At 72.2% G+C, this 55,429-nt stretch carries 53 protein-coding genes and 2 tRNA genes (2 of these 55 running past the window's edge); 28 read left to right on the top strand and 27 right to left on the bottom strand.

The annotated features are described in order from the left end of the window. The 5 genes from ACH4E7_RS18895 to ACH4E7_RS18875 form a co-directional block, all read right to left on the bottom strand. Window positions 1-316, bottom strand: the 5' portion of a protein-coding gene (locus tag ACH4E7_RS18895) for a hypothetical protein (protein WP_396250155.1). The gene continues 242 nt to the left of window position 1, outside the view; the window shows 316 of its 558 coding nt (coding positions 1-316); it begins with the start codon at window positions 314-316; its stop codon lies off the left edge, out of view. A gap of 63 nt (window positions 317-379) precedes the next feature. Beyond that, window positions 380-565: a transcription termination/antitermination protein NusG gene (locus ACH4E7_RS18890; protein ID WP_396250154.1), complete on the bottom strand. Its 186-nt coding sequence runs from the start codon at window positions 563-565 to the stop codon at window positions 380-382. Window positions 566-797: 232 nt separating this feature from the next. Then, on the bottom strand, window positions 798-2,495 hold the full coding sequence (locus ACH4E7_RS18885) for an immunity 49 family protein (RefSeq protein WP_396250153.1): 1,698 nt from the start codon (window positions 2,493-2,495) through the stop codon (window positions 798-800). 134 nt (window positions 2,496-2,629) lie between these two features. Beyond that, entirely contained in the window at window positions 2,630-2,815 is a 186-nt protein-coding gene (locus tag ACH4E7_RS18880) for a DUF397 domain-containing protein (protein WP_396250152.1), read from the bottom strand. A 3-nt stretch (window positions 2,816-2,818) separates the two neighbouring features. Further along, window positions 2,819-3,676, bottom strand: a complete 858-nt coding sequence (locus ACH4E7_RS18875; protein ID WP_396250151.1) for a DUF5753 domain-containing protein — start codon at window positions 3,674-3,676, stop codon at window positions 2,819-2,821. A 215-nt stretch (window positions 3,677-3,891) separates the two neighbouring features. Here ACH4E7_RS18875 and ACH4E7_RS18870 point away from each other — a divergent pair, with 215 nt between their 5' ends. From ACH4E7_RS18870 to ACH4E7_RS18850, 5 genes are all read left to right on the top strand, one after another. Beyond that, window positions 3,892-4,209: a hypothetical protein gene (locus tag ACH4E7_RS18870; RefSeq protein WP_396250150.1), complete on the top strand. Its 318-nt coding sequence runs from the start codon at window positions 3,892-3,894 to the stop codon at window positions 4,207-4,209. Between the two features lie 120 nt (window positions 4,210-4,329). Then, entirely contained in the window at window positions 4,330-5,331 is a 1,002-nt protein-coding gene (locus tag ACH4E7_RS18865; protein WP_396250149.1) for a hypothetical protein, read from the top strand. 77 nt (window positions 5,332-5,408) lie between these two features. Beyond that, on the top strand, window positions 5,409-5,909 hold the full coding sequence (locus tag ACH4E7_RS18860) for a hypothetical protein (RefSeq protein ID WP_396250148.1): 501 nt from the start codon (window positions 5,409-5,411) through the stop codon (window positions 5,907-5,909). 85 nt (window positions 5,910-5,994) lie between these two features. Further along, window positions 5,995-6,324, top strand: coding sequence for an NIPSNAP family protein (locus ACH4E7_RS18855; RefSeq protein ID WP_396250147.1), 330 nt, complete (start codon window positions 5,995-5,997; stop codon window positions 6,322-6,324). A 110-nt stretch (window positions 6,325-6,434) separates the two neighbouring features. Continuing rightward, window positions 6,435-6,989 carry a GNAT family N-acetyltransferase gene (locus ACH4E7_RS18850; protein ID WP_396250146.1) on the top strand — a complete coding sequence of 185 codons (555 nt, stop codon included), beginning with the start codon at window positions 6,435-6,437 and terminating at the stop codon, window positions 6,987-6,989. 121 nt (window positions 6,990-7,110) lie between these two features. Here ACH4E7_RS18850 and ACH4E7_RS18845 read toward each other — a convergent pair whose 3' ends face one another. Next, the gene (locus tag ACH4E7_RS18845) at window positions 7,111-7,842 is read right to left on the bottom strand and encodes a TetR/AcrR family transcriptional regulator (protein WP_396250145.1); all 732 of its coding nucleotides are present in this window, start codon (window positions 7,840-7,842) and stop codon (window positions 7,111-7,113) included. A gap of 79 nt (window positions 7,843-7,921) precedes the next feature. Between ACH4E7_RS18845 and ACH4E7_RS18840 the strand changes: the two genes are divergently transcribed. Next, window positions 7,922-8,854 (top strand): zinc-binding dehydrogenase, encoded by a 933-nt coding sequence (locus ACH4E7_RS18840; protein WP_396250144.1) that lies wholly within the window; start codon window positions 7,922-7,924, stop codon window positions 8,852-8,854. A gap of 61 nt (window positions 8,855-8,915) precedes the next feature. On the opposite strand, the gene ACH4E7_RS18835 is transcribed toward ACH4E7_RS18840, so the two are convergent. Further along, the gene (locus ACH4E7_RS18835) at window positions 8,916-9,752 is read right to left on the bottom strand and encodes an NmrA family NAD(P)-binding protein (RefSeq protein ID WP_396250143.1); all 837 of its coding nucleotides are present in this window, start codon (window positions 9,750-9,752) and stop codon (window positions 8,916-8,918) included. Window positions 9,753-9,974: 222 nt separating this feature from the next. Beyond that, window positions 9,975-10,934: an AraC family transcriptional regulator gene (locus tag ACH4E7_RS18830; RefSeq protein WP_396250142.1), complete on the bottom strand. Its 960-nt coding sequence runs from the start codon at window positions 10,932-10,934 to the stop codon at window positions 9,975-9,977. A 108-nt stretch (window positions 10,935-11,042) separates the two neighbouring features. Here ACH4E7_RS18830 and ACH4E7_RS18825 point away from each other — a divergent pair, with 108 nt between their 5' ends. After that, entirely contained in the window at window positions 11,043-11,882 is an 840-nt protein-coding gene (locus ACH4E7_RS18825) for an NAD(P)H-binding protein (RefSeq protein ID WP_396250141.1), read from the top strand. A gap of 32 nt (window positions 11,883-11,914) precedes the next feature. Continuing rightward, window positions 11,915-12,664 carry an MBL fold metallo-hydrolase gene (locus tag ACH4E7_RS18820; RefSeq protein ID WP_396250140.1) on the top strand — a complete coding sequence of 250 codons (750 nt, stop codon included), beginning with the start codon at window positions 11,915-11,917 and terminating at the stop codon, window positions 12,662-12,664. Between the two features lie 60 nt (window positions 12,665-12,724). Here ACH4E7_RS18820 and ACH4E7_RS18815 read toward each other — a convergent pair whose 3' ends face one another. Then, window positions 12,725-13,714 carry a zinc-binding alcohol dehydrogenase family protein gene (locus ACH4E7_RS18815; protein ID WP_396250139.1) on the bottom strand — a complete coding sequence of 330 codons (990 nt, stop codon included), beginning with the start codon at window positions 13,712-13,714 and terminating at the stop codon, window positions 12,725-12,727. A 107-nt stretch (window positions 13,715-13,821) separates the two neighbouring features. On the opposite strand from ACH4E7_RS18815, the gene ACH4E7_RS18810 reads away from it, so the two are divergent. Further along, window positions 13,822-14,169, top strand: coding sequence for an ArsR/SmtB family transcription factor (locus ACH4E7_RS18810; protein WP_396250138.1), 348 nt, complete (start codon window positions 13,822-13,824; stop codon window positions 14,167-14,169). A 7-nt stretch (window positions 14,170-14,176) separates the two neighbouring features. On the opposite strand, the gene ACH4E7_RS18805 is transcribed toward ACH4E7_RS18810, so the two are convergent. Further along, window positions 14,177-14,704: a hypothetical protein gene (locus ACH4E7_RS18805; protein ID WP_396250137.1), complete on the bottom strand. Its 528-nt coding sequence runs from the start codon at window positions 14,702-14,704 to the stop codon at window positions 14,177-14,179. Window positions 14,705-14,853: 149 nt separating this feature from the next. Further along, window positions 14,854-15,621, bottom strand: coding sequence for a CDP-alcohol phosphatidyltransferase family protein (locus tag ACH4E7_RS18800; RefSeq protein ID WP_396250136.1), 768 nt, complete (start codon window positions 15,619-15,621; stop codon window positions 14,854-14,856). Between the two features lie 306 nt (window positions 15,622-15,927). On the opposite strand from ACH4E7_RS18800, the gene ACH4E7_RS18795 reads away from it, so the two are divergent. Both ACH4E7_RS18795 and ACH4E7_RS18790 read left to right on the top strand, forming a co-directional pair. Next, on the top strand, window positions 15,928-16,494 hold the full coding sequence (locus ACH4E7_RS18795; protein ID WP_396250135.1) for an NUDIX hydrolase: 567 nt from the start codon (window positions 15,928-15,930) through the stop codon (window positions 16,492-16,494). Window positions 16,495-16,523: 29 nt separating this feature from the next. Then, window positions 16,524-17,213 (top strand): HAD family hydrolase, encoded by a 690-nt coding sequence (locus tag ACH4E7_RS18790; RefSeq protein ID WP_396250134.1) that lies wholly within the window; start codon window positions 16,524-16,526, stop codon window positions 17,211-17,213. 72 nt (window positions 17,214-17,285) lie between these two features. Here the strand turns inward: ACH4E7_RS18790 and ACH4E7_RS18785 are convergent, their stop codons facing one another. Both ACH4E7_RS18785 and ACH4E7_RS18780 read right to left on the bottom strand, forming a co-directional pair. Beyond that, window positions 17,286-17,978: a YidC/Oxa1 family membrane protein insertase gene (locus tag ACH4E7_RS18785; RefSeq protein WP_396250133.1), complete on the bottom strand. Its 693-nt coding sequence runs from the start codon at window positions 17,976-17,978 to the stop codon at window positions 17,286-17,288. Between the two features lie 94 nt (window positions 17,979-18,072). Continuing rightward, window positions 18,073-18,366, bottom strand: coding sequence for a DUF6412 domain-containing protein (locus tag ACH4E7_RS18780; RefSeq protein ID WP_396250132.1), 294 nt, complete (start codon window positions 18,364-18,366; stop codon window positions 18,073-18,075). 125 nt (window positions 18,367-18,491) lie between these two features. Here ACH4E7_RS18780 and ACH4E7_RS18775 point away from each other — a divergent pair, with 125 nt between their 5' ends. Both ACH4E7_RS18775 and ACH4E7_RS18770 read left to right on the top strand, forming a co-directional pair. Then, on the top strand, window positions 18,492-18,776 hold the full coding sequence (locus ACH4E7_RS18775) for a type II toxin-antitoxin system Phd/YefM family antitoxin (protein ID WP_396250131.1): 285 nt from the start codon (window positions 18,492-18,494) through the stop codon (window positions 18,774-18,776). Further along, window positions 18,769-19,191: a type II toxin-antitoxin system VapC family toxin gene (locus ACH4E7_RS18770; protein ID WP_355671923.1), complete on the top strand. Its 423-nt coding sequence runs from the start codon at window positions 18,769-18,771 to the stop codon at window positions 19,189-19,191. Before ACH4E7_RS18775 ends, ACH4E7_RS18770 begins: the two co-directional genes overlap by 8 nt. A gap of 106 nt (window positions 19,192-19,297) precedes the next feature. On the opposite strand, the gene ACH4E7_RS18765 is transcribed toward ACH4E7_RS18770, so the two are convergent. After that, the gene (locus ACH4E7_RS18765) at window positions 19,298-20,389 is read right to left on the bottom strand and encodes a Gfo/Idh/MocA family oxidoreductase (protein ID WP_396250130.1); all 1,092 of its coding nucleotides are present in this window, start codon (window positions 20,387-20,389) and stop codon (window positions 19,298-19,300) included. A gap of 162 nt (window positions 20,390-20,551) precedes the next feature. Between ACH4E7_RS18765 and ACH4E7_RS18760 the strand changes: the two genes are divergently transcribed. The 4 genes from ACH4E7_RS18760 to ACH4E7_RS18745 all read left to right on the top strand — a co-directional run bounded on the left by ACH4E7_RS18760 (window position 20,552) and on the right by ACH4E7_RS18745 (window position 24,765). Further along, window positions 20,552-21,331 carry an HAD-IIA family hydrolase gene (locus ACH4E7_RS18760; protein ID WP_396250129.1) on the top strand — a complete coding sequence of 260 codons (780 nt, stop codon included), beginning with the start codon at window positions 20,552-20,554 and terminating at the stop codon, window positions 21,329-21,331. A gap of 219 nt (window positions 21,332-21,550) precedes the next feature. After that, window positions 21,551-22,699: a low temperature requirement protein A gene (locus tag ACH4E7_RS18755; protein ID WP_396250128.1), complete on the top strand. Its 1,149-nt coding sequence runs from the start codon at window positions 21,551-21,553 to the stop codon at window positions 22,697-22,699. A 129-nt stretch (window positions 22,700-22,828) separates the two neighbouring features. Further along, window positions 22,829-23,506 (top strand): uracil-DNA glycosylase, encoded by a 678-nt coding sequence (locus tag ACH4E7_RS18750; RefSeq protein ID WP_396250262.1) that lies wholly within the window; start codon window positions 22,829-22,831, stop codon window positions 23,504-23,506. A 269-nt stretch (window positions 23,507-23,775) separates the two neighbouring features. Continuing rightward, window positions 23,776-24,765, top strand: coding sequence for a glycoside hydrolase family 6 protein (locus tag ACH4E7_RS18745; RefSeq protein WP_396250261.1), 990 nt, complete (start codon window positions 23,776-23,778; stop codon window positions 24,763-24,765). A gap of 42 nt (window positions 24,766-24,807) precedes the next feature. Here the strand turns inward: ACH4E7_RS18745 and ACH4E7_RS18740 are convergent, their stop codons facing one another. Next, entirely contained in the window at window positions 24,808-26,739 is a 1,932-nt protein-coding gene (locus ACH4E7_RS18740) for a galactose oxidase-like domain-containing protein (protein WP_396250127.1), read from the bottom strand. 37 nt (window positions 26,740-26,776) lie between these two features. Next, window positions 26,777-29,011: a glycosyltransferase family 2 protein gene (locus ACH4E7_RS18735; RefSeq protein WP_396250126.1), complete on the bottom strand. Its 2,235-nt coding sequence runs from the start codon at window positions 29,009-29,011 to the stop codon at window positions 26,777-26,779. A gap of 679 nt (window positions 29,012-29,690) precedes the next feature. Between ACH4E7_RS18735 and ACH4E7_RS18730 the strand changes: the two genes are divergently transcribed. From ACH4E7_RS18730 to ACH4E7_RS18705, 6 genes are all read left to right on the top strand, one after another. Next, window positions 29,691-30,965, top strand: coding sequence for a substrate-binding domain-containing protein (locus ACH4E7_RS18730; protein ID WP_396250125.1), 1,275 nt, complete (start codon window positions 29,691-29,693; stop codon window positions 30,963-30,965). Window positions 30,966-31,081: 116 nt separating this feature from the next. Further along, complete coding sequence (locus tag ACH4E7_RS18725) at window positions 31,082-31,822, top strand: ABC transporter ATP-binding protein (protein ID WP_396250124.1); 741 nt, start codon at window positions 31,082-31,084, stop codon at window positions 31,820-31,822. 119 nt (window positions 31,823-31,941) lie between these two features. Continuing rightward, window positions 31,942-32,700 (top strand): ABC transporter ATP-binding protein, encoded by a 759-nt coding sequence (locus ACH4E7_RS18720; RefSeq protein ID WP_396250123.1) that lies wholly within the window; start codon window positions 31,942-31,944, stop codon window positions 32,698-32,700. Beyond that, window positions 32,700-33,566 carry a branched-chain amino acid ABC transporter permease gene (locus ACH4E7_RS18715; protein ID WP_396250122.1) on the top strand — a complete coding sequence of 289 codons (867 nt, stop codon included), beginning with the start codon at window positions 32,700-32,702 and terminating at the stop codon, window positions 33,564-33,566. Before ACH4E7_RS18720 ends, ACH4E7_RS18715 begins: the two co-directional genes overlap by 1 nt. Before the next feature lie 251 nt (window positions 33,567-33,817). Then, a complete protein-coding gene (locus ACH4E7_RS18710) occupies window positions 33,818-34,903 on the top strand; it encodes a branched-chain amino acid ABC transporter permease (protein WP_396250260.1) in 1,086 nt (361 codons plus the stop codon). After that, window positions 34,900-35,805, top strand: coding sequence for an alpha/beta fold hydrolase (locus tag ACH4E7_RS18705; protein WP_396250121.1), 906 nt, complete (start codon window positions 34,900-34,902; stop codon window positions 35,803-35,805). Before ACH4E7_RS18710 ends, ACH4E7_RS18705 begins: the two co-directional genes overlap by 4 nt. Window positions 35,806-35,901: 96 nt before the next feature. Here the strand turns inward: ACH4E7_RS18705 and ACH4E7_RS18700 are convergent, their stop codons facing one another. Together ACH4E7_RS18700 and ACH4E7_RS18695 are read right to left on the bottom strand one after the other, a co-directional pair. Continuing rightward, entirely contained in the window at window positions 35,902-37,182 is a 1,281-nt protein-coding gene (locus ACH4E7_RS18700; protein ID WP_396250120.1) for a hypothetical protein, read from the bottom strand. A 376-nt stretch (window positions 37,183-37,558) separates the two neighbouring features. After that, a complete protein-coding gene (locus tag ACH4E7_RS18695; RefSeq protein ID WP_396250259.1) occupies window positions 37,559-38,146 on the bottom strand; it encodes a DedA family protein in 588 nt (195 codons plus the stop codon). Window positions 38,147-38,855: 709 nt separating this feature from the next. Here ACH4E7_RS18695 and ACH4E7_RS18690 point away from each other — a divergent pair. Continuing rightward, entirely contained in the window at window positions 38,856-39,947 is a 1,092-nt protein-coding gene (locus ACH4E7_RS18690; RefSeq protein ID WP_396250119.1) for an LLM class flavin-dependent oxidoreductase, read from the top strand. A 79-nt stretch (window positions 39,948-40,026) separates the two neighbouring features. On the opposite strand, the gene ACH4E7_RS18685 is transcribed toward ACH4E7_RS18690, so the two are convergent. Continuing rightward, window positions 40,027-41,958, bottom strand: a complete 1,932-nt coding sequence (locus ACH4E7_RS18685) for a putative bifunctional diguanylate cyclase/phosphodiesterase (protein WP_396250118.1) — start codon at window positions 41,956-41,958, stop codon at window positions 40,027-40,029. A 590-nt stretch (window positions 41,959-42,548) separates the two neighbouring features. Next, window positions 42,549-42,974 (bottom strand): OsmC family protein, encoded by a 426-nt coding sequence (locus ACH4E7_RS18680; protein ID WP_396250117.1) that lies wholly within the window; start codon window positions 42,972-42,974, stop codon window positions 42,549-42,551. A 237-nt stretch (window positions 42,975-43,211) separates the two neighbouring features. Here ACH4E7_RS18680 and ACH4E7_RS18675 point away from each other — a divergent pair, with 237 nt between their 5' ends. Next, window positions 43,212-43,547: a chorismate mutase gene (locus ACH4E7_RS18675; protein ID WP_355671933.1), complete on the top strand. Its 336-nt coding sequence runs from the start codon at window positions 43,212-43,214 to the stop codon at window positions 43,545-43,547. Window positions 43,548-43,757: 210 nt separating this feature from the next. After that, complete coding sequence (gene lepB, locus ACH4E7_RS18670; RefSeq protein WP_396250116.1) at window positions 43,758-44,651, top strand: signal peptidase I; 894 nt, start codon at window positions 43,758-43,760, stop codon at window positions 44,649-44,651. A gap of 96 nt (window positions 44,652-44,747) precedes the next feature. Here the strand turns inward: lepB and ACH4E7_RS18665 are convergent, their stop codons facing one another. From ACH4E7_RS18665 to ACH4E7_RS18655, 3 genes are all read right to left on the bottom strand, one after another. Beyond that, the gene (locus ACH4E7_RS18665; protein WP_396250115.1) at window positions 44,748-45,776 is read right to left on the bottom strand and encodes an EamA family transporter; all 1,029 of its coding nucleotides are present in this window, start codon (window positions 45,774-45,776) and stop codon (window positions 44,748-44,750) included. 106 nt (window positions 45,777-45,882) lie between these two features. Continuing rightward, the gene (locus ACH4E7_RS18660; protein WP_396250114.1) at window positions 45,883-48,324 is read right to left on the bottom strand and encodes a transglycosylase domain-containing protein; all 2,442 of its coding nucleotides are present in this window, start codon (window positions 48,322-48,324) and stop codon (window positions 45,883-45,885) included. A gap of 221 nt (window positions 48,325-48,545) precedes the next feature. Beyond that, window positions 48,546-48,619: transfer RNA gene (locus ACH4E7_RS18655), tRNA-Lys, on the bottom strand. A 135-nt stretch (window positions 48,620-48,754) separates the two neighbouring features. Here ACH4E7_RS18655 and ACH4E7_RS18650 point away from each other — a divergent pair. Continuing rightward, window positions 48,755-49,642 (top strand): alpha/beta fold hydrolase, encoded by an 888-nt coding sequence (locus ACH4E7_RS18650; protein ID WP_396250113.1) that lies wholly within the window; start codon window positions 48,755-48,757, stop codon window positions 49,640-49,642. 184 nt (window positions 49,643-49,826) lie between these two features. Here the strand turns inward: ACH4E7_RS18650 and ACH4E7_RS18645 are convergent. The 4 genes from ACH4E7_RS18645 to ACH4E7_RS18630 form a co-directional block, all read right to left on the bottom strand. After that, a tRNA-Lys gene (locus ACH4E7_RS18645) sits at window positions 49,827-49,900 on the bottom strand. A 73-nt stretch (window positions 49,901-49,973) separates the two neighbouring features. Then, window positions 49,974-52,076 carry a dipeptide ABC transporter ATP-binding protein gene (locus tag ACH4E7_RS18640; protein WP_396250112.1) on the bottom strand — a complete coding sequence of 701 codons (2,103 nt, stop codon included), beginning with the start codon at window positions 52,074-52,076 and terminating at the stop codon, window positions 49,974-49,976. Then, on the bottom strand, window positions 52,073-53,140 hold the full coding sequence (locus ACH4E7_RS18635; protein ID WP_396250111.1) for an ABC transporter permease: 1,068 nt from the start codon (window positions 53,138-53,140) through the stop codon (window positions 52,073-52,075). The genes ACH4E7_RS18640 and ACH4E7_RS18635 overlap by 4 nt, the downstream gene beginning before the upstream one ends. A 16-nt stretch (window positions 53,141-53,156) precedes the next feature. After that, the gene (locus ACH4E7_RS18630) at window positions 53,157-54,137 is read right to left on the bottom strand and encodes an ABC transporter permease (RefSeq protein ID WP_396250110.1); all 981 of its coding nucleotides are present in this window, start codon (window positions 54,135-54,137) and stop codon (window positions 53,157-53,159) included. Window positions 54,138-54,485: 348 nt separating this feature from the next. Here ACH4E7_RS18630 and ACH4E7_RS18625 point away from each other — a divergent pair, with 348 nt between their 5' ends. Next, window positions 54,486-55,429, top strand: the 5' portion of a protein-coding gene (locus ACH4E7_RS18625) for an ABC transporter family substrate-binding protein (RefSeq protein WP_396250109.1). 760 nt of this gene lie beyond the right edge of the window; only the first 944 of its 1,704 coding nucleotides appear in the window; it begins with the start codon at window positions 54,486-54,488; the stop codon falls past the right edge of the window.

Below are 55,429 nucleotides of genomic sequence, written 5' to 3'. Positions count from 1 at the left end.
CCGTCCAGAGCGGTCCGCCGCCGAGCGCCTTCAGCAGGGCGGGGCTGTAGACGGCGCGGACCCGGAAGCTCTCCAGGTGCCGACGCGGGACGACGATCGAGATGTAGCGGCGGCTGTTGCCCCGGTGCCTGCCGACGACGGGCACGCTCGGGCTGCCGTTGTCCCACCGGAGGGGGCCGACCCACACCTTGGCCCCGGGGGCGAAGTGCCGCAGCCCGGTGCGGATCTCCGTTCCGCCGCCGCCGTGGCCGGTCTCCCGTGCGACGTTGGCCACCACGCAGAGGCCCAGTGATCCAGGGCCGGTCTCGCTCGTCATGGCCGCCATGCTGGCCGAGCAGGGCCCTTGCCCGGTAACGGTTTTCGGGCGGAGGGGCGGGGGTCAGCCGACCCGGACCACATCCGACCGGGGGATGTCGATCGTGTGGATGTCGCCGAGGATGTCCACGGTCAGCTGCACGCGTCCCCGGTCGGGGTCGAGGGCCACCGCGGGCCCGGTGAAATCCGTGAACGGCCCGCCGGTGACCCGTACGTCATCACCGATCCGCAGACCTGCCGCGTGTGGCATGCCGTTTCCTTCCCCCGGCCGCGAACGCGAACGGGGTCCGGTACCTGAGTAGGTACCGGACCCCGTCCGACAATGGAGCGCCAGGCCCGGGTCGCACGGACTCTTCCTACTGAAAGTAGGACGTGCTCTGGTAGCACCGCTGACGCCTGACGAGGAATCACTCTCCCTCGCGACAGGAAGAATATTAGCAGCTCAAGACCCATGTGACGAACCACGGGGTGCGGGGCCCGCCTCAGCGGCGTTCGGCCGCCCGGAGCAGGCGCGGCGGGAGGTACGGGGACTCCACGTTGATCGCCCAACCGCGGCGGCGGGCGTGGCAGGCGAGGGCGAGGACGTCGAGGTCGATCGCGGCGTCGGGATCGGTGGGGCGGTCGGCGACGGAGTAGTGGTCGCGGTGGGCTTCCAGGGCGTCGAGCAGGGCGAGGTTGAAGCCGTCCTGGTCGCCGTCCACCAGCCGGGCGAGCAGGGCGACCGGCGGCGCGGGGAAGCCCGACCCCTTGGCGAGTTCGGCTTCGTACAGGGCCTTCTCGGTGGCGGGTGCGGGGTCGACGGCCCGGAAGTAGTCGTGCAGGGCGACGCGGTACGCGGCGTACACCGAGCGGTCGGCGGCGGAGCCGGTCGGCCCGGCGAGGACGAGCGGGGCGAGGTCCTCGCGGACGCCGGTGATCAGGGCGAAGTTGAGGGCCGAGTGCCAGCGCCCGGGGTGGGTGCTGTCGTCCCGGGTCGCGGGGAAGGCGACCGTGCGGCCGTCGATGACCACCTCGACGCTGGTGCCCGGTTCGGCGAGGGCGATCCGGAAGAGGGCTGCGCCGATCTGCGACGCGCGGCGGAGGTCGGCGAGCTGGGTGTCGGTGACGTCGGGGGTCTGGGAGGCGCGGACCTGGAAGAGGAGCGTTTGCCGGGACAGGGCGTCGGCGAGGTGGGCGACGGCGTGGGGGTCGTCGGGGGAGGGGTTGACCGCTTCCTGGACGGAGCTCTCGAAATGGGCCTCGCTGCCAGGGTGGAGAGGGAGCGCCGGGGTCGGACGGTCGACGCGGGCGGGCCAGGTCACCGTGGTGCGGCCGGGGGGCTCGAAGTTGGTGACGAGGGCGTGGGGGAGGTAGTCGGTGTCGACGGAGGGTGTCCAGCCGTGGGTCCGGTGGGCGAGTGCGGCGAGCGCGAGGGGGAGCAGGGGGAGCAGGCTGCTCGGCCGGGCGGTGGGGGTGAGGGGGCGGGCCTGGAGGAGGGCGGTCAGGCCCGAGTCGAAGGCCGCGCGGTCCTCGGCGGCCACGGCGCGCAGGGCGTGGAGGGCGAGGGCGGCTTCGCTGTCCCGGTCCTCGATCCGGGCGAGCGCGACGTCGATGGCGGCGAGCCTCTGTTCGGCGGTCGCGGGGTCGGGTGTGTCGTGGTCGCGGATGTCGCCGAAGAGGTGGGCCATGAAGCCGTCGACGAGTTCGGCTGCGGAGTATCCCGCGCCGGCGGGCATGTCCTGCCAGGTGTGGAAGAAGGCCTCGCCGTGCCGGGCGACCTTGTCGGAGAGGATCGCGAGGCAGAGCGCGTCGAGCCAGCGCTGCGGGAGGACGATGCTCGCGTGGGCGGTGTCGTCGGCGTTTTCGGGGTCCTTGCGGTCGTAGCTCATCCCGAAGTTCGGGTAGTCGAGGAAGACGTGGAAGGGACAGCGCGGGTAGTACGCGGCGAACGTGATGGCTCCGGCGGCGGCCTCGGTGGCGTCCTTGAGGACGGCCTTGGCCTCGGGGGTGTGGAGGTCGGGGGTGTCGAGGGAGAGGGCGCCGAGGTAGTCGAGGAACTCCTCGGAGATCAGCCGCCATTCGGTGGCGGTTATCAGGCCGGCCCGCGAGTAGGAGTGGACCTGGCCTCCGATCCGGTTGGCGAAGCCTTCGCGGGCCGCCGAGACGGCTGCTTCGTCTACCTGGTGACGCTCGATCCGCACAGTTCCGCTCCTTGCCTCCTCGCTTGATCGCCAGCCTATGCGCGGGGTCGGACGGTGTGCCGGGTGGGGCCGGTGGAGGCGGCGTCAGGAGCGGGGCGGGCCGTTCCTCGAACGGCCCGCCCGGTGTGGGGGAATCACACGTCGAACTCGCCGTCGCGGATGGCCGAGACGAGGTCGCGCCATTCGTCGGTGGTGAGTTGGGCGATGGCGGCGGGCAAGAGACTGCTGCGGACGAAGACGGTGTCGGGGGTGATGGCTACCTCCGGGCAGTTGCCTGCGTTGGAGCATGCGCTGGGCCGAATCCAGGAGCGGTTCTCCATCGGTTATATCTCCTTCTTGATCTTCGCGATCAGATCGCGGGAGTCCTCAACCGAAAGAGACCTATCGGTCATCTGGTCAACGACCGCACGGTACTCCTCCAGGTGCTCAGCCAGGTGGAGGAAGATCGGCCCCTCCATGGAGTCATAACTGACGGTGTCGAGCCTTGGTACGGGCCCGTTCGCGTAGTAGATCGCCTGGCCAGGTCCCTTGAAGCCTCCGGCTGCGAAGCTGATCACTCGAAGCGTGACATGTGGCAGCTGGGACAACTCCAGCATCCAGTCCAGCTGTTCCCGTGCCACGTCGCGACCGCCGAACTGCATGCGCAGAGCCGCCTCGTGGACGATCGCCGTGTATGGATGGGTGCCTTTCGCCATCAACATCTCGGATCGCAGCATCCGTTGCTCGACCCGTGTCTCCACAACGCGCGGAGTCAGCCGGACCTGATTGTCCTGGAAGATCGCGCGGCTGTAGCGCTCCGATTGCATGGGGCCGGGTGGATGGCAGATTTGGTAGGAGTACATGCCCTTTGCGTGATGCTCGAACTCGCAGATGTCGAGAAAACCCTGCGGAACGGAGCCGCGGTACTCCTCCCACCATCCCTTGGTCTTGTCGCCCGCCATCTCCGCGAGTGCGTCGACGTACTCGGAGTCGGCTTCTCCGTACTTGCGGGCAAGGGCGATTACTCGTTCGGGAGACACCGAGTAGGTCCCTTGCTCGATGAGCGTGATCTTCGTGCGGTCCACGCCGAGGACTGTGGCCGCCTTTGTGGTGGTCGTACCGGCGGCATCGCGCATCTTCCTCAGCTCGATGCCAACCCGCTGTTTGCGTGCACTTGGGGTAGGTGGCATGTGCTCAAGCATCCACCGGGGCGCTACAGCGAGTCCAGCCGCATTTAGGGGTACATGTGTGAGAAGTGGTCGCACATGTGCCATCCCATGCCCTACAGTCTGTGATGCACCGATCACCGAACGGATCGTCAGTAACGCCGCTCGGCACCGCAGAACACCCATGTCCGGTGGGCTTGTTCACGGCGACGCATCCGCCGGTCTCACCCTTCCTCCCCTGGGAGACCCCTGTGCGCAACCTCAACTCCCCCTCCCTCACCCTCTCCCGCGACACCCTCAACTCCGCGATGACCTCTGTCGGTTGGTCCCCCTCCCTGATCGCCGACGCCGAGCTCGCCATGGTCGAACTCATCGTCAATGCCTGGCGCCACGGTGAGACGGCCTCCCCCGTCGGCCTGCTCTGGCCCTCCGTGAACCCGGGCGAGATCAACCTCCAGGGCCGTCCGCTCGTCAACCTCGGCAACATCCCGGCCAGCACCCTGATCAACCTCCTCGCCCTCATTTGCGAGTACAGGCACAACCGGGACGCCGGCCACCACCACCGATAGTGGTGGCGTTTCCATCTCCCTTGCCGCTCCCCTGTCGCACTTGACGAACAGGTGCCACATTGGATCCAACTCGTCGGCCGGGGTAGGGGGTTGGGTTTGAGTTCGGGGGATGGTGTCGACTTGGTCGCGGCTGTGGTCGCGGCATTGACGCAGGCGGCGTCCAGCGCCGCCGGGGCTGCGGGAACCGCCTTGGGTGTCGAGGCCGTCGACTGGGTGCGTCAAGGACTCGGGCAGCTGCCGCGCTGGACACAGGCGGCCGAGCGGGCCGACAGCGCTCCCGAGGACGCCGAGGCCAAACAGCGCCTGGCGGAGGCGGTGAACGAGCTGCTCAGTCTCAACCCGGCCCTGGCCCAGGCGCTGGCCGCGCGCCTGGAACAGCTGCAGCGGCCCGTCGAAGCCCCGCCGGCGCCACCTGGACCCCCGACGGTCAACGTCGGGGAGGGTGCCCGCGTCGGCGGTGCCGGACAGGCCGCAGTCGGGTTAGGGAACGTCTTGGTCGGCGGCGACGTGCACAACAAGACCGTCGTCAAGCGCAGCAGCGTCGGCATCGTCATCACCGTCCTGGTCATCGTGGCGGGCCTGATCGCGCTCGGGATCCACTACCTCGGTGGGCCCGGACTCAACGGTGCCGTTCCACGCATCCCCGCCTCGGTGGAGGGTGCCGCCCTGAGGGCGACTACGACGGCCGACCATGTCCCGGAGTGGGATCGCTTCCGGGATTCGCTCACCAAGAACGGCCTGGAGAACCCTCAGATGGCAGCGTACGGCGTCGTCCCCAATGTCTTCTCGGACCAGAACCTGGGAGGTGACGAGCACGAGGCACGCTGGATGGTCGTCATCGCCGGGTCCACGACGACCTTCCAGCGGGTGCTCAGCGAAGCGCAGGCCAACCCGTCCGACACCAGGCTCGTTCCGGTCATGAACCCGGGCAAGAAGGTCCCGACCTCGCTGCCCGGGGCGATGTACTGCAGCGCCACCGGCTCGCAGGGCGTGCGTGAGGGCGATGACTACAGCTGCATGTGGACCGACGACAAGTACGTGATCATGGTCGACGGAGTGGGGCAGGATCCGATGCTCTCGGCCGCCGTCATCGAGCGGATCTACCACGGCACCGAGCACTAGCGAGGCACCGGAGGAGCGATCGGGACGGGCGACGGATACAGTCTCGCGTCGCCCCACCCATCGACCGAAGGAAGCCGATGCGTCGCCTCACCGCAGCATGTCTGCTCGTGGCCGCTGCTGCAGCACTGACGGGCTGCGCCAGTACAACTCCTGCAAGCAGCAAGGCGGTGGCCACCGCGGCGGTCGCTGCCACCACGGAGGCGGCCGCGCCTCCCGCCTCCTCTTCCGCCTCCGGGAGCCCCAGCCCCAGCGGTAGCACCAGCGCCGTACAGGCCTGGGCCCTGAAGTCCTCGCAGTTCAACACGGTGACCTCCGCGGTGATCCCGATGGCCGGCACCATCACGAGCGCGAACGGGGATGCCAAGGCCGTCGGCAAGGCGTGTACCGCGATGGCGGCGACGGTCAACGGGCTGCAGCCGGAAGCGGGTGCGCCGCAGGAGTGGGCGCAGGTCCTCAGCGACCTGCAGAAGGTCGCCACGCGCTGTGATGCGGTGACCTCCGGCGATCCCGCCGCCTACGAGCAGTTGGACCAGGACTTCGCCGACGCGATGGCCCATCTCGAACCGCTGGTCGGGTGACCGCCCGCCCTCTCCCGCGACCCGCCGCGCAGGAAGTCGCAACGCGAACCGACCACTCATGACCACCGGGGGAACCACTGTGTTTATGGAAATCCGCACCTACCGCCTGAAGCCCGGCACCGGCGCCGACTTCGTCCGCGTGATGGCCGAGGAGTCCGTCCCGCTCCTCGAAGCCGCGGGCATCCGGGTCATTGACCACGGCGCCTCCCTCGTAGCCGAGGACGGACACGAAGAGGCCTATCTGATCCGGGCGTTCGACTCCGTCGAGCGGCACCGCGCCCAGGAGGACGAGTTCTACGGCAGCGACGTCTGGCGCCAGGGCCCGCGCGAGGCGATCGTGTCGAGGGTCGACAGCATGCACTCGATCGTGATCGAGGTCCCCGACCATGCCGTGGACGCCTTCAAGCGCCCCTGAAGCCCGAGGACCTCCTGCAGGCCGGTGTCACGTCCAGGGAGAGGAAGCGCACACGTCGGCGGCCGCACAAGGGGGTTGTCAGGGCCGTCGGCACTGGTGATCATCGTGCGGTGATCACCGACATCAGAGGCGTACGGGCCGAGGAGTGGGAGCGGGTCAAGGCGATCCGACTGGACGCCCTGCGGGACCCGGTCGCCGGCATCGCCTTCCTCGACACGTACGAGAACGCCGCCGCCCAGCCTGACGAGTTCTGGCAGGCCCGCACCACCGGCGCGGCCGAGGGCGGCACCGTGCGGCAGCTCGTCGCGGAGGCCGGGGACGGCCGCTGGCTCGGCACCATCACCGTGCTGGTCGAGCGGCCCGGTGGGGCGGGGGCCCTCGGCGGCGACGTCATCGAGGTCCCGCAGACCCACCTGGTCGGCTTCTACGTCCGCCCCGAGGCGCGCGGCACCGGCCTGGCGCACGAGCTCATCCGGGCCGCCCAGGACTGGTCGTGGTCGCTCACCGAGCCCCGCATCGAGCGGGCGCGGCTGTTCGTCCACGAGGACAACGCCCGCGCCGAGGCGATGTACGTCCGGGCCGGCTTCAAGCACTCCGGGGTCTCGGTGCCGGTGCCGGGCGACGAGACGCGCCGGGAGATCGAACTGGCGGTCCTGCGGGGCTGACCACCGGCGGCGCCGGGCCTTCGGGGAACCGGGAGCCCGGCACATCCGGGGAGGGCGCTCGACGACCTCCTGCGCACCCTGCTGGAGGCCGCCGAGTAGCGCGACGCCTCGGCAGGGCCGGTCAGCCGCGCGGTGCCACCGTCGCGGCGAGCGCTCCCGGCAGCTCCGCGCCGGCGGCCCGCAGGCGCCGGGTGAGGTCCTCGCGGGTGTGCCCGGACGGCTGTGCCACCCACCCGGCGAGGGCCTGGTGGAACGCCGACAGCAGCATGTCGAGCGCGAGCCGGGCGCGCAGCTCGGCGGCGTCGTCCGAGGCCGCGTCCAGCGTGAAGCGCCGCCCGGCGACGGCCACCGCCTCCCGGCTGACCCGGTCGCAGAAGGCCAGCCCGTGAGCGTTCATCGAGGGCGTCCGGGCGGCCAACTTCCGGCTCGCCAGCACGCGTTCGGCCCAGCCCTCGGCCGGCATCCGGTCGATCGACTCGACCAGGGCGTCCTCGTACAGCGAGACCAGCCGACGTCCGCCCGGCGGGCAGTTCTCCAGCACCTCCAGGAACACCGCCCAGAGGTCCTGGGTGGGCGCCATCGCGACGTCCTCCTTGCTGCTGAACGCGCGGAAGAAGGTCCGCTTGGAGACCTCCACCGTCTCGCACAGCTGGTCCAGCGTCACCCCGTCGAAGCCGCGTTCGCCGAACAGCTCCAGTGCGGTGTCGATCAGCGCCTGCCGGGTGCGCAGCTTCTTGCGTTCGCGCAGCGGCAGCTTCGCGGGCGCGGATGCGGCGTCCAGCGGCGCGGTGTCCGGCGACGCGGCGTCCGGTGGCGCGGTGGCCTGGGGCTCGGCGGCCTTCTCGGGAGTCATCGCGATCAGTGTATCGAGGCAGCGAATGCCACCTGTAGGCTTATGCCACTCAGTGGCAGAATCTTGGGGAGGATCTTCCATGCGTGCACTTCTGGTCGACGACTCGGCCCCCGGCCGCCTGCGCCTCGGTACGGCCCCCGACCCCGAACCGGCCCCGCACCAGGCGCTGATCCGGGTCACCGCCACCTCGCTCAACTACGGGGAGGTCGCCTTCGCCCTCGACTCGGCCGCCGACGGCACGGTCCTCGGTTGGGACGCCGCCGGAGTCGTGGAGCGTGCCGCCGCCGACGGCTCCGGCCCGGCGGTCGGCACCCCGGTGGTCACCCTGATGCCCGCCGGCGCCTGGGCCGAACTGCGCGCCGTCGACACCGAGTTGATCGGCATCGCGCCCGCCGGGGCCGACCCGGCCGCACTCGCCACCATCCCGGTCGCCGGCGCCACCGCCCTACGCGCCCTGCATCGCGTGGGGCCGTTGCTCGGCCGTACCGTCCTGGTCGCCGGGGCCACCGGCGGGGTCGGCCGGTACGCCGTCCAACTCGCCCGCGCCGCGGGGGCGCACGTGATCGCGTCCACCGGTGCGCCGGCGGAGAACGGTGCCCTGCTGCGGCGTCTGGGCGCGCACGAGGTGGTCGGCACGCCGAAGGAGTCCCCGCGGCCCGTCGACGGCGTGATCGACCTGGTCGGCGGGCCCCAACTGGTCGAGGCCTACGGGGTCTTGGGCCCAGGCGGCACACTGGTCGCCGCCGGGCACATCGCGGGCCAGGGGGAGGACTTCCCCTTCGGCGCGCTCTTCGGCGACCAGGAACGGCACGACCGCAGCCTGGTGACCTTCTTCCTGCTCGCCTGCACCGGCCTCGGCCGGGACCTCACCTGGCTCGCCCACCGCGTCGCCGCAGGGGAGTTGGACCCCGGCATCACTTGGCGCGGCGGCTGGGACGGCGCCGCGGACGCCGTCGACGCCCTGCTCGCCGGCCGGCTCCACGGCAAGGCGGTACTGACCTTCGACGCCTGAGCGCGCAGCCGTCTCCGGTCGGGGCCCGTGGCGTGCGACGGGCCCCGAGCCGGGCGGGCGGCTACCGGAAGTCCTCCGCGTGGTCCCGCACCCACGAGCGGAAGCTGCGCGCCGGACGCCCGAGCACCCGCTCCACCGTGTCCGTCACCCGCTCCGGCTCGCGCGCGAACGCCTCCCACGCCCGCAGCCGGGACTCCACGAACGCCGCGTTCCCCCAAGCTGCCGTCAGCTGCTCGCGGGCCGTCTCCGGCGCCAGCTCCTCCCAGCGCACCGCACTGCCGAGCTCCTCGCCGATGATCCGCGCCAGCTCGGCGTGGGCGATCGACTCCAGCCCGGTGACCACGTACTTACCGCCGTCGTGCCCGTCCTCGGTGAGCGCCGCCACCGCCACGTCCGCGATGTCCTGCTCGTGGACCAGCGAGCGGCGCGCCTCGCCGTACGGCCAGCGGACGACGCCCTGGCGCACCTGGTCCGCCCAGCCGAGCATGTTGCCCGCGAAGTCGATCGCCCGTACGAAGGTCCAGCCCAGGCCGGACTTGCGGATCAACCGCTCGATCTCCTGGTGGAAGATCACCGCCGGCTCGTCGTCCGCGAGGTCGGCCACGTCCGCCGACAGATAGACGACCCGCTCGGCGTGCTCGGCGATCAGCTCCACCACCCGCGGCTGCACCGGGATCCCCGGCCACATCAGATAGACGCTCTCCACCCCGCCCCGCAGCGCGTTCACCAGGCTCTCCGGCGCCGCCAGATCCCCCCGCACGGCCTCCACCCCCGCGGGCAGGTCGGCCCTGGCGCCGTCTCGCACCAACGCCCTCACCTCGTGCCCACCTTCGGCCAGCGAAGCCACAACGTGCCTGCCCACACTGCCGTTTGCGCCGATCACCAGAATCTTGGTCATGCCTGCCCCGAACACCGGGCGGGCCCGGACTATGCCCCGGCCCGGGGGTGCTGCTCGCGTGCCGGGAGGACCGGTCCGTGCCGCAGCCGCCGTGGTGGTCGATGCTCTGCGAGGACGCCGTGCGATGAGCCTGCGCCTCCATCAACTCGCGCTGGACGCCGCCGATCCAGCCGCGCTCGCCCGTTTCCGGGCTCGGGTGCTGCCGGAGAAGTCCCCGACGGCCTAGCGGGCCGCTCGATCCCGCTGCGCCTGCCGCCGCCACTGCGACGGGGTCAGGCCCCGGGCCCGCTTGAAGGCCGTGCTGAACGCGAACGGGTCCTCGTAGCCCACCTCCCGGGCCACCGCCGCCACGGTCGCCTCGGTGTCGCGCAGCAGGTCCGCGCCCAGGGCCATCCGCCAGCCGGTGAGGTATCCGAGCGGGGGCTCGCCCACCAGGGCGGTGAAGCGGGCGGCGAAGGCGGCTCGGGAGAGGCCGACCCGCCCGGCCAGCTCGGCGACCGTCCAGCGGTGCGCAGGGTCCCCGTGCAGCAGGCGCAGTGCGTCACCGACCGCCGGGGCGGCCAACGCGCCGTACCAGGAGGGGGCTCGGGCTCCGCTGTCGGAGGCGCACCAGGCCCGCAGGGCGAGCACCAGCACCAGGTCCAGCGCCCGGTTGAGCACCGCGTCCTGGCCCGGCTCCTCCTGGGCGACCTCGGCGGAGAGCAGCTCCAACGCCGCCCGGGTGCGCGGCCCGGCGGGGACCACGGCCAGCGGCGGGAGCATCCCCAGCAGGCGCCGCCCGACGTCGCCGCGCAGCTCGTAGGCGCCCCGGAGCAGGGTGGTGGCGCCGGGCAGGCCGTCGCCGTAGGTGCGGGGCGCCAGGTGCTGCCCGACGGACGCCGCGCCGTCGAGGAACTGCTTGCGGCCCGCGCGGATCACCACCTGCGGCGGGGTGTCGGGGGAGTCGGCGACGGTGTACCCGCCGGTGACGCCGCTGATCAGGGCGATGTCCCCGGCGGCCAGCTCCCGTGGTGTCCCGGGATCGGAGTCCAGCCGCAGGCAGGCGCGGCCGCCCAGGGCGGTGACCACGGTGAGCGGCGGGGCCTCGGCGAAGGTCATCGACCACGGCGGCCGCTGGACCAGCTGCCGGACGGCCGCATTGCTGGCCCGGGCGCGGTGCAGCAGATCGCTCAGCACGTCCATGGCGGCCACGGTAGCCGGTGCGGGCGCGGCCCGGGACTGGACGATCACCGAGGGATCGGCGACGTTCTCCCATGGATCGCCCGGCCGTGCCCGGGTTGGCTGGAGGCCATGAAGACCATCCTCGTCCTGGGCGGCACCGGCACGACCGGCCGCCGCATCGCCCGCCGCCTGACCGCCGCCGGCCACCCCGTCCGTACGGCCGCCCGCACCGGCGGCGACGTCCGCCTCGACCTGGCCGACCCGGCGACCTTCCCACCCGCCCTCGTCGGCGTGGGCGCCGCCTACCTGGTGGAGCCCGACGTGCGGACCGGCCCCGACCGGCGGGAGCGCATCCCGCGCCTGGTCGCCGAGGCGGTCGGCGCGGGCGTGCGGCGGCTTGTGCTGCTCTCCGCGCACGGCGTCGGCCGGGCGGGCGAGGACCACCCGCTCAAGGCCGTCGAACGGGCCGTCCGGGAGTCGGGTGTGGACTGGACGGTGATCCAACCCGGCTGGTTCGCGCAGAACTTCAGTGAGTCCTCCTGGCTGCCGGCCGTGCGCTCCGGCGTCCTGGCCGTGCCGGTCGGCGACGGCCGCACGCCCTTCGTCGACGCCGAGGACATCGCCGCGGTCGCGGTCGCCGCGCTCACCGAGGAACGCCACAGCGGACAGACCTACCAGGTCACCGGCCCCCGGGCGGTGGGCTTCGGGGAGGCGGTCGCCCTGATCTCCGCCGCCGTCGGCCGTACCGTCCGCCACCTCGACGTCGACCCGGTCGCCTTCGCCGAGCGCATGACCGCCGAGGGCGGGGTGCCGGCCGAGGTGGCGCGGCGGCTGACCGACCTGCTGGTGGACATCCGGGAGGGGCGCGGTCCCGAGGTCTCCGACGGTGTGGAGCGCGCCCTCGGTCGCCCGGCGCGCCCGTTCGAGCGGTTCGTCACCGAGGCCGCTGCCGCGGGTCATTGGGCCTGAGCCGGACCACCCGGGGCGGCTAGGCTGGCCGGATGTCCGACGACCGGTTGCGAGTCACCGTCCTGGGGAGCGCCACGCCCTACCCGAGCGCGGACAACCCCTGCTCCGGCTACCTGGTGTCCGGCGGGGGAAGTCGGGTCTGGGTGGACGCCGGCACCGGCACGCTGGGCCCGCTCCAGCGGTACGCGCGGCTGGACGAGCTGGACGCGATCTGGATCTCGCACCTGCACGCCGACCACTGCGCCGACCTGCTCACCGCCTACTACGGCGCCCTGTACGCCGACATCCGGCTCGCCGCGCCGATCCCGCTCTACGGCCCGCCCGGCACCGCGGACCGGCTGGCGGACTTCCTGACCAACTCGGCGCGGCGCAGCCCGGTCGAATCCGCCTTCGCCGTCACCGAGTTGTCCGACGGGTACCGGGTGACGGTCGGCCGGACGGTGCTGACCAGCCGGGCGGTGGACCACGGCATGCCGGCCTTCGCCCTGCGGGTGGAGGCCGGCGGCCGCTCGCTGGTCTACTCCGGCGACACTGCGCCGTGCGCCGCGCTCACCGAACTGGCCGCGGGCTGCGACCTGTTGCTGTGCGAGGCGGAGGGTGACGACCCGGCGCACCACACCCCCGAACAGGCCGGTGCCACCGCCACCGCGGCCGCCGCGCGCCGCCTGGTCGTCACCCACGTCGGCCGGGCCGTGACCCCCGGGCGGGCGGTCGCCCGCGCCGCGGCCCACTTCGCGGGGCCCGTCGAGCACGCCGATCCAGGGGCGGTCTTCACGGTCTGACCGCCCGATCCCGGCGGCCCGGCCCGCGCCGATCAATCCGCCCTGCTCAGCCTGCCGTGCTCAACCCGCCACGCGCACCACGTACTTGCCCGTGCCCCGCCCTTCCTGCATGGCGTCGTGCGCGGCCGGGACGGCCTCCAGGCCCGGCAGTTCGGTGAGCGGGATGCTCAGCCCGCGGGTTGCCTGCAGGTCGAGGGTGGTGCGGATGGCCCGGGCGAGGCGCTCGGGGGCGGTGGCGGCGAAGGCGCGGTGGCTGAAGCCGGTGACGGAGAGGTTGCCGGCCATCAGACGCCCGAGCGGGGGCAGGTCGCCGACAGCGCCGCCGCCCGCGTTGCCGAACAGGACGATCCGGCCGCCGGGCGCGGTGACGTCGAGGTCGAGATCCAGGGCGGTCGTGCCCAGCGGGTCGAGCACCAGGTCGACGCCCCGGCCGTCGGTCGCGGTGCGGACGGCGTCGGCGAGCTTCTCGTCGCGGGCGAAGGCGTGGTCGTAGCCCGACTCGACGGCGGCTGCGGCCTTCTCCGGGCGTCCGACCGTGCCGATCAGCGTGCCCAGGCCGCCGAGCAGGGGGACCAGCTGGGCGATCGCGCTGCCGACGCCGCCGCCGGCCGAGTGGACCAGGACGTTGTCCGTGGCCCTCAGTCGACCCGCGTCGGTCAGCAGCAGGACGGCGGTGGCGAGGCCCAGCGGCGCGGCGGCGGCCGCACTGAGCTCCAGCCCGTCCGGTACCGGGACGGTCAGCACGGCATCGGCGACGACGACCTCGGCCAGCCCGCCGCCGACCGGTGCGGCCACCACCCGGTCGCCGACGGCCAGACCGGTGACGCCCTCGCCGAGCTCGCGGACCGTACCGGCCACCTCCTTGCCCGGCAGGTGCGGCCACTCGGCGGTGTAGCCGCCGTCGCCCCGGCGGGCCATCACGTCGACGAAGTTCAGTCCGGCCCAGGCGACGTCGATCGCCATCTGGCCGGGGCCGGGACGCGGTGCCTCGATCTGTCGGACCTCGGAGTTCTCGGCTCCGCCGGCTGCGGTCATCACCAGTGCGCGCATGTTCGCGCCCCCTCCACTACGATGTTCGACGAAAGGCGAAATTGCTGGGTCATTGCTACCACGCACTTTCGACGATTGTCGAACATCACAGATCAGGGAGGTCGTCCATGCCCCGCAGCACCCGCCGCCGGCCGGCGCTCGCGCACCCCGCGACCGAGGAGATCGACCTCTACGACGTCCTGCACGCGCTCTCCGACCCCACCCGGATGACCATCGTCCGAGTCCTGCGCACCGAACCGGAACGGGCCTGCGGCACCTTCCCGGTGGACGTCGCGCCCTCCACCCTCAGCCACCACTTCAAGGTGCTGCGAGAGTCGGGTGTGATCACCCAGCGCGAGGAGGCCAACCGCCGGTTCTCCTCGCTGCGCACGGTCGACCTGGAGCGGCGCTTCCCCGGCCTGCTCGACACGGTCCTCGCCGCACTCGCCCGCAACGAGGCGGCCGACACGGCGTAGGGCAGGCCTAGGACTCGGCAGCGGCCGCGCGGTGCCGGCGGTGGTACGACACGGTGACCGCCGCCAACAGCGGGCCCCAGGCGACCGCCGGCAGGTAGAGGAAGCCGACCGTCAGGTGCCCGAGCGGGGTCATGTTCGGGTGCGGCACCGCCCACCACGCGGCGAACGGCGTCCAGAGCACGATCAGCCCGGCCGCGCCGAGCGAGGCCGCGATGACGACGGCGCGCGGGTTGACCGGGCGCCCGCCGAGGAGCGGGATCCACCGCGGCGGCACCGTGCCCCACGGCCGGACCAGGCCGAGGGTGAGCAGGGCCAGCGCCTCGGTGAGCAGGCTCAGGGCGACCGGCCAGACCGCGCCCCAGCCGGTGAAGCCCACCGCGTGGTAGCCCGCGTCGGTGTAGCCGCCGTGCCAGCCCAGGACCAGCCCGAGCCGCCACAGCCCGGCCGGCAGGGCGGTGACCGCGGCGATCCGCGCGGCGCGGACGGCCCAGCGGGGCGGGGCGGGGACGGCGGCGGTGAGCTGAGACGTTGTCATGCGTCCACCCTGTCGCCCGGGCCGCACCTGCCGCGTCCGTCCGCCGACGGGCTTCGGCCGGACCCCCTCCCTCCGGCGGGGGAGTCCGGCTCAGCCCGCCGGTCGAGCGGTGGTGTCGGGCCGCTGAGCCGTCGAGCCGTCGGGCCGGGTCAGCGCAGCCGCGAGGAGGACAGGATCGATGCCAGGTGCGCCACCACCATGCCCCAGGTGATCACCGTGATCCCGGCGAGCGCCGCCCGCGTCGCGTCCAGGTGGCCGAGCCCGGCGTCCACGGCGGCCGCCGCCAGCAGCACCAGGGAGGCCTCGATGCCGTTGGTCACCCGGTGGATCTTGAAGATCGAGGCGAGCCGACGGGCCGTCGCGATGCCCTGGGAGCGCGGCTGGGTCGACTCCTCGTCCGCCGGCGGCTGCCCGCTGCGGGCGCGGGCCACGTCGACCAGGTCCGTCGAGGCCTTCAGCAGCACCACGCCCAGCGCGGCCGCCAGGCCCGCCGACACCCACAGCTCCGAGCCGCCGCGCGCCGCCCGCACGCCCGCGCCGATCATCAGCGCTGCGTCCGCCAGATAGGCGCCGAGCCGGTCCACGTACACCCCGGCCATGCTGAACTGGCGCTTCCAGCGCGCCACTTCGCCGTCCACGCAGTCGAACAGCAGGAACAGCTGGAACAGCACCGCCGCCAGCGCCGCGCCGGCCAGGCCCGGGATCAGCAGGGCCGCACCGCCGCCGACCCCGCACACCACCATCACCCAGGTCAGGGTGTTCGGCGAGACCGAGGTCCGTACCAGCTGCCGGGTGGTGCGCAGCGAGATCGCCCGCATGTACATCCGGCCCGCCCAGTGCTCGCCGTTGCGGCTCTGCAGCTTGGCCTGCGGCTGGCACACCTCGCGCAACTCGGCGAGCGCCGGAGCAGCCACCATGACGACATCCCTCCACCTGTCCCGTAACGATCACCACAGGCTACGGCCTCCGGAGCACTGCTTTGACCAGCCCGTTCGACGGTGAACAGGAGAGCGGACAGGACGGTGCGGAGGAGATGGGAAGGGCAGTGGAGGAGGCGGTGACGAGCCGGTGACCGGCGGAAAAACGGTGGGCCGACCGAAGCCCCCCGGGCTAGGCTGCGCGGGTCCACCGGAACCGGAACCCCCGGGCCCGATCGCCCGCTCCCGCAAGCCGGTTGACGCGGTCCGACGCGGCCCCGGGGCGGAACGAGGAGCGCAGAAACCATGGTGACCACGGGCACCGCCCCGCACAGCCCCGACCTGGCCCGACTCCTGGACGACCACCGGCCGCAGGGCCCGGCGGAGACCGCCGACCTCGCCCGGGTCCGCACCCGGGCCGACGCCCCCGACGCGTGGGACCGCAGCACCCCGCTGCACTTCACCGGCTCCGCGCTGATCGTCCACCCGCCGACCCGCCGCGTCCTGCTGCGCTGGCACGTCCGCCAGCAGGCCTGGCTGCAGGTCGGCGGCCACGGCGACCCGGGGGAGAGCCTGCCGCTGGACATCGCGCTGCGCGAGGGCCTGGAGGAGACCGGCCTGACCGACCTCACCCCCTGGCCGGACGCCGCCCTCGTCCACCTCGCCGTGGTGCCCGTCCCGGCCTCGCCCGTCGAGCCCGCCCACGAGCACGCCGACCTGCGCTTCCTGCTCGCCACCGACACCCCGGACGACGCCCGCCCGGAGAACCCGGCCTCCCCGCTGGAGTGGTTGAGCATCGAGGAGGCCAAGCAGCGGACCACCGAGGAGAACTTCCGCGAGACCCTCGACCGGGCCGCCCGTCTGCTCGCCTGAACCCCTTCCCGCCTGCCCGAAGGAACCCGATGCACACCGACCAGACCCTCATCTTCGACGCCGACGACACGCTCTGGGAGAACAACGTCCTCTTCGAGCGGGTCATCGACGGCTTCCTGGACTGGGTCTGTGCCCCGGCCGAGCGGGAAGCCACCCGGGCCCTGCTCGACCGGATCGAGGCCGCCAACGCCGCCGCCCTCGGCTACGGCGCCGCCGTCTTCCGGCAGAGCCTCGCCGACTGCCTGGGGCACCTGGCCGGGGACCGCACCCCCGCCGCCGCCGACCTGGCCCGGATCGACGAGCTGCTCACCCCGCTCACCGACCGCGGCGCGATCGAGCTGATCCCGGGCGTCGCCGACACCCTGACCGCCCTCGCCGGGCGGCACCACCTGCTGCTGCTCACCAAGGGCGACCAGGACGAGCAGCAGGCCAAGGTGGCGGCCTCCACCATCGACCACCACTTCCGCGGCATCCACATCGTGGCCGAGAAGTCGGTGGACACCTACCGGCAGCTCAGCGCCGAGCTCGGCCTCGACCCCGAGCGGACCTGGATGATCGGCAACTCGCCCAAGTCCGACATCGCCCCCGCCCGCCGGGCCGGGCTGCGCACCGTGTTCATCCCGCACGAGCACACCTGGGTGCTGGAGCACGAGGAACTCGGCCCGGACGAGGCGACGCTGCAGCTCACGGCCTTCCCGGAGCTGCTGCGCCACTTCTGAGGTGCGCCACTCCTGAGCTGCGCCACTTCTGAGCCAGACCGCTGAGTCGGACCGCTGAGCTGGACCGCTGGGCTAGACCGCGAGCGCGGTCGCCGGGACCGGCGCCCCGCCCCGGTACAGCCAGGCCCGCTCGGAGGCCGACCACGCACTCGTGGTCAGCAGGTAGAGCGCGGCGGCCACCGGCACCAGCATCGCGAACAGCACCGAGATGAAGGACAGGTACGGCAGCAACGACGCCCCCGGCTGCGGGGTGGTCTGCGCGGCCGCCGCACGCCGGGCCCGGCGGTAGTTGACGTACCCGACCGCCGCCAGCCCGGCGTACAGCAGCCCGAACACGGCGAACTGCCCGGCCCCGTGCGCGTTCCCGACGTGCAGACCCAGCGGCACCCCGAACAGGGTGCGGTCCAGCAGGTCGTTCGGGGTGGTGAAGAGCCGGTACATCACCGAGAAGAACGGGATCTGGATCAGCATCGGCAGGCAGCCCGCGAACGGCGAGACCTGCTCCTTCCGGTACAGCTCCGCGAGTGCCTCGCGCGCCTTCTCCGGGTTGTTCTTGTGCTTCTTGTTCAGCTCGGCGACCTTCGGCGCGAGCTTCGAACGGGCCTTCTCCCCACGCGCCGCCGCCCGCGCCAGCGGGTGCAGGCAGAGCCGTACGGCGAGGACGAACAGGACGATCGCCAGTGCGGTCGGCAGGACGTGGGCGATGGCGGAGACCACGGCGTGGGCGACGGTGACGGCCGGGTCGAGAACAGACAGAACGGACATGGTGAAGCGAGCCCTCCGGGGTCTCAGGACATGAGTGATCGGCGGAGGACGGCCGCGAAAAACGTACGGGGAGCCGTACGGAGGAACTGCGGAGCTACGCGGCCGCCGGGGCCGCCCCCGGCGCCCTGGGGCGTCGCCTGCCCCGGGCGTCCGGATCACGCTGCGGAAGGAATGCGGTACGGAACGCCCGCCGTCGCAGCACCCCGCTGCGCACCGCGGCCGGGGCTCGTGCCCCCAGCAGTCGCGCCCCGGCGAAGGCCCCCGCGACCGCCCCGGCCACCAGGACCATGGCCGCCACGGCGGCGACCGACGCCAGCGCGCCGCCGTCGGTCATCAGCTGTCCGGTCAACACCCGGAGCAGGCCCAGCAGCATCGCGACGACACCCACGGCCCGCCCCCTCTCGATGTGTCCCGGCTCCTGACGTTCAGCAGGACGATCCTACGACCTGCCGGGTTCCCGCAGTGCCGTGCGAGGTGTAGCCGACGGTGCTACACGGGGCTACCGTGGATCCCATGAAGACGATTACCCAGCGGGAGTTCCGGAACAACTCCGCCGCGGTGATGGACGCGGTGGAGGCGGGGGAGACCTTCCACATCACCAGGAACGGGGTCGAGGTCGCGGAGCTGCGGCCGGTGTCCGGGCGACGGCGGCTCACGGCGGAGGAGCTGGTGGCGCGGCACGTGAAGCTGCCGCGGGTGGACTACCAGCAGATGCGCAAGGAGGCCGACGAGTACTTCGGGCCCGAGGAGCTGGTGGGGGACGAGGGCGACGACCCGTTCGAGCGGCGGCGTGGCTGAGCGCCGGAGGGCATCCCGGCGACGGCCGGCCGGGGTGCTGGACACCTGCGTCTACATCGACCTGGCCCTGCTGAGCCCCGCCGACCTGCCGGCCGTGCCGGAGCTGACCGCGATCACCTTCGCCGAGCTGCAGCAGGGCGTCTCGATGGCGCGGGACCCGATCAGTCGGGCGGCCCGGCTGGAGGTGCTGGGCGCGGCGATGGCCGACTTCGACCCGCTGCCCTTCGACGCGGCCGCCGCCGCCCGCTACGGGACCCTGGTCACCCTCACCATCGCCGCCGGACGGCAGCCGCGGCCGCGCCGGATAGACCTGATGATCGCCGCCGTCGCCTCCGCCCACGGGTTGCCGCTGTACACCCGCAACGTGGCGGACTTCCGGGGGCTGGGCTCGGCGGTGGAGATCATCGGGCTCTGAGCGCGGCCGGTCCGTCGCACTCGACCTCCTCCGCCAGGGCCGCCGCGTACCGCAGGGCCTCCTGCCGGGTCCGGCAGCGCCGCAGCACCAGGTTGACGGCCGGCCGTCAGCCCAGCCGGACCGTCGTCCCCGTCGCCGCGGAGGCCCGGGCGGCCTCCAGGGCGGTGAGGGTGGCCACCGCGTCGCGCGGGTCGACCGGGGGCGGGGTGCCGGGGGTGGCCAGGGCGGCGGCGATGCCGGCGTAGAAGGCGGGGTAGTCGCCCGGGTCGGTCGGCAGGGAGATCGGGGACTCGTCGGTGCCCAGGGTGCCGTACTGCTCGGGCCGGTCGGCGCCCCACGGGTGGGTGCCGTCCGGGCGCAGGCCCGCCCGCAGGTCGGCCTCCTGGGGGTCCATGCCGTTCTTGACGTACCCGGCGGTGTCGCCGAGCACCCGCAGCCGGGGGCCGATCAGCGGGGTGACGGCGCTGGTCCACAGGTGCGAGCGGGTGCCGGAGACGTGGGTGAGGGCGAGGAAGGCGTCGTCGTCCACCACCGCGCCGTCGCGGCGCACGTCGATCTCCGCGTACACCGTCTCGACCGGCCCGAACAGCGTCAGCGCCTGGTCGACCAGGTGGCTGCCCAGGTCGTACAGGGTGCCGCCGACCTCGGCCGGGTCTGCCAGCTCGCGCCAGCCGGGCTTGGGCTTGGGGCGGAAGCGCTCGAAGCGGGACTCGAAGCGGTGCACCCGGCCGAGTGCGCCGCCGCGCACCAACCGGCTCGCGGTCAGGAAGTCGCCGTCCCAGCGCCGGTTCTGGAAGACCGAGAGCAGGGTGCCCCGGGCCTCGGCGAGCCGGCACAGCTCCAGCGCCTGGGCGGCGGTGGCGGCCAGCGGCTTGTCCACCACGGTGGCCAGGCCCGCCTGCAGCGCGGCGCGGGCCAGCGGGGCGTGGGTGCGGTTGGGGGAGGCGATGACGACCAGGTCCAGCGCGTCCCGGTCGGCCAGCAACTGCTCGGGGGTGTCGACGGCGCGGGCGTCGGGGTGCTCGCGGCGCAGCTGCTCGCGGCGTTCGGGATTGGCCGTGACCACGGCGTCCAGCCGCAGCCCCGGCGTGGTCGCGATGAGCGGGGCGTGGAAGGCGGAGCCGGCCAGGCCGTAGCCGATCAGGCCGACCCGCAGCGTTCGATCGGGCGGTCGGTGGAAGGTCGTCTGCGGGTTCATGCGGCCTACTCAATCACGAGCCGCCCGGTTGCTCCCGGTATCCGCCGGGCGATCGTCACATCCCGTCCAGCGGGACATCCTGTCCCCGGCCACCTGCGCGGATTAGGCTGTGCCGCGTCAGGGCCCCACGCAAGACGCTGCAACACTTCGGGAGACACGCACGTGGCAGACCGCAAGCCCATCGAGTCCTGGCTGACCGACATGGACGGTGTCCTCATCCACGAGGGCACGCCGATACCCGGGGCGGAGGAGTTCCTGCGCAGGCTGCGGGAGTCCGGCAAGCCCTTCCTGGTGCTCACCAACAACTCGATCTACACCCCGCGCGACCTCAGCGCCCGCCTGGCCGGCATGGGCCTGGAGGTGCCCGAGGAGTGCATCTGGACCTCCGCCTTGGCCACCGCGAAGTTCCTCAAGAGCCAGCGCCCGAACGGCACCGCGTACGTGATCGGCGAGGCCGGGCTCACCACCGCGCTCTACCAGGCCGGTTACGTCCTGACCGACAACAACCCCGACTACGTGGTCCTCGGCGAGACCCGGACCTACTCCTTCGAGGCGCTCACCAAGGCGATCCGCCTGATCAACCAGGGCGCCCGGTTCATCTGCACCAACCCGGACGAGACCGGCCCCTCCCCCGAGGGCGTGCTGCCGGCCACCGGCTCGGTCGCGGCCCTGATCACCAAGGCGACCGGCGTCGATCCGTACTTCGTCGGCAAGCCCAACCCGCTGATGATGCGCGAAGCGCTGAACACCGCGGGCGCCCACTCGGAGACCGCCGTGATGATCGGCGACCGGATGGACACCGACATCGTCGCGGGCATGGAGGCCGGCATGGAGACCATCCTGGTGCTCACCGGCCTGACCTCCGCCGCCGACGTGGAGCGCTTCCCGTACCGGCCGACCCGGGTGGTCGAGTCGATCGCGGACCTGGTCGAGCTGGTCTAGCCTCTGCGGTGCTGTCGCGAGCCCCGTCCCGGCCGAGCGCCGGGGCGGGGCCGCTCCGTTTCACGGGGTTCGTTTTCCGCGGTTCGTTTCCGTGGTTCGTTTCCGTGGGTTGTTTTCGCGGGTTGCTTGCCCGCGTTGTTTCACGGGTTCGTTGTTCGTGGTGCCTGGTCGGGTTCGTGGGGCCGGTCGGGTTCGTAGGGTCGGGGAGGCAGGGCGCGGATGAGTACGACGGGGGAAACGGAGGGGCCGGGCGAGAAGCGGGTCACCTGGGCGGAGCTCTACTTCGACCTGGTCTTCGTCTTCGCGATCACCCAGGTGTCCGGGCTGCTGCACCACCAGCACGACCTCACCGGCCTGGTCCGGGCACTGGTGGTGTTCGTGCCGGTGTACTGGTGCTGGGTCGGTACCACCGTGCAGGCCAACATCCGGGACGTGGAGAACCCGCGCGACCGCCTCGGCATCCTGCTGGTCGGCCTGGCCGGGCTGTTCATGGCGCTCGCCATCCCGGCCGCGTACGGCCGGCGCGGGCTGCTGCTCGGCGCCGCGTACTGGCTGGCCCGGGTGGTGCTGCTGCTCCTGCTGGTCCGCCTCCCGGGCGTCTGGAGCGGACCGTACGGTGCGGGCGTGCTGGTCAGCGGGCCGCTGCTGCTCGCGGGCGGGCTGCTGTCGGACGGGCCGCGGCTGGCGCTGTGGGCGGCCGCCGCGCTCTGCGACCTGGCCGCGCCGCTGGTGTTCCGGCGACGGCTCGCGACGGTGACGTACCACCCGGCGCACATGCCGGAGCGGTTCGCGCTGTTCCTGCTGGTGGCGCTCGGCGAGTCGATCGTCGGGATCGGGGCCTCGGCGGCCGGCGCCCGGCTGGACGCGGCCGAACTCACCGCGGTGGCCGCCGCGTTCACCATCTCGGCGGGCCTGTGGTGGCAGTACTTCGTGTTCGCGGCGGACGCGATGCGGCACGCCGTGGAGGTCGCCGACTCCCGGCGGGACGTGGTCCGGCGGATCTTCCAGTACGGGCACCTGGCGCTGGCCGCCGGGGTGATCGGGGTGGCGGTCGGCTTCGAGGAGACGGTCGCGGACCCGTGGCAGACGCTCGGCGCCGGGTCGGTGGCGCTGCTGTACGGCGGATGCGGGCTGTACCTGCTGACCTTCGGCTACACCCGCTGGATGATGTTCCGCCAGGTCTCGACCACCCGGATCGTCGCCGCGGTGGTGGTGTTGGGACTGCTGCCCGCGATGGTGCGGCTGCCGGCACTGGCGGTGCTGGTGACCCTGGCGGGGCTGCTGGTCCTGCTCAACGCGGTGGAGCACGTCCGGGTGGTGCGGGCGGCCGCCGATGCCGGGGCAGCCGGGGCGGCTCCTGTGGAGTGAGCTGTCGGTGGGGCTGTGTAGCGTTCGGGGTGTAAGAGGGCAGGCGGCGCAGCAGCCGCGGTGTGGGAGGTAGATGTCGTGACGGACACGGTCGAGGCGGGCGTGGTCGAGGCCGGCGCGGGCGGCGGGCTGGAGCTGCCCGAGTCCTGGCGCGAGGTGCTCGGCGCCGAGACGGAGAAGCCGTACTTCGCGGAGCTGGCGGCCTTCGTGGCGGCCCAGCGCGCGGAGCACGAGGTGTTCCCGCCGAGCGGCCAGGAGTTCGCCGCTCTGGAGGCCACTCCGTACGACAAGGTCCGGGTGCTCGTCCTCGGCCAGGACCCGTACCACGACAACGGCCAGGCCCACGGCATGAGCTTCTCGGTGCTGCCGGGCACCAAGACGCCGCCCTCGCTGCGCAATATCTTCAAGGAGCTGGACGCCGACCTGGGCATCCCCGCCCCGGACAACGGCTACCTGATGCACTGGGCCGAGCAGGGCGTGCTGCTGCTCAACGCGGTGCTCACGGTCCGCGCCCACGAGGCCAACTCGCACAAGGCGAAGGGCTGGGAGAAGTTCACCGACGCGGTGATCAAGGCGGTGAGCGCGCGCGAGGAGCCGGTGGTCTTCGTGCTGTGGGGCAACTACGCCAAGAAGAAGCTGCCGCTGATCGACACCGAGAAGCACGTGGTGGTGCAGGGCGCGCACCCGTCGCCGCTGTCCGCCAAGATGTTCTTCGGCAGCCGTCCGTTCTCGCAGATCAACGCGGCGCTGGACGGCTTCGGCGGCGAGCCGATCGACTGGCAGGTGCCGGACCTGAAGCAGGGCTGACCGCAGGGTCGGCGGCCGGGCTGGGGTCGGACTGAGCCCGGGCCGGTGCGGGGCTGAGGCTCGGTGGCCGTGGGCGGACGGGATCGGATTCCCGTTCGCCCGCGGTCACTTGTCGTTCACCGCTGTTGACCGTCTGTCGGGGCCGGGTGTGCTTAGCTGGTGCCGACCGGTCGCCGGACCGGTCCGGGGGCGGAGCCGGCTCGAAGGGGCGGTACGTGCGCGGGGTGGGACGGACAGGAACGATTCGGTGGGCCGCGCTGGTCGCGGGTCTGACAGTGCTCTCGGCCTCCGGCTGCAGCGGCTCGGACACCGGCACGGCGAAGACCACCCCCAGCGTCGCGGTGCCCAGCGCGACGGTTGAACCCGGCGGCCTGGACCAGCTCCCCGGCCAGGCCTTCTACGTCTCCGACCAGACCAACGCCGCCCGGCAGGTCGCCACGTTGCGCGACCAGGGCCGCACGGCGGAGGCCGACACCCTGCTGCGGATCGCCGGCCAACCCTCCTCCCAGTGGCTCGGCGAGGAGGGTGCCCAGCAGATCGCCGAACAGGTGAGTCGCCGGGCCGCCGAGGCGAGCCGGACGGCCGTCTTCGTCGCCTACGACATCCCGCACCGCGACTGCGGCCAGTACTCGGCCGGCGGCGCCCCCGACGCGGCCACCTACCGGAGCTGGATCACCGGCGTCGCGCAGGCCCTCGGCGATCGCAAGGCCTGGGTCGTCCTGGAGCCGGACGCCGTCGCGCACACCCTGGACAACTGCGGGATCAAGGGCGACCTGGCCGCCGAGCGGTACGGCCTGCTGGCCTTCGCCGTCCAGGAGTTGAAGAAGCGTCCGAACGTCCGGGTCTACCTGGACGCGGGCAACCCGGGCTGGTCACAGGACCCGGACGACATGGCCACCGCCCTGCGCAAGTCCGGCATCGCGGCGGCGGACGGCTTCGCGGTGAACGTCGCCAACTTCTACCCCACCGACCGGAACGTCGCGTACGGCAACCGACTCTCCGCCGCCCTGGGCGGGAAGCACTTCGTCATCGACACCAGCCGCAGCGGCAACGGCGCGCTGGGCGCCGACTCCTGGTGCAACCCGCCCGGCCGGGCGCTCGGCGAGCCGCCGACCACCGAGACCGGGCGGCCGAATGTGGACGCCTACCTGTGGATCAAGAACCCGGGGGAGTCCGACGGCGAGTGCGGCCGCGGCGAGCCCCGGGCGGGCGAGTTCTGGCTGCCGTACGCGCTGGGGCTGGCCCAGGCGACGCGTTGACCCGCTCGGTCGTTGACCCGCTCCCGGCCGCCGGGTGGCCGGCTACGCGGTGACCCGGACCCAGTGGGCGACCGACGGCGTGCCGGCGGCGTCCGTCAGGAACAGCATGTACCAGCCGGGCGGCAGCAGGTTGGGGTTGGTCGGGAGGGTGAGCGAGACCCCGTCGGCGGTGCGCCCGGCGATGTCCAGGGCCACCGAGCGCTGCTCGACGTCGGTCACATGGGTCACCGAACTCGGCCGGATCAGCTTGGCGGTGGTCACCCCGTCCGGTCGGGAGGTGCCGACCTTGAGGGTGCCGCCGAGCTTCGCCGCCTCCGGTCCGGCCGTCACCTCCGGGCGGTCACCGTGGTACAGGTACGGCGGGGTGTAGATCTCGATCCGCTGTTCGAAACCGCCCGGCTGGGTCTCGGCCTTGTCCGCGAACAGCGGGTTGGAGCCCAGCACGGCGACCCGGCCGTCCGGCAGCAGCAGCGCCTCGGAGTGGTAGTCGCGGCCGACGGTCGGCTCGGCGGCGGTCGTGAAGCTGTTGGAATCCGGGTGGTACACCTGCGCCTTGAGCAGGTCGCTGTCCTTCCGGCCGCGGTAGCCGCTGGAGCCGCCGGTGGTGAACACGGTGTCGTCCGGCAGGACCACGCTGTTGAGGTAGCGGGTGCCGCCGGCCGGCAGGTCCGGGCCCGGGGTGAAGGACGGCTTGGCGGCGGAGAGGTCGGCGATGTCGGTGCGGGCCGTGGACAGCGGTGACTCGCCGACCCCGCCGCCGCCCAGCACCATGACCTTCTGCGCCTGCGCGGGCGGCAGCAGCACCGAGGAGGAGGTCTCGGTCAGGCCCGGGTCGCGCAGGCCGGGGACGGGCTGGAAGCCGTTGTTCGACAGATCCCAGACGCCGGGCTCGCGCCCCTTCTCGGCGGGTCCGTACCCGGCGTTGGAGCCGGAGTAGAAGAGCTTGCCGGAGGCCGTCAGGAAGATCGACGGGTAGGTCGGGAAGTACCGGTCGGGGGCCTTGGCCCAGGTCTTGTTCTTGGGGTCGTAGACCTCGTTGTCGTTTCCGTTGAGGATCTGCCCGGTGTCGTCCAGCCCGGAGACGGTGATCACCCGGCCGTCGCCCAGCCCGGTCAGCGTCGGGTACCAGCGGGCGTGCGCCATGTCGGTGACCTGCTCGTAGAGCTCGGTGTCCGGGTTGAACTCGAAGGCGGAGCGGATGCCCTGGTACTCCTGCTTGTCCAGGGTCATCTTCTCGCTCTGCCCGTACAGGTTGTGCGCGTCGGTGCCGGTCAGGCCCTTGATCCGGTACTGGGCCGGGGAGTTGGTCACGTAGTCCGGGCCCTCGCCGACCGCCTCGACGAACACGTGCTGCTCGCCGGCGGTGACCGTGGTCTGCTTGCCGGAGCCGGTCTTGGTCGCGGCGGGGACGGTCACCGGGACGGTGGTGGCGTACTCGCGGCCGTTCGGGGCGACGAAGACGGTGCCCTTGGGGAAGGCGCGGTCGCGCTCCGGGCTCTCGTTGCGCACCCGCATCACGCCGGCCGCCCTCTTCACCGTGCCGTCCAGCTTCTCGTACCGCTGGGTGCCGCCGGCCACCAGCACCCGGCCGTCCGGGAGGGAGGTGTGGCCGCCGCAGAACATGTCGGCGGGGGTGGGTATCAGCTTGTAGGTGTTCTTGGCCGGGTCCCAGAGCAGGCTCTTGAAGCTGCCGGCGTTGAACTGCTTCTCGTCGTTGCCGGAACCGGCCACGATCAGCACCTTGCCGCTGCGCAGCAGGGTGGCGTGGACGGCGTTGACCCGGAACTCGGCGGGCAGCGAGAGGGTCTGCCAGTGGCCGTACTGCGCTTTGTACTCGGGCCGGTTGATCACGTAGTCGTGGTACCGGTCGCTGGCGAAGCCGAGGACGGCCGGGGCGTTCATCCCCGCGACGGTCAGCGCGACGGTGCTGCCGAGGGCGAAGCGCTTGGTGCGGCCGGTCTTGTGGATCTTCACGATGGTTGGTCCCCTCGGAAGGCGGTGGGGGGCTGGCTCAGTGGATGGAGGTGCCGCTCTCGGCGTGGTCGGGCGCGTGGCCGGGTGCGCGGTCGGCGGCGTGGCCGGGTGCGCGATCGTCCGGCGGGAGGAGGCGGAGCGAGACCGTCGGGGTGTCGGGCGCGGCCAGGCGGAGCGTGAGGGTCGGGCTGTCGAGCGCCTCGGCCGGAGCCGGTGCTGCTGCCGGGGTCGTCGCCGGTGCCGCCGCCGGTGCTGTGCGGGGGCCGCGGGCGTGGCGCGGGTTGCGCTTCTCCAGGACGACCTTGGGGGTCGCGGCCGGGCCGCCGGTCACGGTGAGGGTCGCGGTGGGCCGGGTCCGGCGGCGGCGGACGGCGTCGCCGACCAGGATCAGGACCGGCAGCAGGGTCAGCGCCAGGGCGATGCAGGCCCAGGTCCGCATCGCGACGTGGTCGTAGCCGGTGTAGTAGGAGGCGGTGACGGCAGCGCCGAACACCAGCGTCCAGAACAGGTGGAACCGGAAGGTGCCGAGCCGGTCGGCGCTGGCCTCACGACCCTTGGGCGTCACCACGAAGCGGCTGCGGCGGCGCACCAGCGCCTGCAGCAGCGAGGCTGCGTAGATCGGGCCGCAGAGCGCCGACATCACCATGCCCGCGACCCCGGAGGAGCCGGCCGGCTCGTGCGGGCTCACGTTGTGCTTGCGGTTCCAGGTGTAGAGCAGGAGTTGGAGCGCGGCGGCGTCGCTGTAGAGCATCATCCAGATCTCCGAGGAGACGTGGACGCCGGAGGCGCCGAAGCCCAGGTAGAGCACGCTGGAGACCCCGCCGAGCAGCCAGGTGAGTGCCGCCATCGGGTAGAAGCCCACCATCAGCGAGTAGTTGAGCAGTCGGCCGGGCGACAGCCGCCACATGACCCGCCAGTACTGGGTGAGCAGGGTCTCGTAGGTGCCGCGGCTCCAGCGCAGTTGCTGGGAGAAGAAGTCGGTCCAGGAGGACGGGCCTTCGCCCACCGCGAGCACGTCCGGGGTGTACACGGACTTCCAGCGTTCCCCGGACTCCGGGTTTCGGCTCCGGTGGAACTCCAGGCCGGTCGCCATGTCCTCGGTGATGGAGTCGTACAGCCCGCCGATCGACTGGAGGGCGCGGATTCTGACGGCGTTGTTGGTGCCGACGAACATCGGCGCGCCGTAACGGTTTCCGGCTCGTTGGATGAGGGCGTGGAAGAGGTACTGCTGGCTCTCGCTGAACTTGGTGACGGCGGAACCCGAGCTCCGGTAGTTCCCGTACACCTGGGGGCCGACCACGAATGCCACGTCGGGATCGCGGAAGTAGCCGAGCATCCGCTCGCAGAAGTCGGGCAGCGGAACGTGGTCGGTGTCGACGGACACCCAGAAGTCGTAGTCGTCGCCGTGCGCCTGGAGCCAGGCGTTGTAGTTGCCGTGCTTGGTTTTGGCGCGGAACCGGCCCTTCGGCTGGTTCCAGTGCGGCCGGCCGGAGCGACTGAAGTGGTGCACGCCCAGCTCGGCGCAGAGGGCGCGCATTGCAGGATCGTTTCCCTCGTCCAACAGCCAGACGTCGTAAGGGCCTTCGTGCCGCACCGAACGGGCCGCGACCAGCGTGGCCCGGACCATCTCCGGCGGCTCCTTGCCCGGCACGCAGGTGGTGAGGAAGGCGACCCGGGTGCCCGACTCCGGCGTCACGGGTATCGGATCACGGGCGACCAGGGTCGCGTGGGTGTTGGACATGACGTTGACCAGCCGGAACACCTCGACCACAGCGATGATCCCGATCATCACCTTGTCCCCGAGCAGCACCAGGGTGTTCGTCTCGTCCGGGCGCTGCGGCCAGTGCTCCGGCAGCAGCAGCCAGACCAGGAGGATCGCCTCCACCAGCGGGGCAGCCGTCAGCAGCAGCGCGGCCCGGATCCGGTGCGGCTCGTGGCGCAGCAGGCTGCGGTACTGGACACGGTAGGGAGCGGTGGCTCCCGCGGGCTTCGGGTCGCTGCCCGGCTTCGGGCGGTAGACGCCGCCGCCGAGCTCCCGGTCCCCGTCCGGATCGACCGCCGGGCCGGCGAGGCGGCTGAAGTGGCCGTAGTCGTACGGGGCTTCGGGCGCCGGCGCGGTGCGCAGGGCCGCCTCGTCGAACTGCTCGATGTCCTGGTTGCGCCCGTTCCGGTCGTGGTCGTCCAGACTGTCCCCGTCCCGACCGTGCCCGTCCCGACCGTGCCCGTGGCGGGCCGTTCCGTCGCCCTTTCGTCGCGAGAACGGCATGGTCATAGTTGCTCCCCCCGGAGTATTGCGTCTTGCTTTGCTCGGCGGTGCCTGCGCCTCGCCCCGAAGCCGCCCGGGCAGAACGCGGCCCGGTGAACTGCGGGCAATCCGACAGTTTCCGGGCCGTCCAACGCATGGAGTCCAGCTCATGGACTGTGTGCGACCGGTTCAGTTGTGAGTCTGCGCCTGGTCTGCGCGGCGGCTTCGAATGTGGGATCCCGGTGCGCTGTCCAGCTTCCCCTCCGGGTGCACAGGACCCTTGGCTCGCTCAACTCTCCCGGAGCGTACGGGTGAGCGCAACCGCTCGGAGAAATGATCACCGCGCAAGCGTGAAGATGCTACGGTTCCCGGCCACTGTGGCTGGCGTTGGTGCTAGGGCAGCGGATTCGACACTGCGGCGGCGGGGCGATGCCACCGCTGGTATGCGAACGGCCGGATCGCTTCCGGGGTGGCCCTCTGAAGGCGATCCGGCCGGCGCCGCAGCCGTGGCGGCCACCGCCACGGGCGGATGCGGACCCGTATCGGCGGGCCACACCCGGACGTCCGGAGGGCGGTGTCGGAGCAGCGGTATGGCGACCGGAGCCACATCCCGACGGGCTGGTACGTCGCCCGGGCACATGTCGCCGTTCCCACCGCACACCTACGGTTCCGGCATCCACCCGCCGCACTTTCAGGAGTCGGTCACATGCGCAGCACGAAAGCCCCCACCAGGACGGCCTCCGGCGCCCGCCCGGGCTCGCCCCTGACCGGCGGTCCGGTCCGGAAGCTCGCCGCCGTCGCGGCGTGCGTCCTGCTCGCCGCCGGCTGCGCCAAAGCCGGCACCGCCGGGACGGCCGCGGCGGACGGCGGTGGCGCGAAGGCCCCGGTCAAGGTCGGCCTGGTGTACTCCAAGACCGGGCCGCTGGCCGCCTACGGCAAGCAGTACCTGGAGGGCTTCAGGGCCGGCCTGAGCTACGCGGCCAAGGGCACCGGCGCGGTCGACGGGCACAAGATCGAGTTCGAGGAGCAGGACGACGCGGGCGACCCGGCCAAGGCGGTGTCCGCCGCCAAGGACCTGATCGGCAAGGGCTACAAGGTCCTGGCCGGCTCCACCGCCTCCGGCGTCGCCCTCCAGGTCGGCCCGATCGCAGCCCAGAACAAGGTGCTCTTCATCAGCGGCCCGGCCGCCGCCGACAAGGTCACCGGCTTGAACAAGTACACCTTCCGTTCCGGCCGCCAGTCCTATCAGGACATCAGGACCGCGGCCTCGTTCATCGGTGACGCCAAGGGCAAGAAGGTCACCGTGCTCGCTCAGGACAACGCCTTCGGGCAGGCCAACGTGGCCGCCGTGAAGGCCGTGCTCGGCGCCCAGGGCGCGACGGTGGAGCAGGTGCTCGCCCCGCCGAGCGCCACCGACCTCACCCCCTTTGCCACCCAGGCCAAGACCGCCAAGCCCGACCTGCTGTTCGTCGCCTGGGCCGGCGACACCGCGTCGGCCCTGTGGACGGCGCTCAACCAGCAGGACGTGTTCGCCGACACCAAGGTCGTCACCGGCCTGGACCTGGCTGCCTCCTACCCGCTGTTCGGCCCGGCCGGCGAGAAGATCTCCTTCCTGAACCACTACTTCGACGGCGCGGCGGGCACCCCGGTGGAGAAGGCCATGACCGAGGCCGTCACCGCCGCCGGCGGGAAGCCCGACATCTTCACCCCGGACGGCTTCACCGCCGCCCAGATGATCGTGCACGCCGTCGAGGCCAACCACGGCTCCGCCGACGACACTTCGGCCCTGGTCAAGGCGCTGGAGGGCTGGAGCTTCGACGGGGTGAAGGGCCGGACCGCGGTCCGGCCCGAGGACCACGCCCTGCTCCAGCCGATGTTCCAGGTCCGCCTGACCGGCAGCGGGGCCGCTGCCAAGCCCTCGGTGGAGAAGACCCTGACCGCGGACGAGGTGGCGCCCCCGGTCACCCCGATGGTGGGTTGATCCCGATGTCCGTTCCCGCTGCCTCCGCTACGGGGTCCTCCTCGCTTTCCTCCTTTCGACGCTCCTCCTCGCCTTTCTCCTCTCGGCACGCCTCCTCTCAAGGCTCCGCCTCGCCGGTGCTGCGACTGGACGGACTCGGCTGGGCGGTCCGTGGCGTCCCGATCGTCGAGGACGTCTCCTTCTCTGCCAGCGAAGGCGAGTTCATCGCCTTCATCGGGCCCAACGGCGCGGGCAAGACCTCCCTCTTCAATCTGATCTCCGGCATCTACCCGGCGAGCCACGGCAGCCTCCACCTCGACGGCGCGGACATCACCGCCGAGGCCGTGCATGCCCGGGCCCGCCGCGGGCTCGGCCGCACCTTCCAGACCTCCTCCCTCTGGCCGGGGATGACGGTTGCCGACCATGTCCGTCTTGCTGCCCAGGCGGCGGCCGGGTCGCGTGCCTCATACCGGCTCTGGCGCCGGGCCGACCGCTACGCGGAGCAGGTGGCCGACACCCTGCACCGCGCCGAACTCGCCCACCATGCCGACACCTTGGCCGGAGCGCTCTCGCACGGGGAGAAGCGCAAGCTGGAGCTCGCCGTCCTGCTCGTCTCCGACCCCAGGCTGATCCTGCTCGACGAGCCGATGGCCGGAGTCAGCGCCGAGGAGGTGCCCGCCCTCACAGAGCTGATCCGTTCCGTGCACCGCGCCCTCGGCCGGACGGTCCTCATGGTCGAGCACCACATGGAGGTCCTGCTCGGGCTGGCCGACCGCCTGGCGGTGATGCACCACGGCACCTTGCTCGCCCTGGACACCCCCGAGGCCGTGATGGCCGACCCGACCGTGCAACAGGCCTACCTGGGTGAGGCGTTGTGACCTCCTCTCCGCTCTCCTCCTCGCAGTCGTCCTCCTCCGATCCGCAGTCCTCTCGGTCCTCTCGGTCCTCCTCGCCTCCTTCTGCTGCTGAACCCCTCCTCTCCGTCCGAGATCTGCGGGTGGTCATCGACGGGCTGCACATCCTGCACGGCGTCGACCTCGACGTGGCACCTGCCGGGGGCACCGCGGTGCTGGGCCGGAACGGCGCCGGTAAGACCACCACCGTCAAGGCCGTCATGGGCCTGGTGCCGCGCACCGGCAGCATCCGATTCGCCGATGCTGAACTCTCCTCCCTTTCCACACACCTGGTTGTTCGACAGGGCATCGGCTACGCGCCCGAGGACCGGGGGATCTTCGCCGGCCTGACGGTCGCCGAGAACCTCCGTCTCGCCGAGCGCTCCGCCCGGGACGGGGCCGAGGCGGATGAGCCGAACTACCCGCTCGTCCATGAGCTCTTCCCCGAACTCGAGCAGCGGGCCGGACAGCTGGCCGGGACGCTCTCCGGTGGCCAGCAGCAGATGGTGGCGATCGGCCGGACGCTGCTCAACCGGAACCGGCTGATCATCGCCGACGAGCCCACCAAAGGCCTGGCGCCGAAGGTCGTCGCCGAGGTGGCCGAGGTGCTGGCGCGTGCGGCCGAGGCCGTGCCCGTTCTCCTGGTCGAGCAGAACCTGGCCCTCGTCCGCCGGCTGGCCGGCACCTGTGTCGTCCTGGCCGACGGCCGGACCGCCCACCGGGGCGACACCGCCGAGCTGTTGGCCGATGAGGAAGCCGCCCGTCGCCTGCTCGGCGTCGGCTCCCGTCATCCGCTGGCCGGTGAACCCCGGCCCGCCGCCTCCCCGGCCGCCCCTGTCGTCACCGCGGAGGTGAAGCCCTGATGGGCACCGTCGTTCTCCTTTCCTGTACCGGTCTAGGGCTCGGTGCGCTGTACTTCCTGGTCGCCTCCGGTCTGTCGTTGATCTTCGGTCTGATGGACGTGCTCAACTTCGCGCACGGCGCCCTGCTCTCCGTCGGCGCCTATGCCACCTGGTGGGCCGGCGCCGTGACCGGCCTCTCCTTCTGGTTCGCGGTGCCGCTCGGCACCCTGGTCGGAACGGTCGCCGCCGTCCTGCTGGAGCTCTTCCTGATCCGGCCGCTCTACAGCCGCCCGCGCGACCAGATCCTCGCCACCATCGGGGTCGGGCTCGCCGTACCCGCCCTGCTCATGGGGATCTGGGGCGCGGACGCCCGCCCCTTCCCCCAACCGGCCCTGCTGTCCGGCACCTGGCACGCGCTCGGCGCGACCGTCCCGGTCAACCGCTTCGTGCTCGTGGCCGCCGCCGCGCTGTTGTTGCTCACTCTTCGGTTGTTCCTCACCCGTACCCGCTACGGGCTGATCGTCCGGGCCGGCGTCGAGGACCGGGCGATGGTCACGGCGCTCGGCATCGACGTCCGGAAGGCGTTCACCCTCGTCTTCGCCCTCGGCGGGGCGGCCGCCGCGCTCGGCGGCGCCCTCGGTGGCCTCTACTTCGGTTCGGTCAATCCCGGCCAGGGGACCGGCCTGCTCATCTTCGCCTTCGTCGTCGTGGTGATGGGTGGCATGGGCTCCGTGACCGGAGCCGCCGTCGCCTCGGCGGGCGTCGGCCTCGTCCAGCAGTTCGCGAACTACTACACCGGCGCCGGGCTCGGCGACCTCTCGGTCGTCGTCCTGCTCGCCGTGCTGCTTCTGGTCCGACCCCGTGGACTCACCGGGAGGCTCGCGTGAGCGCCGAAACCCCGATCACGAGCACCGGTGGCCCCGCGGCCGCCCGCAGCGCCGCCACCTCGGCAGGGGGGACTGACACCAGCCCTGCCGTGACCGCCATGCCGGCAGAGGGGACTGACACCAGCTCCGCCGACACCGTCACTGTGGCAAGGGGGACTGACACCAGCCTTGCCGGGACCCATTGTGAACACACGGACGAGCCCGGAGCCATCCCTCGAACAGGTGATTCGGGCACTCATCGCTGGACAGTCATCCACAGAGCGCTACGCTGGTGGCCGATCGCTCTGCTGATCACGCTCCTTGTCGCCCCATACAGTGCGCTTCCCGTCCCGGGACTGCTCGACGGCCCGCTCGGCAGCCCCGGAAGTCTCCAACTCATCGCCCTGTGCCTGCTCTACGGGGCCCTCGCCACCGGCTACGACCTCCTGCTCGGCCGTACCGGACTACTCTCCTTCGGCCACGCGCTCTACTTCGCGACCGGCCTCTACGTCACCGACCTCGGCATGCTGGAGCTGCAACTCCCGTTCGTCGCGGCCGCGGTGCTCGGTGTCGCCTGCACCGTGCTGCTGGCCCTGCTGCTCGGCTCGGTGAGCCTGCGCGTCACCGGTATCGGCTTCTCCATGGTCACCCTCGCCTTCGCCCAAGCCGGCTCGATCCTCGTCCAGCGCAACCCCGGTGGCGTCACCGGCGGCGAGGAGGGCCGCTCCGCTCCGGCCGACCTGCTGCCCTCCGGTCTGCTCGGGATCGAGAACACCGCCAACCTCTACTGGATCGCCGTCGGATACCTGGTGCTGACGGTCGCGGCGGTCCACTGGGTCGTCAACTCGCCGGCCGGGCGGGTCTGGGAGGGCATCAAGGAGAACGAGCGCCGGGTGGAGGTGCTCGGAGTTCGGCCCTACGGCTACAAGTTGGTCGCCTTCGTACTGGCCGGCGCGCTCGCCGGGCTGGGCGGGGTGGTCTACCTGCTGCTGACCGGTGGCGCCACCCCGCAGGCCGCCACCTCGGACGCCACGCTCGCGCTGCTGGTCATGGTGGTCCTCGGCGGTTCCGGGACCCGCTGGGGGTCGCTGCTCGGCGGGGTCCTCTACACCTGGGCCGGCCACCGGCTCGGCGACCTTGCCAACTCCACGGCCGTCGCCGACCTGCCCGCGGTCCTGCGCGTTCCGCTCTCCCAACCCCTCTTCTTGCTGGGCGCGTTGTTCGTCGCCGTGGTCTACCTGCTCCCCGGCGGCCTGGCTAGACTGCCTGCCCGCATCCGTGCCGCCCGATCCGCCCGCGCGGTCCGCACTCCGGCCGGCGTGCGGACCGCCAGTCCCGCCGGAGGTGCCCCCACGTGAGCCAGTCGCCCCTAGAACCCGAGGAGTTGACCGTCCCCGTGCCCGGCGGGGACCTGTCCGTCCTGCGCTGGCCCGCCGCGCGGCCGGAAGCGCCCACGGTCGTGGCGGTGCACGGCATCACCGCCAACGGCCTCGCCTGGTACGAGGTCGCCCGCCGGCTCGCAGGGCGGGTCGCCCTGCTCGCGCCCGACCTGCGGGGGCGCAGCGCCAGCCGCGCGGTCGCCGGACCGTACGGGCTGGCCCGGCACGCCGACGACGTGGCGGCGCTGATCGCAGCCCTCGACGTGGGGCCCGCCGTGGTCGTCGGCCACTCGATGGGGGCCTGGGTCACCGCCCTGTCCGCCGTCCGGCACCCCGAACTCGTCCGCCGGGTGCTGCTGGTGGACGGCGCCGTGAGCTTCCCGCTCCCGGAGGGCGTGCGCGAGGAGGACGCCCTGGCCGCAGTGCTCGGGCCCGCGCTGGCCCGGCTGTCGATGACCTTCCCGGACCGCGACGCCTACCGGGCGTTCTGGCGCCGCCATCCGGCCTTCGGCCACGACTGGTCCGAGGGGATCGACGCCTACACCCAGCGCGACCTCATCGGCGCCGAGCCCGAACTGCGCTCCTCCTGCGTCCTGGAGGCCGTGCAGACCGACGGCGCCCAGGTCCTGCTGGACCAGGAGGCCGCCGATGCCGTGCACCGGTTGCCCTGCCGGGCCGAACTGCTCTGGGCGGAGCGCGGCCTGCTCGATGAGCCGCAGGGCCTGTACGACCACCAGCGGATCAAGCTTTCCGGGCTGGACCGGGAGCGGGTCCCGGCCTCGCAGGTCCCGGACACCAACCACTACTCGATCCTCTGGGGCGAGGCGGGTGCCGACCGCATCGTCCGCGGCCTGCTCGCGGACGTACCCGCCGCCGGGTAGCGGACCCGGCCCGAACGACGACGGCCGGCGGGGTGCGAACACCGTGCCGGCCGTACCGGACTCAGTCCGGAGCCGGTTGTTCCGCGCCCCGGCGCGTCAGCCCGCCGCGCCCAGGAAGCTGTCCCAGCCGCCGGCCGGAGCCTGGCCGACGTTGAGGGTGCGCAGCTTGCGCAGAGTGGACTGGTCCTGCACCTCCAGCCACTCGACCAGCTGCTTGAAGGAGACCAGCCGAACCTCGGGCTTGCCCGCGATGGCCTTGAGCGCCTCCTCGACGGCGTCCATGTAGATGCCGCCGTTCCACTGCTCGAAGTGGTTGCCGATGAAGAACGGCGCGCGGTTGCTGTTGTAGGCCCGCTCGAAGCCGGCCAGGTAGGAGTTGGCGGCCTGGGTACGCCAGTCGCCGTACTTGGACGGGTCGCCCTTGGTGCTGCCGCCGGACTGGTTGGCCAGGATGTTGTAGTCCATCGACAGGACCTGGAAGGTGTGCCCGGGGAACGGGATGGACTGCAGCGGGAAGTCCCAGACCTTGCCGTCCTGCACCTTCTGCGGCCATATCTGCAGACCGCCCGCGGAGCTGGCGTCGTACTTCCAGCCCAGCTTGGCGATGGTCGGCAGCAGCGCCTTCTGCCCCTCCAGACAGGGGGTGCGGCCGCCGATGAGCTCCTTCTTGTAGTCGAAGGGGAGCGGGTCGACGTCGGTGAAGCCGGTGTTGGTCCGCCATTGGGTGACGAAGCCGATCGCCTGGTCGATCTCGCTCTGCCAGTCCTCCGGAGTCCACATGTTGACCCCGTTCTTGTCCGGGCGGCTGGAGCAGAAGTGCCCGTTGAAGTGGGTGCCTATCTCGTGCCCGGCCAGCCAGGCCTGGCTGACGAGCTTGAGGGTGCTCTTCACCGCGCCGTCCGACAAGTACGGTATGTCGGAGGCGCCCACCGAGTGCTTCGGGGGGTGGTACAGCTCGGACTTGCCCTTGGGCAGGGCGTAGATCCCGGACAGGAAAAAGGTCATCGTGGCCTTGTACTGCTCCGCCAGCTTCAGGAAGCGGGGGAACTGGCCGTCGTCGGTGCCGCCCGCGCCGTCCCAGGAGAACACCACGAACTGCGGCGGGCGCTCGCCCGGCTTAAGCTTCTCGGGCTTGGGCTGATTCGGCTGCGGGCCGGTGTCCGCGTTGGAGCCGTCACCGATCGGGGTGCCCTTGGGGACCACCGCCTGGGTCGGGTCGGTGGTGCTGCTCTTGGCGTCGCCCGTGCCGCCGCCAGGGGAGGAGGTGGTGGAGTCCTGCCCAGAACCGGATCCGCTGCTGGAACAGGCCGTGACCGCGCCGAGGGCTGCGGTCGCGGCGGTAGCACTGAGCACCGTCCTGCGCGAGATGCTGGTCATGGTCTCCCCTGGGTGCCGATTCCGGTGGTGAGGGCGGCACGGGGCCGCACCGGTCAAATCAGGCAATTGATGAATATTCGCCGTTAGCATGTCATGTCGCCGCAGTGGCCACGAAGGGCGCTGGGCTCCCGACGACAGTCAACACGCCGGGCACACCCGGTTGGGCTGCAGGGATCGGTCGTCTGTTGCGGTCCTGTGACGGTTCGCACGGCGCGACGTCAGGGAAGTACGGTACCGCCGCCCTGTCCGGCCCGTACGGAGTTCGTCGGCGCTCGGCACGGTTCATCGCCTGTTGGGGAAAATTGTGCTCCTGGCGGGACCCCGTGGCTGGAAAGCGTCGGCCGCAGCCCGAAGGCGCCGGTCGGGGCAGGGTCGGTCAGAGCGCGGCCAGTCGCCGGTTGCGGCGCACTATTCGCGCGATCGCGGTGCTGATGGCAGTGGCCGCAGCGCAGGAGACCGCCAGACTCAGCCAGGCCGTGTTGAACCAGTGGCTGTTCAGCCAGCCCAGCGTCACGATGTACGCGGCCCAGACCAGCGCCGCCAGCGCCGACCAGTGCAGGAAGCGGTGCGGATGGGCGGAGGAGTGGCCGATGGCCAGGTCCAGGACGGTCCGCCCGGCCGGAACGAACCGGGCGATCACCACCATCGCGGCCGCCCCGCCGTGCGGGCGCTCGATCAGGGACTTCTGGACCCGGGCCACGCTGGCCGCCAGCTTCGGGCGCCGGGCGAGCCGGCGCTGCAACATCGGGGCGCCGCGCCGGGTGAGGTGGAGCAGCAGGACGTCACCCAGGAAGGAGGCCACCGCCACGCCCAGGCCGAGCAGCACCGGGGCGCCGCTGATCTGCTCCGTCTTGAGTACTGCCAGGATGACCAGCGTCCCGCTCGGAATGAAGGGGAGTAGGGCGTCGCCGAGTACGGCGAACAGCGCCAGGGCGCAGATCCACGAGGATCCGATCGCCGCCACGAAGTCCAAGGCCCTTACTCCCTCCACGCCGCCCGGGGGAGCAGGTGGCTGCTGGGTCAACGCTAGCGCCTCGACTTTTCATGCTATGAAGCACCCCGGTATGCGGAGGATCACTGCAGGCGATCGCGCCTCGCAGGGTTCGATCGCGCACAATGGCCGCCCACAGCGGCCGCGCGCTGCGGCGGGCCCTCGGCGGCGACGAGCGACGGCGACGAGCGGCGGGGGTGAGCGGTTCGGGGAGGAGGGGTCGGTCGGCGGGAGAGGGCCGGGGGGAAACGGCCGGAAATGGCACGAGCCCCCGGGGCGGGGTGCCGCGCCGAGGGCTCGCAGGGATCGTTCGGTGCTGGTCCAGCCCGACGATCTTGCTGGCGGAAGGCGGACCCGCTCGATGATCCGCTCCTGATCACCAGCCTGCCGGATGCCGGCCGCCGATCGCGAGCCCCGGGGCTGGCGACTTCCACTTCTGGCGTGAAGTCGCCATCCGTGTCCGTCTGCTGGCGCTCCGTCAGCCGAACGGTCGGTCGGCCGCTCCGGAAGGAACGGCCTCACCGCACCCGGATCAGGCGTGCCCACCGGGAACAGCGAGCCCGCAACCGTGGTTGACCCCGGTCGGCAGTAGCGACCGCCGGGCGTCCGCGACCCGTGCGGCCGCCCAGGACGGCCGGCTCGGAGAACAGCCGGATCAAGGACAGCCAGGAGGGCGGACGGCATGACCACCGAGGACCAGCAGGAGCACGGGACCGAGCCGCCGATCGGCGCGGCGATCCGAGGCGCCGCCCGCGGCACGGCACCCGCTCCGCTCTCGATCCTCGACCTGGCCACCGTCGGCGTCGGCTACACGCCCGCCGAGGCTCTGGCCGCCACCACCGAGCTGGCCCGCCGGGCCGAGCAGTGGGGGTACCACCGCTTCTGGGTGGCCGAGCACCACGGCATGCCCGGGGTGGCCAGCTCGAACCCGGCCGTCCTGCTCGCCCACCTCGGCGCCAACACCACCACGCTGCGGCTCGGCTCGGGCGGGGTCATGCTCCCCAACCATGCCCCGCTCGCCATCGCCGAGCAGTTCGGCCTGCTGGAGGCCCTGCACCCCGGCCGGATCGACCTCGGGCTCGGCCGCGCCCCCGGCACCGACCCGGCCACCGCCCGGGCGTTGCGCCGCGGCCTCACCGAGGGTGCGGACGACTTCCCGCAGCAGCTAGCCGAGCTGACCCACTTCCTCGACGGCGACTTCCCCTCCGGCCACCCGTACGCGCGGCTGACCGCCGTTCCCAAGGGCGCGGACCGCCCGCCGATCTGGCTGCTCGGCTCCTCCGGCTTCAGTGCCCAGCTGGCGGGCCGGCTCGGCCTCCCGTTCGCCTTCGCCCACCACTTCAGCAGCGCCAACACCGTCCCGGCCCTGGACCTGTACCAGACGTCCTTCCGCCCCTCCGACGTGCTCAGCGAGCCGTACGCACTGATCGGCGTGAGCGCGGTCGCCGCCGACGACGAGCCCACCGCCCGCCGCCTCGCCCGCTCCGCGGCCCTCGGCATGCTCCGGCTCCGGCGCGGCACCCCCGGCCCGATCCCGACCCCGGAGGAGGCCGAGGAGTACCCGTACAGCCCGGTCGAGGCGGACTTCATCGACAGCTGGCTCGACAACGTGGTGCTCGGCGACGCGGGCCAGGTGGCGGACGGTCTGGAGGCACTGCGCAAGCGGACCGGGGTGAACGAGCTGATGGTCACCTCGCACATCCACGGCCACGCGGCCCGGTTCCGCTCCTACGACCTGATCGCCGAGGCGTACGGCCTGACGGCAGGCGGCTGACGGCAACCGCCTGACAGAAACCGCCTGACAGAAACCGCCTGACAGAAACCGACAGACGGAGACCGCCCCCGTCCCCGCCCTACCGGCCGTGCGGGGTCGGGCGGCCCTCCCGGAGTATCGTCGCGACCAGCTCGGCTTCGCCCGGCCGGGCGAAGTACCAGCCCTGGGCGGTGTCGCAGCCGGTCAGCCGGAGCCGTTCCGCCTGGGCGGCGCTCTCGATGCCCTCGGCGGTGACGGTCAGGCCGAGGGTGTGGGCCAGCTGCACCATCGCGCCGACGATCTGCTCGTCGGCGTCGCTGCGGCGCGATCGGAGCTCCGGCATGGGCGGTCGGTCGGTCGGGGCCGGGTCGCGGAAGCCCTCGATGAAGGTGCCGTCGAGCTTCAGGACGTGCACCGGCAGCCGGGAGAGGTAGGCCAGGTTGGAGTAGCCGGTGCCGAAGTCGTCGATGGCGATCCGCACCCCCATGTCGGCCAGCGCCTGCAGGGCCTGCAGCGGGCGCCCGCCGGGGCCGAGCAGGGCGCTCTCGGTGATCTCCAGCTGCAGCAGCCGGGCCGGCAGGCCGGTGCGTTCGAGGGCCTGGGCGACGTCGGCGACCACGTCGGAGTCCCAGATCTGGCGGGCCGCCAGATTGACGCTCACGAAGGTCTCGGTGTCGGGGAACTCGGTGAGCCACTGCTTGGCCTGGCGGCAGGACTCCTCCAGCACCCAGGTGCCGAGCGGCACGATCGCGCCGGACTCCTCGGCCAGCGGGATGAAGCGGTCCGGGGAGATCGTCCCGTAGCGGGGGTGGCGCCAGCGGACCAGGGCCTCGGCGCCGTGCACCGCGCCGTCGGCCAGGCCGACAAGCGGCTGGTACTCGACGGTGAACTCGCCGCGCTCCAGGGCCGGCCGCAGCGCGGTGGCGAGCAGCTGGCGGGTGAGCTGGTGGGCACCGCGGTCCGGGTCGTAGAGGGTCCAGCGGGCACGGCCGTCGGCCTTGGACCAGTAGAGGGTGGCGTCGGCGTCCTTGACCAGGTCGGTCGGGGTGGTCTCGTGCACCGGCCGTTCGACGACTCCCACGCTGGCGGTGATCACCAGCCGGTGCCCGGCGACGTCGAAGGGACGTTCCAACACCTCCAGGATCCGCCCGGCCAGTGCGGTCAGCTGCTCGCTGCCGATGCTGTCGGTGACCAGGACGGCGAACTCGTCACCGCCCATCCGGGCCACCAGGTGGGCGTCGCGCTCGGAGAGCCCGCGTCGCAGCCGGGCCGCGACGGCGATCAGCAGCTGGTCGCCGATGTGGTGGCCGAGGGTCTCGTTGATCGCCGCGAAGCCGTCGAGGTCGAGGTAGCAGACGCCCACCCGGCGCCCGTCCGCCGCTGCCGCCACGGGACGGTCGGGGCCCGCGGCACTCCTGGGCTCTTCGGTGCCCGCGAGGCAGGCCGCGTCGAGCTGTTCGAAGAAGAAGGTCCGGTTGGGCAGCCGGGTCAGCGGGTCGTGCAGCGCCTGGTACTCCAGCCGGGCGCCGAGCCGGCGCTGCTCGGTGATGTCCTCCACCAGCGCGAGGGTGTAGAGCGGCCGCCCGGCGCCGTCCCGGATCAGGGAGACGGTCACCTTGCTCCAGACCGTGTGTCCCTCACGGTGCTTGAGCTGTTTCTCCACGCGGAACCGTTCCCGCTCACCGTGGGCGAGCTCGGTGAAGAGCCGGTGCGGCATGCCCTCCGGATCGATGATCTCGTGCAGGTGGGTGCGGACCAGTTCGCCGACGCCCCGTCCGATCAGCGCTGCGAAGGCCGGGTTGACCTCGATGATCCGGTCCTCGGGGTCGATCAGGGCCATGCCGATGACGGCGTCGCAGAAGGCCGCCCGGAACCGGGACTCGCTGGCCCGCAGCGCCGCCAGCAGCCGGTCGCCGCCACCGCCCTCCCAGCCGGGGGTGTCGGCGGCACCGAGGTGGATGCCGTCGGTCAACGGTGCGGAGCAGGTGGGGCAGAGCAGGACCTCGGGGTCCTTCAGGGGCCCGTAAGCCATACCGGAAGCAGCCGAAGCGGCGGATACGGCGGTAGCGGCACCGGCAGTACCGGCCGAAGCGGCAGGGGCCGCAGACGCAGCCGATGCGACGGAGGAGGCCGAAGGGGCGGAGACGGCCTGATCGAGGACCGGCGCGTTCAGGTGCCGGTGGTGTGACGATTCCTCGTGTCGCACGCCTGGTTGGTGTGCGTCGGCCCCCTCGTTCTGGCCCGGCACGGCATGCTCCCGTCCGCTGCTGACGCTTGACGATGATCCGCCTGGCCGGTCGGGACTCCGGCGGCCGGCTCCGCGCTCTGTCACGGTCCTCGGAGTCGGTCCGCTGCGGGGCGACCGCCGTGGGGCGCTGTCGCGCGGGGATCCGCGTGAAGAACAGGGCGCTTCGGCCGATCATAGGCCGCGATGACAACGCGCGGTGACCGCCGCGAGGGTGATTCGCCCCCTTTTGTGATCATTCATGGCGGAACGTGCAGACGCCCTTGGTACGCATCACATGAGGTGCGCCGAGAGTGCGTGCGCCGAAGCCGCACCCCCGCGCGCTGGTTGCGCGCCGGGGGCGGGGCGGGTGCGCCCCGGACGAGCCGGGGACGGGGTCAGGCCAGCTTGGCCGTTAGGGTGATGGTGGTGCCGGTCAGGGCCTGGCTGACCGGGCAGTTGGCCTTGGCGTCCTCGGCTGCCTTCACGAAGCCGGCCTCGTCCAGGCCCGGCACGTCGCCGGTGACGGTCAGGTGGATGCCGGTGATGCCGGTGCCGGGCTGGAAGGTGACGTCGGCCTGGGTGTCGAGCTTGGTGGGTGGGTTGCCGGCCTTGGTCAGGCCGTTCGAGAGGGCCATCGAGAAGCACGCGGAGTGGGCGGCCGCGATGAGTTCCTCGGGGCTGGTCTTGCCGTTGGGCTCCTCGGCGCGGGCCGGCCAGGAGACGGGGTACTCGCCGATCCCGGAGGAGGCGAAGGTCACCTGCCCCTTGCCGTTGAGGAGATTGCCCTCCCAGGCGGTACGGGCGGTGCGGGTGGTTGCCACGATCGGTTCCTCCACTACTGAGGGACTGCTGAGTCGTCACTTCCGGTCATGCACGCACCAGCCTACGGGCAGCCCCGCCCCGGAGTCGGGAGCCGGACGTTCCGTCGGGTTGTCCGGATGCCGGACGGTTCCGTTGAACGGTGCGGGGGCCGAGCTAGTGCCCTGTTAGATTTGCCGGGGCCCGAGCCCGGCCGGCGTACGGTCGGGCGCCCACCCCAGACACCGGGAGCCGACCCGATGACGGACCAGCCCACGACCTCCGACGCCGGCCTGCCCGAGGGGATCGACGAAGCCGTGCGGGCGGAGTTGACCAGCCTGCGCGAGAGCATCGACAACATCGACGCCGCGGTGGTCCACATGCTGGCCGAGCGCTTCAAGGCGACCCAGCGGGTCGGCCGACTCAAGGCCGAGCACAAGCTGCCGCCGGCCGACCCGGCCCGGGAGCGGGACCAGATCAAGCGGCTGCGGGAGCTGGCCGCCGGGGCCAAGCTCGACCCGGTCTTCGCGGAGAAGTTCCTGAACTTCATCATCGCCGAGGTCATCCGCCACCACGAGGCCATCGCCCGCGCCTGAAGGCGACCCTGAACACCGCCCCGCTCGCCGCCCCGGGCGTGACCCTGAGCACGGACGGCCCCGAGGGCAGCGCCGAGCGCGGCCCCGAGCCGGCGCTCCCCCTGCGGCGATGTCCGGCGATGTCAGAGGCGGCTAAACGCCGGATTTCGTGAGGCCCCCCGGTTGGCGTAGCGTGCAGGTTTCCCCAGCCGGAGAGGTGGAGCAGCGACGATGGCGGTGAACCTGCCCGAAACGCCCAGCGGCGCCCCCAGTGATCCCGCCGTGCAGGACGTCGAGGACACCCAGCACACCAGCGGCGCACTCGGTACCCCCGACGTACTCGGCGCATCCGGTACCTCCGGCGCATCCGGTACCCCCGGCGCATCCGGCGCCGCCACGGCCCCCGGTGCCCCCGGCAGCCGCGCCGAGGCCCGCCGCCGGGCCGGCGGTTCGCGTGGTCGCAAGGCCCGCCGCTCGGCGCGTCGCCCCCGGCCGTGGTGGATCGAGCTGCCGGCGATGATCGGCGTCGGGCTGGTGGTCGCGCTGCTGATCAAGACCTGCCTGTTCCAGGTCTTCACCATCCCGTCCGGTTCGATGGAGAACACCCTGCGGGTCGGCGACCGGGTCGGCGTGAACAAGCTCGCGCCGCTGACCGGCTGGGAGCCGGAGCAGGGGCAGCCGGTGGTGTTCAAGGACCCGGGGAACTGGCTGCCGCCACAGCCCGTCGACTCCAACCCGATCACCAACACCGTGAGCTCGGTGCTCAGCTTCGTCGGGCTGGTGCCGCCGAAGGACGACAACTACCTGGTCAAGCGGGTCATAGCGACCGGGGGCCAGACCGTGCAGTGCACGGGCACCACGCTGACCGTCGACGGGAAGAAGGTCGACGAGCCGTACCTGCACCCCGGCGACGACTCCTGCGCGGGCCTGGACTTCGGTCCGGTGAAGGTGCCCGCGGGCTACATCTGGGTCGAGGGCGACCACCGCAGCGACTCTGCGGACTCCCGTTATCACCGGCAGGGCCCGGGGGGCGGCGCCGTGCCGGTGGACAACGTGGTGGGCCCGGTGTCGGGCGTCGTGTGGCCGCTCAATCACCTCGACTGGTTCGGCTGGACCGGCCACTGACCCCGCGCTCGGCGGCGGCCACCCGCTCCCGTGCCCCCGACGCCGATCCGAAGGCCGGGGAGACAGCGAAAGCAGTGGAACCGGAGGGCGCGGTATTCAGGACAGCGGCCCGCCGCCGGCGGTCACCTCGGTCGCCACGCCCCCCGGCGTCGAACCGGCTCCCGACGCCGACCCCGACGCCGATCCCGCTTCCCCCTCCGCCGGCTTGCTGATCTGCGCGGCGAAGGCGCCCACCAGGACCAGCAGACCGCCCGCGACCTGCGGCAGCCCCAGGTGCTCGCCGAGCAGGACCCAGGCCAGCACGGTGGCGACCACCGCCTCCAGGTTGGCCACCACGCCCGCGATCGGCGGCGAGAGGTACCCGACCGAGACCACGCCGGTCAGGTACGCGAGCACGGTCGCGATCAGCACCATCCAGGCGGCCGGGATCAGCGCGGGCAGGGTGTGCCCGTTCATCACCACGGACCCGCCGAGGGGGCTCCAGTCGGTCTGCCAGGGCCGGGTGAGGGCGGTGAGCAGAACGGCGCCGATGAGCAGTCCGTACGCACTGACGGCCAGCGGGGCGACCGGGTGCTCGCCCCGGCGGCCGGCGTCGGCGAGCACGAAGTAGCCGACCTGGCAGCAGGCCGCGCCGAGGGCGAACAGCACGCCCAGGGCGTCGAAGCCCAGGCCGTTCCAGACCTCGACCACGCAGGCCAGCCCGGCCACCGCGATGCCGGCGCCGACGGCCGCGCCCCGGGTGATCGGCTTGCGCTGCACGAACTTGACGTAGCCGATCAGCAGCGGCGGCCCGAGGTACTCGATGAGCAGTGCGACGCCGACCGGGATACGGGAGATCGCCGCGAAGTAGCAGGCCTGGACGCCGGCCACGGCGAGCAGGCCGAAGCCGAGCAGCAGGCCGGGGCGGCGCAGGACGGCGTCCCGGTGCCGGTAGGCGACCGGCAGGAGGGCCACGGCGGCGCCGGTGACCCGGAGCCACACCACGTGCAGCGGTGAGAGCCCGGCCTCGATCAGCGGCTTGGCCGCGGTGCCGGAGCCGCCGAAGGCGAATGCGGAGACCAGCGCGAGGCTGAGGCCGAGGGTTCTGCCCGAAGGGTGGGTGGGCGAGGCCGTTGAGCTGTGCACCGACGCATTGTGACAGTCATACCGATGCTTCGGTAAGGCGTCATTTCGTTATTCGGTCCTGGTCCTCGCCGTGAGCAAGCGCGCGCTCACAGCGAGACCAGCGCCGTCAGCCCCCGGCGCCGGCCCTGGCCCCGGAGAGCGCGTCCGTTCCGCCGGTCGGCTGGGTGGTCGGCTGGGTGGTCGGCGCCGTGGTCGGCCCGGTGGTCGGCGTCGGCCCGGTGGTCGGCCGAACGGTCGGCCGGGTGGTGGGCTGCGTCGTCGGCTGGGTGGTCGGGGGAGCGGTCGGCTCGGTGGCCGCCCCGCCGGCACCCGAGCCCGAGCCCGAGCCCGGGCCCGTGCCCGAACCGGAGCCGTTGCCGCCCGACGAGTTCCCGCCGGAGTTGCCGCTCGGCGGGGTGCCGGTACCGGCGCTCGGCGTGGCGGCGCCGGTCGACGGGGCGGTGGTCGGCGTGCTCGGCGCGGTGGGCAGATCGGCCGCGCCCGCGGAGCCGTCGCCGTCCGCCGGGGTCGCGAAATCGCTCACCGGCTGGCCCTTGAGCGCCGCCTTCATGTAGCTGGTCCAGATCTGCGCCGGGTACTGGCCGCCCGCCGCACCGTCGATACCGCCGACACCGCTCAGGCTGACCTGGGCGCCGGTGCCCGGGTCCTGGCCGAACAGCGCCACCGAGGTGACCAGCTCGGGGGTGTAGCCGACGAACCAGACGGACTTCTGGTCGTCGGTGGTGCCGGTCTTGCCCGCCGTCGGCCGGCCCAGCGCCTTCGCGCGCCAGCCGGTGCCGCCCGGGTCGCTCACCACGCCCTGGAGCATCGAGGTGACCTGGTCGGCGGTGTCCGAGCTGATCGCCTGGGTGGTCTTGTGCGCGGGCAGGGGCACGCCCTCGCCGCCGCGGTCCACCGACTGCACCAGCCACGGGGTGATCTGCTTGCCGCCGTTGTCCAGCGTGGCGTACACGCCGGCCATGTCGAGCACGCTCGGGGTGGCCGCGCCCAGCGGGATGGACGGCACCGGGTCCAGGCCCGGGGTGTTGCCGGGCAGGCCCAGCGCGACGCCGGTGTCCTTGACCTTCTGCAGCCCGGTGTCCTGCGCGAGCTGGGCGAAGGCCGAGTTGACCGACCAGTCGGTGGCCTGCTGCAGGCTGATCTGGCCGTAGCTCTTGTCGCCCTCGTTCGGCGGCGCGTACGGGGTGCCCTTGCCACCGCGGACCTTGCGGCCGCTGGTGCCGTCGTAGATCGTGCGCGGGGTGACGGTCCGGCCGTCCTGGGTCTTGGCGTTGTTCTCGAAGGCGGCGGCCAGGGCGATCGGCTTGAAGGTCGAGCCGGCCTGGTAGTCGCGCCGGGTCGCGTTGTCCACGTAGTGCTTCACGTAGTCGACGCCGCCGTACAGGGCGACGACCGCGCCGGTCTTCGGGTCCACCGAGACGGCGCCCGCCTGGGCGGCCGCGTCCTTCTTCCGCTTGTCCGGGTTCAGGGTGTCGCGCAGCTGCGCCTGGACCGCGTCCTGCATCGCCTGCTGGCGGTTCGGGTCGATGCTCAGCTTGATGGTGTAGCCGCCCTTGGCCAGCTCGGTCTCGCTGATGACCCCGTTCGAGGTGAGGTCCTGGGTGGCCGCGTCCACCAGGTAGCCGGACTGGCCGGACAGACCCGGGTTGGGCTGCGGGTCCTTGACGTCGGGGAAGGTGGTCTTGGCCCGCTCGTCGGCGGAGAGCCAGCCCTCCTTGACCATGCCGTCCATGACGTAGTTCCAGCGGTTGACGGCGTTCTGCTTGCCCGCCGCGGTCGCGGTGGCCACGTCGTAGGCGCTCGGGGCGTTCAGCAGGGTGGCCAGGTAGGCGCCCTGGGCCGGGTTGAGCGCGGAGGCGTCGACGCCGAAGTACGCCTGGGCGGCGGCCTGGATGCCGTACGCGCCGCGGCCGTAGTAGGAGGTGTTCAGGTAGCCGGAGAGGACGTCCTCCTTGCTCTCGGTGGCGTCCACCTTGATCGCTATGAAGAGTTCCTTCACCTTGCGGGTGATCGACTGCTTCTGGCTCAGGTACGTGTTCTTCACGTACTGCTGGGTGATGGTGGAGCCGCCCTGGGTGCCCTCGCCGGTGGCGGTGTTGAGGGCGGCCCGGACCAGGCCCTGCACGTTGACCGCGCCCTCGTTGTAGAAGTTGCGGTCCTCGGCGGCCAGCGCTGCGTGCTGGGCGGCGGGGGAGACCTTGTCCAGGCCGACGTTCTGCCGGTTGGTCTGGCCGGTGCGGGTGATCACCGAGCCGTCCGAGTAGAGCCAGGTGTTGCTCTGCGCGATCGCGGCGGCGTGCGCGTCGGGGACCTTCACCAGCGCGACCCCCAGCGCGAACAGGCCGACGCCGAGCAGCAGGGCCGAGGCGAGACCGAGCAGGGTCATCCGCCAGGTGGGTATCAGTCGACGCCAGCCGGTGCGCTTGGGTCGACGTGGCTTCCTGCCGCCTGCCGTGCCGCCGGGCGTACCGGCGGAGCGCTTGAACCGCTTGACCGGCCGGAGGTTGATCGACGGCGTGCGTCGGCCGCCCAGGGTGTTCTCAGACAAAGCGCGGCCTTCCTGCGGGCGGACCGGGCCAGCCTGCACAGACGGGGACATCGGTGGTTGGGGACCTTTGTCCCGATTCCGGTTTACTGCCCAGGACGAGCCGCGCGGGCCGAATGGCTCCGCCGGAACGGCAATCGAGACCGACATCACACGCAAAACGGACGTCGGGGGCCAAAAAATCGAGGAGCCCCTCGCTATTGCGAGAGGCTCCCCGATGTCTGTGCGCCGCCAGGGACTCGAACCCCGGACCCGCTGATTAAGAGTCAGCTGCTCTAACCAACTGAGCTAGCGGCGCCTGCTGACCTGGAAAACAATACACGGTTCCGAGGGGCGCTTCGAACCATCCCGGTTCCACCCCTCCCCGCCGGGCCGCCACGGTGTCCGTTTCCGCCTGGTTGGGGCGGAGTTCGCTGCCGGTTAAGGTGGAACGGTGCCCAGCCCCCAGCCAGGACACCTTCAGCCGGGACACCGCTTCCTGCGCGTCGGCGGCGTCCCGCTGCACGTCTGCACCGAGGGCAGCGGTCCGGTCTGCCTGCTCACCGGCGGCCTCGGCAGCAGCTGGTTCGACTGGGACCTCGTCGTCCCGTTCCTCACCCCCTACCGCACCGTGGTCCGCTTCGACCGGCCCGGATACGGACTGAGCGCCGCCGAGCCCGCCACCGGGCGGCCCGCCCCGACGGCGGCCGGCGAGGCGGGGCGGATCCTGGCGGTACTGGACGGCCTCGGGCTGGTCGGCCCCTGCACTCTGGTCGGCCACTCGCTCGCGGGCTTCCACGTGGAGGCCTTCGCCCGGCTGCACCCCGAGCGGGCCGTCGGGCTGGTGCTGGTCGACGGCAGCGTCGAGCAGGCGGCCCGGCCGTACCCGGCCCCCGTCGCGCGCGACCTGGCGGCCCGGGCGGTGGCGGGCGCCGCACGGGCTGTCGCGGTGCCGTACCTGTTCGGCCCGGCCGCCCGCCGGGTGGCCGCCCGGCTGTCCACCGTCCGCCGCGAGGACCTCGCCCCGGCGCCGCTGGCCCGGCACTGCTACCGCACCGGCCGAGCCCTGCGCGCGCTGCTCCGGGAGGGTGGGCGCTACCTCGACATGGCCGCCGAGCTGGACGAACTGCGGCGTTCCCGGCCGCTGCCCGAGGACCTGCCGATCACCGTGATGGCCGCCGACGACGGCTGTCGCAACCGTCGCACCGAGAACCGGCTGGCCGAGCAGCGGGAGCTCGCGGCCCTGCTCGGGGCCGACTACCGCACCACCGCCCCGGCCGGGCACCTGGTGATGTTCGACCGCCCGGACGCGGTGGCCTCCGCCGTCCTCGAAACGAGCTGAGGCCCCGGAGCGGGCCCGGGAGGTAGCCTTCGACCGCTCATCGCCGCCCTCCGCATCGGCGCAGAGCGGCAGCGGTTCCTCGGCCGGCAGGTGGGTGTCGGAGGAAGCCGGGGCGGGAAGGTCCACCCGTCCCGGAAACGCCTCAGGCCGCCCACCGGAGTGGACGGCCTGAGACCTTGCCATGTGCGCCGCCAGGGACTCGAACCCCGGACCCGCTGATTAAGAGTCAGCTGCTCTAACCAACTGAGCTAGCGGCGCTTGCTGACGTGGAAGACAGTACACGCCGCCGACCCGATCCGACGAATCGTATTGAGCCGAACACTCACCGTGATCAGCGCTGGGGGTCCTCCGGGAAGTGGCAGGCCGCCCGGTGGTCCGCGCCCGCCCGGTCGCCGTCCAGCGTCGGCCGTTCCCGCTCGCACCGGGCCCGGGCCGTCTCCGGGAGCCGGGTGTGGAGCGGGCAGCGGGTGCGGAAGGGGCAACCGGTGCGGCGCTCGGTGGGGGAGGGCGGGTCCCCGGCGAGCAGGATGCGGTCGCGGGCGCGCTCGGCGGCGGGGTCGGGCAACGGGACGGCCGAGAGCAGCGCCCGGGTGTACGGGTGGCGGGGCCGGTCGAAGACGGCGGAGACCTCGCCCTGCTCGACCGTCCGTCCGAGGTACATCACGCTGACCCGGTCGGCGAGGTGCCGGATCACCGAGAGGTCGTGCGAGACGAACAGGTAGGAGAGCCCCAGCTCGGCCTTGAGCGACTGCAGCAGGTTGAGCACCCCGGCCTGGATGGAGACGTCCAGGGCGGAGACCGGTTCGTCCAGCACCAGTAGCTTCGGTCGGACGGCGAGCGCCCGGGCGATCGAGACGCGCTGGCGCTGCCCGCCGGAGAACTCGTGCGGGTAGCGGACCGCGTGGTCCGGGTCGAGGCCGACCTGGCGCAGCAGTTCGGGCACCCGGCGGGCGATCTCCTCACGCGGGGTGTGCTGGGCGCGCAGCGGCTCGGCGACGATGTCGCCGATCGGCATCCGGGGGTCGAGGCTGGCCATCGGGTCCTGGAAGACGATCTGCAGCTCGGCCCGGAGCCGGTGGGCCTCGGACCGGGTGAGCCGGGAGGTGTCGCGGCCGAGCAGTTCGATCCGGCCGGTCTCGGGGGCGCCGAGCTTCAGCAGTTCGAACAGGGTGGTGGACTTGCCGGAGCCGGACTCCCCGACCAGGCCGAGGGTCTCGCCCTCCCGCAGGTCCAGGTCGACGCCGTCCACCGCGTAGACCTCGCCGACCTTGCGCTTGAACACCGTGCCCTTGAGGAGCGGAAACGTCTTGCCGAGACCGCTCACCGACAGCACCGGCGTCCGCGAGGACCGGTCCCCGGCCACGGCCGTGGCCGGCAGCTCGGGCACCGGGTAGACCTCGTCGGGCGCGGGGCGCCGCTCGGCCAGCTCCGCCGACCGCACACAGGCGGCCGCATGCCCGTCGTCCCCGTCCAGGCCCCTGTCCAGACCCCCGTCCGGATTCCCTTCCAGCGGAGGCTCCGCCGTCGAGCAGCGCTCCTCGGCCAGCGGGCAGCGCGCGGCGAACGGGCAGCCGGGCGGCAGTTCGGCCATCGGCGCCGGGGTACCCGGGATCGGCACCAGCGCGCCGCCGCGCCCGTCCAGCCTGGGCAGCGCGCCGATCAGGCCGAGCGTGTACGGGTGTCGAGGCGCGGCGAACAGCGCGTCCACCCCGGCGGTTTCGACCACCCGGCCCGCGTACATCACCGCGATCCGGTCGGCCGTCCCGGCGATCACCCCGAGGTCGTGGCTGACCAGGACCAGCGCCGCGCCGGTCTCCCGCTGCGCGGTGCGCAGCACGTCCAGTACCTGGGCCTGGATGGTGACGTCCAGCGCGGTGGTGGGCTCGTCGGCGAGCAGGATGTCGGGCTGGTTGGCGACCGCCATGGCGATCATCGCGCGCTGGCGCATGCCGCCGGAGAACTCGTGCGGGAAGCTGTCCAGGGCCCGGTCGGGCGCCGGAATGCCGACCAGGTCGAGGAGTTCGGCGGCCCGGCGGCGGGCAGTGGCCTTGTCGACCTTCTGGTGGACGCGGACCGCCTCGGCGATCTGGTCGCCGATCCGGTAGACCGGGGTGAAGGCGGACAGCGGGTCCTGGAACACCATGGCGACCCGTCGGCCGCGGATCGCGGCGAGCTCCTTCCCGGGCAGTCCGACCAGCTCCCGGCCGTCGAGGCGCACCGAGCCGCTGACCCGCGCCGTACCCGGCAGCAGTCCCAGCACGGACAGCGCGGTGACGGACTTCCCGGAGCCGGACTCGCCGACGATGCCGAGCGTCTCGCCGCGCCGCAGGGTGAGGTCCACCCCGCGTACGGCGGGCACCGGGCCGTGCGGCCCGGCGAAGTCCACCCGCAGGTCCCGGACGGCGAGCAGCGGGGTCTCGACAACAGTGGTCACGAGTTCTTCCTCTGCGAACGACCGGGCTGACCGGGCTGGTCGGGCTGACCGGAGCGGCCGAAACGGCTTGAGCGGCTTGAGCGGCTTGAACGGCCGGAACGACCTGAGCGGCGGGAACGGCGGCCCGCCGCCCCGGAGGTGGGGTCGAGGGCGTCGCGCAGCCCGTCCCCGACCAGGTTGACGGCGAGCACGAACAGCACCAGCAGCCCGGCCGCGAAGTAGAACATCCAGGGGAACACCGGTGCCTCGGTGGTCCCGGCGGCGAGCAGGGTGCCGAGCGAAACGTCCGGCGGCCGGACGCCGAAGCCGAAGTAGGAGAGCGCGGTCTCGCTCATCACGGCGCCGCCGACCGCGATGGTGGCGTCGATGATGAGGAAGGAGGCGACGTTCGGCAGGATGTGCCGGCTGATGATCCGCAGTGGTCGGACGCCCATGAACCGTGCGGCGCGGACGAATTCGCGCTCGCGCAGGGAGAGGGTCATCGAGCGGACCACCCGGGCGGTGATCATCCAGTTGAACAGGGCGAGCAGCAGCACGAAGGCGATCCAGCCGCTGCTGCGCAGCCGGGGCGAGACGATGGTGATGATCAGGAAGCTGGGGAAGACCAGCAGCAGGTCCACCAGGAACATCAGCGCCCGGTCGGTCCAGCCGCCGAAGTAGCCCGCGCAGGCGCCGACCAGCGAGGCCAGCACGGTGGAGAAGAGCGCCACCAGCAGGCCGATGATCAGCGACTTCTGCAGTCCGCGGACGGTCTGCGCGAACACGTCCTGGCCGACCCCGTTGGTGCCGAACCAGTGTTCGCCGGACGGGGGTCGGTGCAGCGCGGTGAAGTCCGGGGCGGTGTAGTCCCAGGGCGTCAGGTACGGCCCGCCGAAGGCGAGCGCGAACAGCAGCAGGATCAGGACGGCTCCGACCACGGCGCTGCGGGCGGCGAGCACCCGGGCGAGGACGAGCCGGCCGCGTCCGGTGGCCCGGGGCCGCCCGGCGGGCGGAGCGGAGGGGCCGGAGTCGGCGGGCTCGGGGGACTCCGCGGAGTCGGCGGAATCAGCAGCGACGACGGTCATTCCACGTCACCTCCGGTCATGACCGCACGCGCGGGTCGAGGGCGGCGTGCAGGGTGTCGGCCAGGAAGCCGGAGGCGAGCACGACGACGGCGGTGAACAGGTTGATCGCCACCACCGAGTTGACGTCCTGTTCGTTGATCGACTGGATCAGCCACTCGCCCATGCCGTGCCAGCCGAAGATCGTCTCGGTGAAGATCGCGCCGGTGAAGATGCCCAGGAAGCTGTAGGCGAACATCGTCGACATCGGGATCACGGCGGTGCGCAGCCCGTGCTTGAGCAGGGCTCGGCGGCGGGTGAGGCCCTTGGCCTCGGCGGTGCGCAGGTAGTCGGAGCCGAGCACGTCGAGCATGGTGCCGCGCTGGTAGCGGCTGTAGGTGGCGAGGCCGCCGAGGGCGAGCGAGATGGTGGGCAGCAGCAGGTGCAGCGCCCAGTCGGCGAGGTGGGCGCCGAGGCCGCCGGCCAGCCCGGGGGTCTCGTAGCCGGTGAACGGGATGACCTCGTGGCCGACCGCGTCCTTGGCGGCGATCGCGCCGTTCTTGAGGAACAGCGCGACCAGGAAGACCGGGGTGGAGAGCAGCACGAAGGAGAGCACGGTGAGCAGCCGGTCGGAGATCCGGTACTGGCGCACGGCGCTCCACGCCCCGGCGGCGACGCCGAGGACCGCGCCGAGCAGGCTGCCGAGCAGCAGTAGCCGCAGCGACACCCAGACCCGGCGGCTGAAGTCGTCGGTGACCGGGGTGTCGTGGATGGTCCGGCCGAGGTCCCCGTGGAGCAGGCCGCCGGCCCAGTGCCCGAATCGCTCGACCACCGGGGTGTGGTCGTTCAGGTTGAGCGCGGTGAGCTGGCGCTCGACCGATTCGGCGGATGGGCGGGGGACTTTGGCGTCGAAGTAGGTGCGCGGCTGCAGGGCGCTCGCGGAGATCGCGTACGCCAGGAAGACGGCGGCGATCAGCAGCGCCGCGTAGTAGCTCAGCCGCTTCGCCAGGTAGCGGAGCATCAACGGCCGCCCGTGGTGGGGGTTGGGCCGACGCGTCTGGTGGGCATCGGATGGTGGCCTTCGGTCGGGGCCCGGTCAGGGCGTCAGTCGGCAGGTACCGCACGGCAGTTGGTGAAGCCGCAGGTCAGAGTGAAACACCCGGGGACGGCGGGGGTGTTGCGACGGCGTTGCCCCCGGTGACTTTTGGATCAGGTGTGCGCTCCTCCCCCTGGTGGCGGATCCGGTCCGCTGTTACGTTCCTCTGGCTCGGTGCCGGATTGAGTGCCCACGCTCAAGCCCGGTCATGCCTACTGCGCCCCAACTCCCGCTTCGCAGACCTCGTCAGCAGACCTCACCAGGGGGACCCTCATGGACGCTTCCAGTGCGACCCGCCGCTTCGGCCGGGTGACCGTCCTCGCCGCCGCCGTGGCGCTCGCGGTCACCGCGTGCACCTCGGGCGGGAGCGGCTCGGCCGACAACGTGGCCAAGAGCGAGCCGCCGAGACAGGACTCCCAGGACATCAACGCCAAGCCGCTGGACCAGGTCAAGGACGGCGGTGAGGTGCGCCTCGCGCTGGACCAGTGGATCACCCAGTGGAACCCGCTCCAGGTGGACGGCGGTACCTACACCGACACGGTGAACCTGATCCGTGCGGTGGAGCCGGCGCTGTTCGGCACCGACGCCTCCGGCACCTTCCAGCCGAACCCGGACTACCTGGTGGAGGCCAAGGTCACCTCGACCTCGCCGCAGGTGGTCACGTACAAGCTGAACCCCAAGGCCAAGTGGTCGGACGGCAAGCCGCTCAGCTACCTGGACTTCAAGGCGGACTGGCAGACCAGCAACGGCAAGGACCCGGCGTACAACATCAACGACCCGTCCGGCTACGAGCTGATCTCCGCGGTCGAGCAGGGCGCCGACCCGACCGAGGTCAAGATCACCTTCGCGCAGCCGTACGCGGACTGGCAGAACCTGTTCCGCCCGCTGATCCCGGCGGCGGGCATCGCCACTCCGGACGACTTCAACAAGGGCTGGCTGGAGAAGATCCCGATCACCGCCGGCCCGTTCAAGATCGGCGTGGCGGACAAGACCGCCCAGACCCTCAGCCTGGTCCCGGACCCGGCCTGGTGGGGGGCCAAGGCCAAGTTGGACAAGATCACCTTCCGGGTGATGGACAAGTCGGCGAGCATCCAGGCCTACCTCAACAACGAGATCGACCTCGCCTCGGCCGGCACCGCCACCGCGTACGGGCAGCTCAAGAACGCCAAGGACACCGTGATCAGGGCCGCCAGCCCGTGGGACGAGGTGCACGTCTC

It is taken from the genome of Kitasatospora sp. NPDC018058, assembly GCF_044327205.1.
GTDB lineage: Bacteria > Actinomycetota > Actinomycetes > Streptomycetales > Streptomycetaceae > Kitasatospora.
Note: the sequence above shows the minus strand (reverse complement) of the source record. Positions and strands in the feature narration are given on the sequence as shown.

Bases quoted from the DNA above. Each gene is read 5' to 3' on its own strand.
- ACH4E7_RS18810 (WP_396250138.1), top strand. From the start codon at position 13,822: ATGCCCCGCAGCACCCGCCGCCGGCCGGCGCTCGCGCACCCCGCGACC.
- ACH4E7_RS18795 (WP_396250135.1), top strand. From the start codon at position 15,928: ATGGTGACCACGGGCACCGCCCCGCACAGCCCCGACCTGGCCCGACTC.
- ACH4E7_RS18840 (WP_396250144.1), top strand. From the start codon at position 7,922: ATGCGTGCACTTCTGGTCGACGACTCGGCCCCCGGCCGCCTGCGCCTC.
- ACH4E7_RS18800 (WP_396250136.1), bottom strand. From the start codon at position 15,621: ATGGTGGCTGCTCCGGCGCTCGCCGAGTTGCGCGAGGTGTGCCAGCCG.
- ACH4E7_RS18635 (WP_396250111.1), bottom strand. From the start codon at position 53,140: ATGACCGTCGTCGCTGCTGATTCCGCCGACTCCGCGGAGTCCCCCGAG.
- ACH4E7_RS18890 (WP_396250154.1), bottom strand. From the start codon at position 565: ATGCCACACGCGGCAGGTCTGCGGATCGGTGATGACGTACGGGTCACC.
- ACH4E7_RS18830 (WP_396250142.1), bottom strand. From the start codon at position 10,934: ATGGACGTGCTGAGCGATCTGCTGCACCGCGCCCGGGCCAGCAATGCG.
- ACH4E7_RS18765 (WP_396250130.1), bottom strand. From the start codon at position 20,389: ATGAACCCGCAGACGACCTTCCACCGACCGCCCGATCGAACGCTGCGG.
- ACH4E7_RS18825 (WP_396250141.1), top strand. From the start codon at position 11,043: ATGAAGACCATCCTCGTCCTGGGCGGCACCGGCACGACCGGCCGCCGC.
- ACH4E7_RS18755 (WP_396250128.1), top strand. From the start codon at position 21,551: ATGAGTACGACGGGGGAAACGGAGGGGCCGGGCGAGAAGCGGGTCACC.
- ACH4E7_RS18685 (WP_396250118.1), bottom strand. From the start codon at position 41,958: ATGGCTTACGGGCCCCTGAAGGACCCCGAGGTCCTGCTCTGCCCCACC.
- ACH4E7_RS18860 (WP_396250148.1), top strand. From the start codon at position 5,409: ATGCGTCGCCTCACCGCAGCATGTCTGCTCGTGGCCGCTGCTGCAGCA.
- ACH4E7_RS18880 (WP_396250152.1), bottom strand. From the start codon at position 2,815: ATGGAGAACCGCTCCTGGATTCGGCCCAGCGCATGCTCCAACGCAGGC.
- ACH4E7_RS18700 (WP_396250120.1), bottom strand. From the start codon at position 37,182: ATGACCAGCATCTCGCGCAGGACGGTGCTCAGTGCTACCGCCGCGACC.
- ACH4E7_RS18835 (WP_396250143.1), bottom strand. From the start codon at position 9,752: ATGACCAAGATTCTGGTGATCGGCGCAAACGGCAGTGTGGGCAGGCAC.
- ACH4E7_RS18790 (WP_396250134.1), top strand. From the start codon at position 16,524: ATGCACACCGACCAGACCCTCATCTTCGACGCCGACGACACGCTCTGG.
- ACH4E7_RS18730 (WP_396250125.1), top strand. From the start codon at position 29,691: ATGCGCAGCACGAAAGCCCCCACCAGGACGGCCTCCGGCGCCCGCCCG.
- ACH4E7_RS18735 (WP_396250126.1), bottom strand. From the start codon at position 29,011: ATGACCATGCCGTTCTCGCGACGAAAGGGCGACGGAACGGCCCGCCAC.
- ACH4E7_RS18815 (WP_396250139.1), bottom strand. From the start codon at position 13,714: ATGCGCGCACTGGTGATGACCGCAGCCGGCGGAGCCGAGAACTCCGAG.
- ACH4E7_RS18845 (WP_396250145.1), bottom strand. From the start codon at position 7,842: ATGACTCCCGAGAAGGCCGCCGAGCCCCAGGCCACCGCGCCACCGGAC.
- lepB (WP_396250116.1), top strand. From the start codon at position 43,758: ATGGCGGTGAACCTGCCCGAAACGCCCAGCGGCGCCCCCAGTGATCCC.
- ACH4E7_RS18820 (WP_396250140.1), top strand. From the start codon at position 11,915: ATGTCCGACGACCGGTTGCGAGTCACCGTCCTGGGGAGCGCCACGCCC.
- ACH4E7_RS18715 (WP_396250122.1), top strand. From the start codon at position 32,700: ATGGGCACCGTCGTTCTCCTTTCCTGTACCGGTCTAGGGCTCGGTGCG.
- ACH4E7_RS18805 (WP_396250137.1), bottom strand. From the start codon at position 14,704: ATGACAACGTCTCAGCTCACCGCCGCCGTCCCCGCCCCGCCCCGCTGG.
- ACH4E7_RS18675 (WP_355671933.1), top strand. From the start codon at position 43,212: ATGACGGACCAGCCCACGACCTCCGACGCCGGCCTGCCCGAGGGGATC.
- ACH4E7_RS18775 (WP_396250131.1), top strand. From the start codon at position 18,492: ATGAAGACGATTACCCAGCGGGAGTTCCGGAACAACTCCGCCGCGGTG.
- ACH4E7_RS18690 (WP_396250119.1), top strand. From the start codon at position 38,856: ATGACCACCGAGGACCAGCAGGAGCACGGGACCGAGCCGCCGATCGGC.
- ACH4E7_RS18785 (WP_396250133.1), bottom strand. From the start codon at position 17,978: ATGTCCGTTCTGTCTGTTCTCGACCCGGCCGTCACCGTCGCCCACGCC.
- ACH4E7_RS18630 (WP_396250110.1), bottom strand. From the start codon at position 54,137: ATGCTCCGCTACCTGGCGAAGCGGCTGAGCTACTACGCGGCGCTGCTG.
- ACH4E7_RS18855 (WP_396250147.1), top strand. From the start codon at position 5,995: ATGGAAATCCGCACCTACCGCCTGAAGCCCGGCACCGGCGCCGACTTC.
- ACH4E7_RS18875 (WP_396250151.1), bottom strand. From the start codon at position 3,676: ATGCTTGAGCACATGCCACCTACCCCAAGTGCACGCAAACAGCGGGTT.